The 57,671-nt window shown below is 32.4% G+C and carries 42 protein-coding genes (1 of these 42 running past the window's edge); 13 read left to right on the top strand and 29 right to left on the bottom strand.

From position 1 onward, the window contains the following. From MW871_RS14420 to trmD, 8 genes are all read right to left on the bottom strand, one after another. A protein-coding gene (locus MW871_RS14420) for a TonB-dependent receptor (protein WP_248429136.1) crosses the window boundary here: on the bottom strand, positions 1-2,327 show its 5' portion. It extends 766 nt beyond the left edge of the window; 2,327 of the gene's 3,093 nt are visible here — the first part of the coding sequence; its start codon is at positions 2,325-2,327; its stop codon lies off the left edge, out of view. A gap of 218 nt (positions 2,328-2,545) precedes the next feature. Further along, complete coding sequence (rlmF, locus tag MW871_RS14415; protein WP_248429135.1) at positions 2,546-3,529, bottom strand: 23S rRNA (adenine(1618)-N(6))-methyltransferase RlmF; 984 nt, start codon at positions 3,527-3,529, stop codon at positions 2,546-2,548. Between the two features lie 74 nt (positions 3,530-3,603). Further along, a complete protein-coding gene (locus MW871_RS14410; protein ID WP_188051679.1) occupies positions 3,604-4,266 on the bottom strand; it encodes a thiamine diphosphokinase in 663 nt (220 codons plus the stop codon). A 278-nt stretch (positions 4,267-4,544) separates the two neighbouring features. Then, entirely contained in the window at positions 4,545-5,366 is an 822-nt protein-coding gene (locus MW871_RS14405) for a DUF4249 domain-containing protein (protein ID WP_248429134.1), read from the bottom strand. A 5-nt stretch (positions 5,367-5,371) separates the two neighbouring features. After that, entirely contained in the window at positions 5,372-7,753 is a 2,382-nt protein-coding gene (locus tag MW871_RS14400) for a TonB-dependent receptor (RefSeq protein ID WP_248429133.1), read from the bottom strand. Between the two features lie 126 nt (positions 7,754-7,879). Beyond that, positions 7,880-9,103, bottom strand: a complete 1,224-nt coding sequence (locus MW871_RS14395) for an isocitrate dehydrogenase (NADP(+)) (protein WP_188051676.1) — start codon at positions 9,101-9,103, stop codon at positions 7,880-7,882. Positions 9,104-9,446: 343 nt separating this feature from the next. Next, positions 9,447-9,797, bottom strand: coding sequence for a 50S ribosomal protein L19 (gene rplS / locus MW871_RS14390; protein WP_126454599.1), 351 nt, complete (start codon positions 9,795-9,797; stop codon positions 9,447-9,449). Positions 9,798-10,035: 238 nt separating this feature from the next. Then, positions 10,036-10,710: a tRNA (guanosine(37)-N1)-methyltransferase TrmD gene (gene trmD / locus MW871_RS14385; RefSeq protein WP_188051675.1), complete on the bottom strand. Its 675-nt coding sequence runs from the start codon at positions 10,708-10,710 to the stop codon at positions 10,036-10,038. Between the two features lie 144 nt (positions 10,711-10,854). Here trmD and MW871_RS14380 point away from each other — a divergent pair, with 144 nt between their 5' ends. Together MW871_RS14380 and MW871_RS14375 are read left to right on the top strand one after the other, a co-directional pair. Beyond that, positions 10,855-12,981 carry a M3 family metallopeptidase gene (locus MW871_RS14380; RefSeq protein ID WP_427854657.1) on the top strand — a complete coding sequence of 709 codons (2,127 nt, stop codon included), beginning with the start codon at positions 10,855-10,857 and terminating at the stop codon, positions 12,979-12,981. Between the two features lie 199 nt (positions 12,982-13,180). Further along, the gene (locus tag MW871_RS14375; protein WP_248429132.1) at positions 13,181-14,113 is read left to right on the top strand and encodes a peptidylprolyl isomerase; all 933 of its coding nucleotides are present in this window, start codon (positions 13,181-13,183) and stop codon (positions 14,111-14,113) included. Between the two features lie 328 nt (positions 14,114-14,441). Here the strand turns inward: MW871_RS14375 and MW871_RS14370 are convergent, their stop codons facing one another. Both MW871_RS14370 and MW871_RS14365 read right to left on the bottom strand, forming a co-directional pair. Further along, entirely contained in the window at positions 14,442-14,822 is a 381-nt protein-coding gene (locus MW871_RS14370) for a GreA/GreB family elongation factor (protein WP_188051672.1), read from the bottom strand. Between the two features lie 6 nt (positions 14,823-14,828). Next, complete coding sequence (locus tag MW871_RS14365; RefSeq protein WP_248429131.1) at positions 14,829-16,382, bottom strand: FMN-binding glutamate synthase family protein; 1,554 nt, start codon at positions 16,380-16,382, stop codon at positions 14,829-14,831. A 408-nt stretch (positions 16,383-16,790) separates the two neighbouring features. Here MW871_RS14365 and MW871_RS14360 point away from each other — a divergent pair, with 408 nt between their 5' ends. Both MW871_RS14360 and MW871_RS14355 read left to right on the top strand, forming a co-directional pair. Next, positions 16,791-17,126, top strand: a complete 336-nt coding sequence (locus MW871_RS14360) for a tRNA-binding protein (RefSeq protein ID WP_188051670.1) — start codon at positions 16,791-16,793, stop codon at positions 17,124-17,126. A gap of 43 nt (positions 17,127-17,169) precedes the next feature. Beyond that, positions 17,170-17,673 (top strand): DUF2004 domain-containing protein, encoded by a 504-nt coding sequence (locus tag MW871_RS14355; RefSeq protein WP_248429130.1) that lies wholly within the window; start codon positions 17,170-17,172, stop codon positions 17,671-17,673. A 196-nt stretch (positions 17,674-17,869) separates the two neighbouring features. Here the strand turns inward: MW871_RS14355 and MW871_RS14350 are convergent, their stop codons facing one another. Together MW871_RS14350 and MW871_RS14345 are read right to left on the bottom strand one after the other, a co-directional pair. Beyond that, complete coding sequence (locus MW871_RS14350) at positions 17,870-18,250, bottom strand: PUR family DNA/RNA-binding protein (RefSeq protein ID WP_188051668.1); 381 nt, start codon at positions 18,248-18,250, stop codon at positions 17,870-17,872. Between the two features lie 71 nt (positions 18,251-18,321). Next, positions 18,322-20,082, bottom strand: a complete 1,761-nt coding sequence (locus tag MW871_RS14345) for an ABC transporter ATP-binding protein (protein ID WP_188051667.1) — start codon at positions 20,080-20,082, stop codon at positions 18,322-18,324. A 205-nt stretch (positions 20,083-20,287) separates the two neighbouring features. Between MW871_RS14345 and MW871_RS14340 the strand changes: the two genes are divergently transcribed. The 3 genes from MW871_RS14340 (at position 20,288) to yajC (ending at position 22,788) form a co-directional block, all read left to right on the top strand. Continuing rightward, positions 20,288-21,394, top strand: a complete 1,107-nt coding sequence (locus tag MW871_RS14340) for a Glu/Leu/Phe/Val family dehydrogenase (protein WP_188051666.1) — start codon at positions 20,288-20,290, stop codon at positions 21,392-21,394. A 179-nt stretch (positions 21,395-21,573) separates the two neighbouring features. Next, complete coding sequence (gene nusB / locus MW871_RS14335) at positions 21,574-22,485, top strand: transcription antitermination factor NusB (RefSeq protein ID WP_188051693.1); 912 nt, start codon at positions 21,574-21,576, stop codon at positions 22,483-22,485. Between the two features lie 30 nt (positions 22,486-22,515). Then, entirely contained in the window at positions 22,516-22,788 is a 273-nt protein-coding gene (gene yajC / locus MW871_RS14330) for a preprotein translocase subunit YajC (RefSeq protein WP_188051665.1), read from the top strand. A 59-nt stretch (positions 22,789-22,847) separates the two neighbouring features. Here yajC and pepT read toward each other — a convergent pair whose 3' ends face one another. Beyond that, on the bottom strand, positions 22,848-24,095 hold the full coding sequence (gene pepT, locus MW871_RS14325; RefSeq protein ID WP_248429129.1) for a peptidase T: 1,248 nt from the start codon (positions 24,093-24,095) through the stop codon (positions 22,848-22,850). A gap of 138 nt (positions 24,096-24,233) precedes the next feature. Here pepT and MW871_RS14320 point away from each other — a divergent pair, with 138 nt between their 5' ends. Further along, positions 24,234-25,256 (top strand): quinone-dependent dihydroorotate dehydrogenase, encoded by a 1,023-nt coding sequence (locus MW871_RS14320; RefSeq protein WP_248429128.1) that lies wholly within the window; start codon positions 24,234-24,236, stop codon positions 25,254-25,256. Here the strand turns inward: MW871_RS14320 and MW871_RS14315 are convergent. Further along, positions 25,239-25,949, bottom strand: coding sequence for a DUF3307 domain-containing protein (locus MW871_RS14315; protein ID WP_248429127.1), 711 nt, complete (start codon positions 25,947-25,949; stop codon positions 25,239-25,241). The genes MW871_RS14320 and MW871_RS14315 overlap by 18 nt on opposite strands. Further along, a complete protein-coding gene (locus tag MW871_RS14310; RefSeq protein WP_248429126.1) occupies positions 25,946-26,557 on the bottom strand; it encodes a hypothetical protein in 612 nt (203 codons plus the stop codon). Before MW871_RS14310 ends, MW871_RS14315 begins: the two co-directional genes overlap by 4 nt. 172 nt (positions 26,558-26,729) lie before the next feature. Here MW871_RS14310 and MW871_RS14305 point away from each other — a divergent pair, with 172 nt between their 5' ends. Beyond that, positions 26,730-27,593 carry a hydroxymethylglutaryl-CoA lyase gene (locus MW871_RS14305; protein ID WP_188051660.1) on the top strand — a complete coding sequence of 288 codons (864 nt, stop codon included), beginning with the start codon at positions 26,730-26,732 and terminating at the stop codon, positions 27,591-27,593. 222 nt (positions 27,594-27,815) lie between these two features. Here MW871_RS14305 and MW871_RS14300 read toward each other — a convergent pair whose 3' ends face one another. Further along, complete coding sequence (locus MW871_RS14300) at positions 27,816-30,320, bottom strand: cation-translocating P-type ATPase (protein ID WP_248429125.1); 2,505 nt, start codon at positions 30,318-30,320, stop codon at positions 27,816-27,818. A 161-nt stretch (positions 30,321-30,481) separates the two neighbouring features. Between MW871_RS14300 and guaB the strand changes: the two genes are divergently transcribed. Next, positions 30,482-31,954 carry an IMP dehydrogenase gene (gene guaB / locus MW871_RS14295; RefSeq protein ID WP_188051658.1) on the top strand — a complete coding sequence of 491 codons (1,473 nt, stop codon included), beginning with the start codon at positions 30,482-30,484 and terminating at the stop codon, positions 31,952-31,954. A 543-nt stretch (positions 31,955-32,497) separates the two neighbouring features. On the opposite strand, the gene MW871_RS14290 is transcribed toward guaB, so the two are convergent. From MW871_RS14290 to MW871_RS14260, 7 genes are all read right to left on the bottom strand, one after another. Continuing rightward, the gene (locus MW871_RS14290) at positions 32,498-33,265 is read right to left on the bottom strand and encodes a carboxypeptidase-like regulatory domain-containing protein (protein WP_188051657.1); all 768 of its coding nucleotides are present in this window, start codon (positions 33,263-33,265) and stop codon (positions 32,498-32,500) included. A gap of 88 nt (positions 33,266-33,353) precedes the next feature. Next, on the bottom strand, positions 33,354-35,282 hold the full coding sequence (locus MW871_RS14285) for a DEAD/DEAH box helicase (RefSeq protein WP_188051656.1): 1,929 nt from the start codon (positions 35,280-35,282) through the stop codon (positions 33,354-33,356). Between the two features lie 204 nt (positions 35,283-35,486). Beyond that, complete coding sequence (locus tag MW871_RS14280) at positions 35,487-36,065, bottom strand: non-canonical purine NTP diphosphatase (protein WP_248429124.1); 579 nt, start codon at positions 36,063-36,065, stop codon at positions 35,487-35,489. Positions 36,066-36,216: 151 nt separating this feature from the next. Then, the gene (locus MW871_RS14275) at positions 36,217-36,906 is read right to left on the bottom strand and encodes an RluA family pseudouridine synthase (protein ID WP_210646911.1); all 690 of its coding nucleotides are present in this window, start codon (positions 36,904-36,906) and stop codon (positions 36,217-36,219) included. A gap of 242 nt (positions 36,907-37,148) precedes the next feature. Continuing rightward, positions 37,149-37,967: a 3-methyl-2-oxobutanoate hydroxymethyltransferase gene (panB, locus tag MW871_RS14270; protein WP_188051653.1), complete on the bottom strand. Its 819-nt coding sequence runs from the start codon at positions 37,965-37,967 to the stop codon at positions 37,149-37,151. Positions 37,968-38,289: 322 nt separating this feature from the next. Further along, complete coding sequence (locus MW871_RS14265; RefSeq protein WP_210646912.1) at positions 38,290-38,790, bottom strand: hypothetical protein; 501 nt, start codon at positions 38,788-38,790, stop codon at positions 38,290-38,292. Between the two features lie 518 nt (positions 38,791-39,308). Then, positions 39,309-40,769, bottom strand: a complete 1,461-nt coding sequence (locus MW871_RS14260) for a TonB-dependent receptor (protein WP_188051650.1) — start codon at positions 40,767-40,769, stop codon at positions 39,309-39,311. A gap of 94 nt (positions 40,770-40,863) precedes the next feature. Between MW871_RS14260 and MW871_RS14255 the strand changes: the two genes are divergently transcribed. Continuing rightward, positions 40,864-41,628 carry an MBL fold metallo-hydrolase gene (locus MW871_RS14255; RefSeq protein ID WP_248429123.1) on the top strand — a complete coding sequence of 255 codons (765 nt, stop codon included), beginning with the start codon at positions 40,864-40,866 and terminating at the stop codon, positions 41,626-41,628. Positions 41,629-41,641: 13 nt separating this feature from the next. Beyond that, on the top strand, positions 41,642-42,148 hold the full coding sequence (locus MW871_RS14250; RefSeq protein ID WP_248429122.1) for a hypothetical protein: 507 nt from the start codon (positions 41,642-41,644) through the stop codon (positions 42,146-42,148). 57 nt (positions 42,149-42,205) lie between these two features. Here MW871_RS14250 and MW871_RS14245 read toward each other — a convergent pair whose 3' ends face one another. The 6 genes from MW871_RS14245 to MW871_RS14220 all read right to left on the bottom strand — a co-directional run bounded on the left by MW871_RS14245 (position 42,206) and on the right by MW871_RS14220 (position 50,411). Next, positions 42,206-42,856: an alpha/beta hydrolase gene (locus tag MW871_RS14245; RefSeq protein WP_248429121.1), complete on the bottom strand. Its 651-nt coding sequence runs from the start codon at positions 42,854-42,856 to the stop codon at positions 42,206-42,208. A 46-nt stretch (positions 42,857-42,902) separates the two neighbouring features. After that, complete coding sequence (locus tag MW871_RS14240) at positions 42,903-43,229, bottom strand: hypothetical protein (RefSeq protein ID WP_210646915.1); 327 nt, start codon at positions 43,227-43,229, stop codon at positions 42,903-42,905. A gap of 4 nt (positions 43,230-43,233) precedes the next feature. Then, positions 43,234-44,487, bottom strand: a complete 1,254-nt coding sequence (locus tag MW871_RS14235) for a dihydroorotase (protein ID WP_248429120.1) — start codon at positions 44,485-44,487, stop codon at positions 43,234-43,236. A gap of 31 nt (positions 44,488-44,518) precedes the next feature. After that, positions 44,519-46,447, bottom strand: a complete 1,929-nt coding sequence (locus MW871_RS14230) for a BatA domain-containing protein (protein WP_248429119.1) — start codon at positions 46,445-46,447, stop codon at positions 44,519-44,521. Positions 46,448-46,692: 245 nt separating this feature from the next. Then, on the bottom strand, positions 46,693-48,045 hold the full coding sequence (locus MW871_RS14225) for a DEAD/DEAH box helicase (RefSeq protein WP_210646918.1): 1,353 nt from the start codon (positions 48,043-48,045) through the stop codon (positions 46,693-46,695). 203 nt (positions 48,046-48,248) lie between these two features. Further along, complete coding sequence (locus MW871_RS14220; RefSeq protein WP_248429118.1) at positions 48,249-50,411, bottom strand: DUF4838 domain-containing protein; 2,163 nt, start codon at positions 50,409-50,411, stop codon at positions 48,249-48,251. Between the two features lie 1,006 nt (positions 50,412-51,417). Here MW871_RS14220 and MW871_RS14215 point away from each other — a divergent pair. Further along, positions 51,418-57,671, top strand: a 6,254-nt coding sequence (locus tag MW871_RS14215) for an Ig-like domain-containing protein (protein ID WP_282454611.1), incomplete at its 3' end; no start/stop codon positions are given.

The raw sequence follows: 57,671 nt of genomic DNA, 5'->3' as shown, positions 1-57,671 counted from the left end.
AACTGATCTGTAAGAACAACTCTGTCATCAATTTGTACAATGTAAGCGTCGGCAGTTAAAGTAAGATTTGCCGACGGAATTTTAGCAGTAAAACCGATACTTGCACTTTTAGATTCCTCTTGTTTTAATTTTGGAATTCCTAATAATTGTGCAGGTTGTGAGTCGTTACTAAATGTTTCAACTTCAAATGGTACACCGCCTACAAATTGGGTAGCGGTTGAGTTAAAATAGATTTGGTGTAATGAAGGTGCTCTAAATCCTGTAGAAACCGCTCCACGTAAATTAATATTATCAGTTAATTTGTAGCGAGTCGCTATTTTAAAATTGGTTGTATTTCCAAAATCAGAATAATTTTCAAAACGAAGAGCTCCGTTTACTAACCATTTTTCGGTAACATCTAATTCTAAATCTGTATATAAAGCATAACTGTTGCGACCTTTGTCAATCGCATTTGCTGGTCTGAATCCAGGGAAAACTTGTGCTCCACCTGGTCTTGCTCCGTTATAAGCAGAAGATGCAGATCCGTAAATTGCTCCGGGATATCCTCCCAAAACGCCGTTATAAAAGTCAGTAACTTTAATATTGTTTGGCGTTGTCCCGGTTACAATTCCTCCATTAATATCATATAAGTTGTAAGAGTCTGGTACACCTTCGCTAATAGAGAAATTTTCATGTCGATACTCTGCACCAAAAGCAACGTTTAAATTTCCAAATTTACGGTTCATGTCAAAATTGGTAGTATTTTGTGCGAAAGCTAAACCTCCAGCATCAAATTTTATAGGAGAACCTTCTCTCATCGAAGAATTGACTGTGTTTTCTATAGAATAATCCATTGCATTTCTTCCATAAGTATTGCTCAAATCGAAATTCCAATTTTCAAGTAAAATACCTCTAAAGCCTGCAGCAATGGATACATCATTGATTGTAGAATGAATTTCAGGTAAAAAACCATTAGGATACAATCCAGAATACCCTCTAGATTGATTTGGTCTTCTGTAAAAACCTGCTGCTTCACCATCTCTGTAACTTGTTCCTCCAAAGGCATAGGCTTCTAACTTATCATTAATAGGATAAGCAGCATTCAAAAAGAATTGAGCACTTTTTAAGGAAGATTGTCCTACTCTCATATTAAAATCTTTTCTTTCTAAACCACGGTAAGCTAATTCACCTGCTGTAGCATCAAAATTTAAAGCTGTTTGCATTTGGGCAATTGTAGTTGCTCCACTGATGGCTGATTGTTGAGCTGTTGTAAAATAACTTACTGATGGAGAGTAAGTTTTGATTGCATTTACAATTTGCGTTTCGTTAGCAGTATTATTAATATTTCCAAATAGAGCGTTTATATTTGTTCCTGCAGCTGCAGCTCTATCTTCTACGGCATTGTACGCATTAAATAAAGTCCCGGTTACATCTTTTGCTCTGCTAGTAGCATCTCTAACTTGAAAGCTTGCTGTTGCATTGATAAAGCTTTTTTCTTTACCAAGACTTGTTCCGTAGTTTAAGTCCAATTGATAATTTCCCCCATCTACGCCACCAGAATGATCGTTAGATCCTTTAGAGAAATTTGCTCCTGAAAAGAGATTTACATCTAATTTATTGGTGTTTTTCTTTACATTGATATTGATAACTCCAGCAATAGCATCAGATCCATATTGTGCCGAAGCGCCATCTCTTAGTACTTCAATTTTTTCTATAGCAAAAGCAGGAATTGCATTCAAATCCGTTCCTACAGATCCTCTTCCTGGGGAACCATTTATATTAACTAATGACGAAGTATGTCTTCTTTTTCCGTTCACCAAAACTAAAACTTGGTCAGGACCTAAACCTCTTAATTGTGCAGGATCTATGTGGTCCGTTCCGTCGGCAACAGTGGTAGAATTTGACGTAAATGATGGTGCCACCATGTTTAAAATTTGACTTAAATTTACTTGTGGACCTTGTGAAGCAATGTCTTTCATTGCAATTACATCAATTGGAACGGCAGATTCAGTTACTGTTCTAGTGGGATTACGAGATCCTATTACAACTACGTCTTGTAATGATTCACCAGATCCCTTTAAGGAAACATTTAGTATTGCTCCGGTTATAGTTACCGTTTTGGTTTCTAATCCTACATAAGAAAATTGCAATACGTCTCCTATTTTTGCAGTAATAGAGTACTTACCATCAAAATCTGATGTGGTTCCTTTTGTCGTTCCCTTTACTATAATAGTTGTTCCTGGCAACGAAGCTTTAGATTCATCAGTTACAATACCTGAAATTTTAATTTCCTGCGCTGTCATTCCGACGGAGAAAACCAAGGTTAGAATAAAAATAAATTTTTTCATTTTTCGGTTATTTAAGATTATATTTGCTAAAATACTACTTAAATAACGTTAAAACCTGATAATTTAACTTAATTTATGTTAAATATCATATTGTTCTTTTTCGATACTCTTTTTGAAGTAATCTTAAAATGGATTTGTTTTTTTTCAAATATGATAATTTTATATTTTTTCTGAGTTTGAAAAAAGATCATTAACGGATAAGTGAAATATATACTTTTTTAAAATTTCCAGTTTTTTTGTTGGCTTTCAGACATAAATGTCCAAGCCAAAATACGACTTGTTTTTTGACCTTGAGCCATGTTTATTTCTTTGATTTTGACTGCACCTACTTTGTTCAATATTCTAATTAAAGAAATGCTATTTTCTTTTTTAGATACTAAAGTAGTAAACCATAAACATTGCATTGGGTATTTTGCACTTTCATATATCATTTGAGTAATAAAACCTAACTCACCGCCTTCACACCAAAGTTCTGCATTGTGTCCGCCAAAATTTAAAACAGGTTTTAATATTTTAGTTTTTGTGTTTCTTGATTCTAAATTATTTACTTTTCGAATAGAACTTTTTGTCGCTTCCTCTTGAGAAGCATGAAAAGGAGGATTACAAATCGTGAATGCAAATCGATCTTCGGGAGTAATTATGTTTTTGAATAGGAAACGAGATTCTGTTTGTAACTGCAAGCTAATTCCATCCATGAGTTTAGGATTCATGGCAATTATTTTTTTGCAATTCTGAATCGCTTTTTCATCAATATCAGTTGCTACAAAACTCCATCCATAAGCAGAATTTCCTATTATTGGATATATGCAATTAGCTCCTACGCCAATATCTAATCCCTGAATCCTATCACCTTCTGGAATAACGCCATTATTAGTTTCAGCTAATAAATCAGCTAGGTAATGAATGTAATCGGCTCTGCCAGGAATGGGTGGGCATAGGTAATTAGCGGGAATTTCCCAATCCTGAATATCGTAATGTTGAATTAATAGCGCTTTATTTAATGCTTTTACAGCATCTGGATTACTGAAATCGATAGTTTGCTTTGCCTGTTCGCTATCGTTCGAGTCGATTTGATGTTTGTTTATCGAAACAAACTGTTGTAATTCTGGAGAGAGTTTGATTAATTGTTCAAAATTATATCCAAATCTATCTAGATTTCTTGGGTGTAGATTTGTTTTTTCGGTAGTTGTTTTCGCTTTCATTTTCTATATTTCGGTGTAAAGATAGGTAATCTGCTTTTATCAAAATATATGAAAATTAAATTTGCTTTTCAGTATTAGTCTAGGCATTCCATCATTAGTAAATCACCTTCTTTGTAATTTATTTTTACAATACCATCTTTAATTACTCGATTGCTGCTTCCTGTTCTGTAACCAATAGTTAGTGCATCATCGTTTAATGGATAATATAAATTTTCAGAATGAATTCCGGTGACATGACCTATGGGAATCAAAGATATTGGAGTATTTGCAGTGTACCACTTTTCGAATTTTTTAGGTAATAAAAACACTTTTGAATGGTCGTCTAGAATAACAATTTTTAAGGTTTCGCGGTATCTTGTGATGTTGGTAATATTGGTAATGGTATGATCGGCTCTTTTTCCTGTTGCCCAAACTACGTTTACGGCTGGAATTTTTCTTTCTATCAAATAATCAAATGCTTTTTCTAAATCTGTTTTGTTTTGATCGGGCGTATGAATAATTTCAATTGGATATTGTGAGGTTTGGTATTGTTCTGGGTCAAAACCACGATCAAAATCACCTAAAAGTACATCTACTTTTATGTTTAATTCCATGACTCTTTCCATTGCAGAATCTAATACGATTACTAAAGGCGACCATTCTAACAATTGCCCCAATAATTCTGGATCACATGCGGCTCCATTGGCAATTATTAAAGCAGGTTCTTGATCATCGCGAACAATATGGTGTGAGGACATTGGAATTTTAGATTTAAGAATTTTGATTTCAGATTTTCTAGACTAGAAATAAAAATTTTTGATTTGTAGTTTGTAAAGTTAGTTAAAAAAATAGGCAACTTAAAACCAGAGTCCCTAGCCCAGATTGCAATGGAAAGCTTCTTGCAGCCAAAAAGTATTTTTTCTTATTCTTGCAAAGCGACCATCGGAAGCTCTTGCAAGAATTTAGAAAAAACTTTTTGGCTAGAGAACTTGTAATGTAAAGCTGGAATAGCTCCTAAAAAAGCGGTAAATAGTCTTTATTCTATCACGTAGTTTTTGGTATCAATCTCGCTCAAGGAGAAATAACCTAGAGGATAATTGGAACTATTTGTAGTATTGATGACGTTTCCTCTGATGGTTCCTGGTGGAGACTGAAATGGGCTACCGCCACTATTGCTAGAAATACTAACCAAAACACTCATGTAATTATAATATTGTTTTGAAATTCCGTAATGGGTTATTTCGATCTTATCTCCTTTTTTTAATTCATCGTTTTGTGAAATACTGAAGAATTTGTTGCCATTAAAAAATTCATCTTGATCTACATAGAAATTAGATTTTACTTGATTAGAGTAAGAATATTTATATAAGTAAAAGTTTGTTTCATTTGATGGATCATTATAAAACGTTTTAATTTCTATTTGATCTGCGGTAAAACCACCCATGTCATTTTGTACAATTTCGGTTATAGGTGCAACTGATTTCATGGTTTCTGTGGCGGTATATGTTGTTCCTTGGCTAATTATTGTCAAAGTATAGTTTTCGTTTAAAGCAGGAACAAAATTGGTACAAAGGTATTCTCCTTTTACGCTGGTTTCTACAAAGTCGAATTTAACATTACTGCTGTTTTTTATGTACACAATTGCATTGGAGACTTTTGGAATGTTTTGACTGTAGAAATCGGAAGTTGTTGTTAAGTATATTTTTTGTTGGTTTCCAGTCGTTCCTTTTTTCCAATTGATAGAAGCTGTAACAACCAGTTTTGGCGCAGCAGTTTTTAAATCTAATTGAACTACGTCTTCGCAACTGCTAACTAAAGCAGCTGTTATAATTAGGAAATATAAAGCTATTTTTTTCATTAGAATTAAAATTTGAAGTTATAACTAACAGCTGGCACAATACCAAAAATGGATGTTTTTACTGCTTCATTGTTTCCAGTATCGGCATTTTGTCTAAAATTAATTGACGCAGCATTTTTGCGATTGTACACGTTGTAAACGCTAAAAACCCATTCTCCTTTCCAATTTCTACCTAAATTCTTTTTAGGGGTTAGTGTAGCTGAGAGATCTAAGTGATGGTAGGTGGGAAGTCTATTTTCATTTCTCAAACCATAACTAGGAACGGTAATGCCAAGATACTCGTAACGGCCATCGGGATAGGTAACAGGCTGACCACTTTGCATTGCGAAATTGCCACCAAAAGACCATTTTTCGTTAAGATTATAAGCAGCAGTTATAGCAATATTGTGTAATTTGTCATAGGCAGAACTGTACCAAGCTCCATTGTTTATTCCGGATTCTAAATTTGTTCTTCCTGGTGTTTGTTGCTCGGATTTAGATAAGGTATAGGAAATCCATCCATTTAATTTCCCTTCATTTTTTTTAAACATTAATTCTAAACCATAAGAACGCAACTGCCCATTTAGAATTACTTGTTCAATGGCTCTGTTAGCAATTAGGTTGGCACCATCAATATAATCTAATCTGTTTTTTACTTTTTTATAATAAGTTTCTACTTCTAAAGAGTAATCGCCGTCTTTAAAATTTCTAAAATAACCCAATGCCACTTGATCCGCTATTTGAGGTTTTATAAAGTTATCACTGGGTGTCCAAATATCTAATGGAGTAGGAGATGAGGTGTTTGAAATTAACTGTAAATATTGAACCATTCTATTGTAACTCGTTTTTATAGATTGGTTTTCGCTAAGTTGATAGGATAAAGAAAAACGGGGTTCAAAGTTATCGTAGGATTGTATGGTTTTATTTTTTTTGTAGAATTCTGTTCCAATTGGTGTTGCTTTTTCATAAATCTTAAGATCAGAATTAAAAGTAACAGGACTATTGTTTTCGTAGATATTTACAGTAGATTGTCCTAATCGGTAAAAAAGGCTATATCGAATTCCGTATGAAATGGCTATTTTATCTGAGAGGTCATGATCTGCATTTATATATAAAGCAGGTTCAAAGGCATATTTTTTATCGAGTTGATCAAAATTTATTCCGGAGTTGTCATCGGTAGGTTTTATGGTTCCTGGATTAAATTTATAATAAATACCATTTACACCATAATTTAATTTGAATTTATCAGAAATATAATTCTTAAAATCGTACTTGATATTGTAGTTTTTTATACCTGAATCCCATTTAAATCCTACAAAGTCTAAATCTAAACCGTAATAATAATCACTATAAATCAATGATAAATTTGAAAATAATTTATCAGAAAATAAATGATTCCATCTTAAATTTAGCGTAGAGTTTCCGTAAATATTAACGAAGCTTTTATTTAGTGCGAATACATCTCTTCCAAAATAACCAGATAAATAAAGGTTGTTGTTTGGATTTAATTTATAACTCAATTTTGTATTTAAGTCATAAAAATAAGCTGCATTGTCTTTTTGTTTTTCAGATAGTTTTAGAAATAAATGCGCATAGGAACTTCTACCTCCAATTAGGAAGGAACCTTTGTCTTTCACTAATGGACCTTCTGCCAAAATTCTACTGGATATTAATCCGATACCACCATTTACATGAAATCCCTTACTACTCCCATCTTTTTGATAAATATCAAGTACAGAAGAAGCTCTACCGCCATAACGGGCTGGAATTCCTCCTTTATATAATTTTAAATCTTTGATTGCATCGGGATTAAATACGGAGAAAAAACCAAATACATGAGAGGAGTTAAATATTGTAGCTTCGTCTAATAAGATTAAGTTTTGATCCGCACCACCACCACGAACATTAAAACCAGATGCGCCCTCGCCAGCATTTGTTACTCCTGGAAGCAGTAATAATGATTTTATTACATCTACTTCACCTAGTACTACAGGCATTTTTTTAATAGTAGAAATAGAGAGTTTGTTTACACTCATTTCAGGTCTTTTAATGTCGGTTTTGCTTGATGATCCTGTAATTACAACTTCTTTTAAAGCCGTTTCATTATTGGATAGACTAAAGTTTTTTTTGTTGTTTTTTATCAAATTGATTGATTCTTGGATCGTTTGGTATCCTAGAGAACTTATTTGTAAGACATGGGTTCCTTGTGGGAGTGTAATAGAATAAAAACCATATTCATTTGTTGTAACTCCTATCTTTAGCTCTGGTATAACTATGTTTACTCCAATCAAAGTTTCGTTGGTGTTGGCATCCATAATGGTTCCGCTAAGTGTAAACTTATCTTGGGAGAAAGCTGTAGATGAAAATAAGATAATAATAAAAAGGCTAATGATTTTCTTTGGATTCATTTCTAGGATTTTGAATTGCAAATTTCAACTAAAACGCGTTAATTCTTGTTTAAAAAATGTTAATGTATTTTAAAAAAAAAAGACAACTGTTACCAGTTGTCTTTCATAATTCAGTAAGAAATATGTTTAGGCTAATTTAGCATCTAAATTTTCTTTTATTGCTGCTAAGAAATCTTCAGTTGTTAAATAATCAGCTGCAGTCAAACCTTCTGGTTTCACTAGCATGGCTAAATCTTTAGTCATTTTTCCGCTTTCTACAGTATCAATACATACTTGTTCTAGAGCATGACAAAAATCAATTAAAGCTTGATTTTCATCTAACTTACCTCTGTGCTCTAATCCTCTTGTCCATGCAAAGATAGAAGCAATTGGATTTGTAGAAGTAGCTTTTCCTTGTTGGTGTTGTCTGTAGTGTCTTGTAACTGTTCCGTGCGCTGCCTCAGCTTCAACTGTTTTTCCATCAGGAGTTACTAAAACAGAAGTCATTAATCCTAAAGAACCAAAACCTTGTGCTACAGTATCTGATTGTACATCACCATCGTAATTTTTACAAGCCCAAACAAAACCACCATTCCACTTCATTACAGAAGCTACCATGTCATCGATCAAGCGGTGCTCATAGGTAATTCCAGTTTCTTCAAATTGAGTTTTATAATCTTTTTGGTAAACTTCTTCAAAAATATCTTTGAAACGACCATCGTAAGCTTTTAAAATGGTGTTTTTTGTAGAAAGGTATAATGGCCATTTTTTTGTTAATGCCATTTGAAAAGAAGAATGAGCAAAACCATAAATGCTTTCGTCAGTATTGTACATAGACATAGCAACACCGTCACCTTTATAGTCATATACTTCCCAAGTTTGTGTTTCACCTTCTTCTGGTACGAAAGTCATTGTAAGCTTTCCTTTTCCTTTTATAACTGTATCAGTTGCTTTGTATTGATCTCCAAAAGCATGACGACCAATTACAATAGGTTTTGTCCATCCTTGTACATAACGAGGAACATTTTTCATGATGATTGGCTCACGGAAAACAGTTCCACCAACAATATTACGAATAGTTCCGTTTGGAGATTTCCACATTTTCTTTAAGCCAAATTCTTTTACACGATCTTCATCAGGAGTAATAGTCGCACATTTAATACCAACATTGTATTTTTTTATTGCTTCGGCAGAATCTATGGTGATTTGATCATTAGTAGCATCTCTGCTCTCCATTCCTAAATCATAGTATTTTATATCTAAATCTAAATATGGAAGAATTAATTTTTCTTTAATAAAAGACCAAATAATTCGTGTCATTTCATCTCCATCCAATTCAACTACTGGATTGGCTACTTTAATTTTTGTCATAATGTATTGTTATATATAATTCTTATTTTTAATCGCAACAGCAAAGGTAATAAAACGATATCGTAAAAGAAAATGCCTTTTCACTAAGTTTTTGATAGTTCAAATTGAATTATGAAATAACGAATATTGTTCGAACAAATAACGAATATGAAAATGTTATATCGTAATAACTATCAAATATGAATTTAATAAAATGACTTCTTTTTTTAAAACCGCTAGCAAAAACAAGTAAAGTTTTGTTATTGGAGTGCAGTTGTGTTTTTACAAATTTAATTTCTAAATTTCAACTCAAAAAAAAATCCTCAACAGTGTTGAGGATTTTTTATAATAAAGAGACAGTAAACTATCTTCTTTTGTCTTTAATCTTAGCTTTTTTACCAGTAAGTTCTCTGAAGTAGAAAATTCTAGCTCTACGAACTGCACCTTTTTTGTTGATTTCAACTTTTTGTAAAGCAGGCAAGTTAACTGGAAAGATACGCTCTACTCCAATTGCACCAGACATTTTACGAATTGTAAAAGTTTCTGTATTAGCAGAACCTCTTCTTTGAATAACAACTCCTTTAAAAAACTGTGTTCTAGTTTTTTCACCCTCTCTAATTTCGTAGTAAACGGTGATTGTATCTCCAGCTGCAAAAACAGGGAAATCTTTTCTTGTTACAAATTCGTCTTGAACGAATTTCATTAAATCTGCCATGATATCTTTAATTATGGTTTTTATCAAATCAACATTCGCGGATCTCGCCAGAGGTTGGTCTGAATTCGGGTGCAAATATAGAACTATTGTTTTAATTTACAAGTTTTATTTATAGTATTCAGCGTTCATTATTACTCTATACACTTGTTTACTTTCCTTAAATAGAAACTAATAGGATTTGTAGTTTTATATTCAAGTGAAAAAGATTTTAAAATAATCAAATAGCTATTATTTTGATTTATTCTAATAAATCGGGTCTTCTGTTTTTAGTATGTTCGTAGGCTGTGTCCTCACGCCATTTGTCTATTTTGGCAAAATTTCCGCTGGTTAAAACCTCGGGAACTTTCCATCCTTTATAATCTGCGGGTCTAGTATATATAGGGCCAGACAATAATCCGTCTTGAAAACTATCCGTTAGTGCTGAGGTTTCGTCACTTAGTACACCTGGGATTAGTCGGATTAAAGCGTCCGATAAAACTAAAGCGCCTAGTTCACCTCCTGATAAAACGTAATCTCCAATTGAGATTTCCTTAGTAATAAAATGATCTCGTACGCGTTGATCTACTCCTTTATAATGGCCACAAAGAATAATAATATTTTCATACATTGACATTGTGTTGGCCATTTTCTGATTTAGAGTTTCCCCATCAGGCGACATATAGATGATTTCGTCGTAAGTTCTTTCGCTTTTCAAATGCGAAATACAAGCGTCAATAGGTTGTACGGTCATCACCATTCCAGCGCCACCACCATAAGGATAGTCATCTACACTTTTCTGTTTATTGGTTGTATAGTCTCGTAAATTATGAAAGTGAACTTCAACTAAGCCTTTATCTATAGCACGTTTCATAATCGAAGCCTCAAAAGGACTTCTTAATAATTCAGGTAAAAGAGTAACAATGTCTATGCGCATTTTTTTTATTTTCTAAGTTGCAAAGTTAATACTAATAATTGGGTAGTGCTTAAAATTGAACTTCAAACTGTTTTAAAATGGATTAGTAAAATTTTAAAACGTTCTTTTTTACTATATTTATACCCAAATTTTAAAATATTAATTATGCGATTTATTTCAAAAATATTTTTGACAGCGTCGGTGATTTTTGTAGCTCCAATGGCAACAGAAACCATATATGCACAAACAAAATCTGTAAAAACAACAAATCCTCTTTTGCAAAGAAGTACGTTACAATATCAGGCGCCTCCTTTTAATTTGATAAAAGATGAAAACTTTAAACCTGCTTTTGTTTATGCATTAAAAATGCACGATCAAGAAATTGCTAAAATAGCAACTAATAAAGCAAAGCCTACTTTTATGAATACCGTTGTGGCTTTAGAGACCAGCGGTGTCGATTTAAATAGAGCAGCTACTGTCTTTTATAATCTTACAGGTTCTAATACCAATCCGACATTGCAAAGTATAGAAGCAGAATATGCTCCTGTTTTTTCTGCTCACAATGATAAAATTTATCTAAACAGTCAATTGTACAATCGTTTTAAGGCTATTGATTTAAAGAGTCTAAAAGGAGAAGATAAAAAATTAACGGAATATTATTTGCAGAAATTTGAACTTGCAGGGGCTAATCTTACGCCGCAGAGCAAAGAAAAAATGAAGCAAATTAACGAGGAATTGGCAAGTCTAAGTACTCTTTATGGAAATAAACTTTTAATAGCTCGTAAAAATGGAGCTGTATTATTTGATAATGCTACAGCACTTGAAGGATTGAGTGCTGGTGAAATAGCTGCTGCAAAACTAAAAGCTACAGAAGCGGGGCATGATGGTAAATATTTAATTGGATTATTAAATACAACACAACAACCAGTTTTAGGAAGTCTTACCAATCGATCTAGTAGAGAAAAAATATTTAAAGCATCATGGACTCGTGCTGAGAAAAATGATGATGGCGATACTCGTGAAGTATTAGAGAAAATAGCCAAATTGCGTTTGCAAAAGGCAAAACTAATAGGGAAAAAGAGTTTTGCTGAATGGAAATTACAAGACCAAATGGCTCAAACTCCAGCTCCAGCTATTGAATTATTAGCCAAAATTGCTACTCCAGCGGTAGCTAAAGCTAAAATAGAAGCAAAGGAAATTCAAGATTTGATAGATTCTCAAAAAGGGAATTTTAAATTGGAACCATGGGATTGGGATTTTTATTCAGAACAAGTTCGTAAAGCAAAATACGATTTAGATGAAAGTGAAATAAAGCCATATTTTGAAATTACAACGGTTTTAGAAAAAGGAGTATTTTTTGCTGCAAAGCAAATGTATGGCATCACATTTAAAGAGAGAAATGATTTGCCTGTCTATCATCCTGATGTAAAAGTGTATGAGGTTTTTGATAACGATGGTTCTTCAATCGCTATTTATTATTTGGATTTTTATACTAGAGATAATAAAAATGGAGGCGCTTGGATGAGTAATTTTGTAAATCAATCTCATTATTTAAAACAAAAACCCGTAATAGTAAACGTCTATAATTTTGCGAAACCTATAAATGGAAATCCATCTTTAATTAGTTTTGATGATGTAACAACAATGTTTCATGAGTTTGGTCATACCTTACACGGCCTATTTGCGAATCAGCAATATGAATCACTTTCTGGTACCGCTGTTCCAAGAGATTATGTCGAATTTCCTTCTCAAATTAATGAGCATGCAGCATTAGATCCAATGGTTTTAAAAAATTATGCAATTCATTATAAAACTAAAGAGGTGATTCCGCAAGCACTAATTGATAAAATTAAAAAGGCGGATACTTTTAATAAAGGTTATGTAGTTACAGAACTTTTAGCAGCAGCTACATTAGATATGGCTTGGCATACAGTAGAAAATGAAGCAGATTTTAAACCTACATTAGAATTTGAAAAAGAAGCACTTACAAAATATGGTTTATTAGTTAATGAAGTGCCAACTAGATATCACACACCGTACTTTGCTCATATTTGGGGTGGAGGTTATGCTGCTGGATATTACGCCTATACTTGGTCAAAAACCTTAGATTATACCGTTTATGATTGGATGAAAGCTAATGGTGGTATGACTAGAGAAAATTGCGAGCGTTTTAGAAAATACATTTTATCGGTTGGTAATAGTGTTGATTTGAATAAAGCCTTCAAAGATTTTATTGGTCATGATATGCAAGTAGAGTCGTATTTAAATAATGCGGGTCTTAATGAAAAATAAATAATTTAAATATATTTTTAAAAAAAAAGGTATTCCTGTAGGAATGCCTTTTTTTATGGTCGATAATTCTTTATTTAAAATATTTTATCAATGCATAGATGCTAATAAAGTGTTCTGAGCATTAAATGTCTAAACGCGTAATATTGGTAATTATCTAATTTAATTCGTAAATTTGCTTTTCAATAAAAATTATACAAAAATGGAAAATGGAATATATGCTAAATTTAACACTACAAAAGGTGCTATTTTAGTAAAACTAACGCACGATTTGACTCCAGGAACAGTGGGGAATTTCGTAGGATTGGCTGAAGGAAATTTAGAAAATAAAGTTAAACCGCAAGGAGTTAAATTTTATGATGGATTAAAATTCCATAGAGTTATTCCAGACTTTATGATTCAAGGTGGATGTCCACAAGGAACAGGAACTGGAGATCCAGGATATAAATTTGATGATGAATTTCACCCAATTTTAAAACACAACCGTCCGGGAGTTTTAGCAATGGCTAATTCAGGACCAGGTACTAATGGTTCTCAGTTTTATATTACACATATTCCAACAGATTGGTTAGATAACAAGCATACTGTTTTTGGACATGTTGTAGAAGGTCAAGATATTGTAGATGCTGTAGAGCAAGGAGATACTCTAGAGTCAATAGAAATCATTAGAGAAGGAGAAGAAGCTAAAAATTGGAATCCAATTGAAGCTTTCATTACTTTTAAGGGAGCGCGTAACAAACGTGATATCGCTTTGAAAGCTGAAGCTGAGGCAGCAATGGAAAAATTAGCCGCAGGTTTTGAAAAAACAGAAAGTGGTTTACGTTACCAATTCATCCAAAGAGGTGAAGGGAAAAAAGCAGAAAGTGGTAAAACAGTTGCTGTTCACTACGAAGGTTCATTAGAGAATGGTAAAGTTTTTGATTCTTCTTACCCTAGAAAAAAGCCAATCGAATTTAGATTAGGTCAAGGTCAAGTTATTGAAGGATGGGACGAAGGAATTGCTTTGTTACAAGTAGGTGATAAAGCTCGTTTTGTAATTCCATCTCATTTGGGTTATGGATCACGTGGTGCAGGAGGTGCAATTCCACCTAACGCTACTTTAATTTTTGACGTTGAATTAATGGAAGTTAAATAAATTAATAGGAGAATTAAGTTCAATTGTCTTTTTTAATTGTACTTAATTATCATTTTATTATCTTAAAAAGCCCCAAATAGTATTTTACTATTTGGGGCTTTTTTTTGTCAAGTAAAAATAAAATCTCCTTTAATATTTATAATTTTCTAAATAATTAAAAATTTTAAAATTATTTACTTTGGAAGTCATCATCTATTTTGACCGTATTTAAAAGTAGTAAGTTAGATTGAAAAAAAGGATAAGTCTTTGATTTATAATCAAAAGTTTAAAAATAAGCAAAAAAAAACACCTCCTTAAAAGAGGTGTTTAGTAGAAATATAAAAAATCCTTATGAATTGATTACATTAATTATTTTTAAGTTTTTAATGCCAGAAGGCAATTGCCATTCTACTTCAGCATCTTCTTTAAATCCAATAATTGCTACGCATAAAGGCGCTAATATTGAAACTTTTCCTTCCTTTAAGTTCGCTTGTGATGGCATCACGATTTGAACTTTCATTTGCTGTTTGGTTTTTAAATCTTCAATGGTTACTTGCGAATTCATTCTAACAATGCTTTCGTCTACAACACCGTCTTTATTGATAACGGCACGATCTAACTCTTGTGTTAGCAAAGCGATTTCTCTAATATTAGTGCTGTCTTTTGCGTTTTTAGTTAATTCTCTAAGAATGTTATAATCGGTACTTGTTAAAACAGGTATTGGTTTCATGATGATTTAATTTAAGGTTATTTTTTCGTTTTTAGCAGCTTTTTCAACATCGTTAAAAAATAATGAAGCAAAACTTTCATTGGTTTTATGGTCAATTCTTCTGTAAAATACATTTGGTGTAATTGCTTTTGGACTGTCAAAACCACAAGCGCCAATAAACTCTGCAAATGCTTTTAATGTATTGTTATGAAAATGTGCAACACGTACACTTTTGTCAGTAATATCTAATCCTTTGTACAATTTTTGATCTTGAGTAGCAATACCTACCGGACATTTTCCGCTGTCACATTGAAGCGCTTGGATGCATCCTAAGGCAAACATCATTCCTCTGGCGCTGTAACAAGCATCTGCTCCAAGAGACATCGCTTTAGCAATATCAAAACCTGTAATGATTTTTCCAGAAGCCATAATTTTGATTTGATCTCTAAGACCATATTCTTTTAGGACTTTGCTAGCAAATATTACTCCATCTGCCATTGCCATTCCCATGTAATCAATAAATTCTAAAGGCGCTGCTCCAGTTCCTCCTTCAGCACCGTCAATAGTGATAAAATCGGGAACAATTCCTGTTTGTTTCATTGCTTCAATAATAGCAATAAACTCATCTTGACGACCAATACAAATTTTAAAACCAATTGGTTTACCATTTGAAAGTTCTCTCATTTTTTGTAAAAACTGCAACAATTCTACACTGTTTGAAAAGGCAGTGTGTCCAGCTGGGGAGTGAACGGCTATATGAGGTTTGATATTTCTAATTTTAGCGATCTCAGGTGTATTTTTCTCACCAGGTAATAGTCCACCATGTCCAGGTTTAGCACCTTGAGATAGTTTTAATTCGATCATTTTAACTTGTGGATAAGCCGCTTTTTCTTTAAATAATTCTGGTGAAAATGAACCATCATCGTTTCTGCAACCAAAATATCCTGTTCCTATTTGCCATATTAAATCTCCACCTTCTAAGTGAAAATCACTAATTCCACCTTCACCAGTATTGTGGGCAAAACCACCCAATTGAGCTCCTTTATTTAGAGATGAAATAGCAGTTTTACTCAAAGCTCCGTAACTCATAGCACTGATATTGTAAATGCTGGCGCTATAAGGTTGAAGACATTGCTCATTTCCAACTGTAGTTCTAAAAAATTGCTTGTCTGCTCTTTTTGGGTAAATTGAATGTGCCGCCCATTCGTAACCAATACGGTTAGGATCATCTTGCATTCCAAATGAAATAGTTTGCTTTACATTTTTAGCTCTTTGATATACAATAGAACGTTGTCTGCGATTAAAAGGTTTTCCGTCTAATTCTCCTTCAAAGAAATACTGACGAATCTCAGGTCTAAATGATTCTAACAAATATCTAAATCGACCTACGATTGGATAATTTTTCCTAATAGTATGGCTCGGTTGAAACGTATCCTGAACTAATAAAACGAGTAATAGTAATGGAACAATCAAAAAGAAGTAATTAATATCACCTAAGTAAGCCAATACACAAGTGATTACTAAAAATGAAATGGTAGCTAACCAAATAATTTGGTGTACTGCTAATTTTTTTAAAAACATGTTTTTATATTTTTTAAATTAGATTTAGGCATTAAAAAGATAGCTTTTTAAAACCGCAGAATAAATAAATGATGTTAAGTAAAACCTTCGTCTGGAAGTAGTTTGTTTTTATATAGACGAAGGTCTAATTGACAAAGGCTTTTGAATGTGAAAATTTAGCGACAAGCACAAAATCCTCTTTGAAAAAAGAGGTACATGTTGGCGGTACGTTTGAAAAGGTTTTCATAAACATTAAATTACACAGTGCAAAAGTACATTCATTTTTCGTTATAAATAACTTTTTTTTCTTTTTATGTTAATTTTAGCGTTCTTTATCAGTTCATTCTTGCTTCCTTCTTAAAAATAATGCCTTAAATATGTAGATTTAATTTTTTTTAAATAAGTAATAATGTAAAAAATCAAATTAAAATGGAACTAACTTGGAATGATTTTGAAAAAGTAGCTATGCATGTTGGTACTATTATGATGGTGAATGATTTTCCAGAAGCTCGAAAACCAGCGTACCAAATCACTATTGATTTTGGAGAAACGATTGGTATTAGGAAATCCTCTGCTCAAATAACGAAACGATACGCTAAAGCAGATTTAATAGGAAGACAAATTATCGCTGTAATTAACTTTCCTAAAAAGCAAATAGGAAAATTTGGGAGTGAATGTTTAGTTCTTGGTGCAGTAGGCGAGGATGGAGACGTAGTTTTGATCGCTCCTGATTTTAAGATCGAGAACGGATTGCGTATAGGGTAACTGATTATTAATAATATAATATAAATTAAATTAAATACAAAAGATGAATACTATTCAAAACTATAATTTACCAATTTTTGGAGAAATTGACATTAATAACTTAGAGGATTACTATCAAAAAGAGATTGTAATTAATGGTAATAAAATTGTTGCCAATTTAAGTTTTGACGAGAAAAACGTCACGGCAAAAAACTTTAAAACCATCGAAAAAGCATTATATGAAATTAATAAATTTGAAAATCTAGCTAAAACAGCAATTGAGAATGATTTTAATAACGGAACGGAAGTCAAAGAATATATAGAACAAAATTTAGATGAAATTGATTTTGAGCAATTAAACTTAAAAATAGATCATTCTGATTTTGTAAATTCAGTTGAAAATGAAATGTATAAAAAACTTCATTTAGTTACTGTTACTTTTTATCCAGAATATGATGAGGAACATATCGTTTTTGATTATACAATAGGAAAAAAACTAACAGATCTTTTGATAGCAGTTAAGTTTAATGATAATGGAGAATTGCAAGATCTAGTTATAGAAAACTAAAAAAAAAATAAGTGGGTTAAATTTTTAATCTATTTAAAGTCGTGTTTATATTATTTCTTTACAAAGAAATAATATAAACTCTACAAATTTGCTAATTGAAAAGTATTGGTAAATAATTTTCAATTATTATTTTATAAAAAAAAGTCCAAAAAAAACATTGTTTTTCTGGACTTTTTTAATTGTAAGTAAATAAAAATTAAATATCATCAAATTCTATATTGGTAAAAGTTGATGTTTGCGGTATAAAATCGTCATCTGTTTTTTCAGTAACGTATTCTTTCTTGAAATCTTTTTGGTGTCTTTCTGAAATTACTTCTTCTCCTTTGTGATTTAAGACATAAGAAGTCATTTCTTCTAGAATTTCTGCAAAAGCAGTAAAGTCTTCTTTATATAAATAGATTTTATGTTTTTTGAAGTGAAATGATCCATCTTCTTCAGTAAACTTTTTGCTTTCGGTAATGGTAATGTAATAATCATCTGCTTTTGTAGCTCTCACATCAAAGAAATATGTTCTTCTTCCAGCTCGTAAAACTTTAGAAAATATCTCTTCTTTTTCTAACATGTCATGTTCTCTCATAATCCTTTCTATCAATTTATGGTTGTTAACTAGTATCCAAAAATCTATAAAAAATATGTATTACACAACAATTAAAGCATTTCTTTTTCTGAAAGTTGCTTCAAATACAAAGCAGAATAATAACCTTCTTGATTTATCAATTGATTATGAGAACCTTGTTGAATAATTTGCCCATTATCCATAATGATGATTTTATCAGCATTTTTAGCTGACGAAACACGGTGACTAACTATTATGGTAGTTTTGTCTTTACAGATGTCATTTAGGTTATTTAATATCGTTTCTTCTGTCTGCGTATCAACGGCAGATAAACAATCATCAAATAGTAAAATTGGAGGGTTTTTTATAATGGCTCTAGCAATAGAAACTCTTTGTTTTTGTCCTCCAGAAAGTGTAATTCCTCTTTCGCCAAGAACGGTTTCATATTGCTTATTAAATCCCATAATGTTATCATGCACAACCGCACTTTTGGCAGCGGCTTTTACTTCCTCGTCTGTAGCATCAGCTTTGCCAAACATAATATTGTTCTTAATGCTATCAGAGAATAGGAAAGCATCTTGAGGAACGATTCCAATGCTATTACGTAAATCGAATAAGTTGATCCTGCTGATCTCGTTTTTATCAATGTTAATAGCCCCTTCGGTAACATCGTACATTCGTGAAATCAAAGATAAAATTGTTGATTTTCCCGATCCGGTTTTTCCTAAAATGGCTAAAGTTTCTCCTTTTTTTACAGTAAAAGAGATGTTTTTAAGCGCTGTTATATTAGTATCTTGATAAGTGTAACTTACATTTTCAAATGAAATTGAACCTTCAATTATAGATTTATTTTGATTCTTGTTTTTTATTTCGGGTTCTATTTTTAAAAACTCATTCAGTCTTTTTTGAGAAGCTTCTGCTTCCTGAACCATTGAGGAAACCCAACCTAATGAGGCTACAGGCCAAGTAAGCATATTGACATATAAAATAAATTCAGCAATTGTTCCAATGTTCTTTATAGTGCCGTCGATATACATTAAACCTCCAAAATAAATAACCACAAGGTTACTAATTCCTATTAAAGCTAACATCAAAGGACCAAATAAAGATTGCACTTTAGCTAAATTCAAACTTTTGCTTTTGCTTTCATTTGCCAAATTCACCATATTTGCTTGATGCTGATTTTCCATAGAGTAAGCTTTGATTACTCGGATACCAGAAAATATCTCTTGCGAAAAACTAGAAACTTTTGAGAGATACTGTTGAAAAATAGTACTTCTAACATTAATTTCAGAGCTTAATTTAAAAATAGCATAGGATAAAATAGGTAGAGGTAAGATTGTATACAGCGTTAGTCGTGGCGATACATTATACATATATACAATAACTATAGTAAATCGAATGACTGTATTAATGGTGTACATTACTGCAGGCCCCACGTACATTCTTACTTTAGAAACATCTTCACTAATACGATTCATTAAATCTCCAGTACGATTTTGCTTATAAAAGTTTTGAGATAAGTTTTCGTATTGACGGAAAACTTCGTTTTTCAAATCAAATTCGATGTGTCTTGACATTACAATTAAGGTTTGTCTCATTAAAAAAGTAAGAAAACCTGCAATTATCGTTGTGGCAATAATCAATAAGATATTCGAAATTAATTCGTCATAAATAACTGCTTTTGCCACTGTTTTATCTTTAGCAAAGGCTTCAATAACCTTAAATGATTTACTAATCAATTTAGGGGTAAAGAGCATGAATATTTGTGCGATTATGGTAAAAATAATTCCTAGTAAGAAACTGTATTTATATTTGACAAAGTATTTGTTGAGATAGCGTAATTCTTTCATTATTTTATGATATTCTGTGTTGAAATTGATTTATTTTTAGAATTAAGTTTCGAATTTGATAAATTCATTAAATAAACTAAAAGATTAATTTAATTATCGAATTAACGATTTTTTGACAAAACAGCAATAGATCTTTATTTTTTTGTGTAAATTTGAATTGTCTTTTTGACAAATTCATAATTTTATCACTATAAAAAATTACACTATGAACGCAGCTTTCACAACCGGGAAGGAACTTCAAAAAATGGATCCCGTTTTTGGCCAAATGTCATTTGATGATCACGAGCAAATTGTATTTTGTAACGACAAAGATACGGGTTTAAAAGCAATTATTGGTATTCATAATTCAGTTATGGGTCCAGCTTTAGGAGGAACAAGGATGTATAATTACGCAAATGAATGGGAAGCATTAAATGATGTTTTGCGTCTTTCCAGAGGAATGACTTTCAAAGCGGCAATTACAGGACTAGATATAGGAGGTGGTAAAGCGGTAATTATCGGAGACGCTAAAACTCAAAAAACACCCGAATTAATGCGTAAGTTTGGTGAGTTTGTTCACTCTCTAAGTGGTAGATATATTACTGCTGAAGATGTCGGAATGGAAACTAAAGACATGGATATTGTAAGAGATGTTACGCCATACGTTACGGGTATTTCTGAAGAAAGAGGAGGTTCTGGAAATCCTTCTCCAGTTACTGCTTATGGTGTTTTCATGGGAATGAAGGCGGCTGCTAAGCAAAAATTTGGCTCCGATAATTTGAGTGGTAAAAAGGTTTTAGTACAAGGAATTGGTCACGTTGGAGAAACTTTAGTAGAGTATTTGACAAAAGAAGGTGCTATTGTTACTATTGCAGATATCAATGAAGAAAAACTAAATGAAGTAAGTACAAAGTATCATTCAGAAATTTATAGAGGTGAAGATTTATATACAGCTGATGTAGATATTTATGCGCCTTGTGCAATGGGAGCAACGCTAAATGATGATACGGTGCGTAAAATTAAAGCAAAAGTTATTGCAGGTGCTGCCAATAATCAATTAGCAGATGAGAATATTCACGGTGCAATTCTTCAAGAAAGAGGCATCTTGTATGCTCCAGATTTCTTGATTAATGCAGGCGGAATAATTAATGTTTATGCGGAGTTAGCACATTATGATAAAGCTGAAATTATGCGTAAAACCGAAAATATCTATAACACTACTTTAGAGATATTCGATTTTGCAATTGCTAATAATATAACTACTCACAAGGCTGCTTTAACCATTGCTCAAAATCGTATTGATCAGAGAAAATTAGAGAATAGTAAGAAATAATTTTTTTCAGCAAACACCTATAACGATTCCATTCGTGACTTCGTAGTAGGTGTTTGCTGAATACTTTTAAAATAAGCCACTATATATTTTATTTTAAAAAAGGAAATTCTTATTTTTGCACCCTAATTAATAAAAGTTCTTACAAGGTGGTAAATAGAAGACACATTCGCGTCAAAGTTATGCAGTCCATTTATGCGATGCATCAAAGTGGTTCAGATAATCTAGAGAAAGAAGAAAAATTCCTTTTTTATAGCATCGATAATATTCAAGATTTATACCTTATAATGCTCTCTTCGCTTATTGAAATTTGTAAAACAGAAACTGTCTTTTTACATAAATCAAGCCTTAAGCATCTTGCAACTCCAGAAGAGCGTAAGCCGAACGAAAAATTCATCAAAAATCAAATTTTTCAAATTCTTTCCGAAAACAACTCATTAAGTATTGCGCTAGAAAACCGTAAAATTAATAATTGGTCTTTAAATGACGATTATATTTTATTGCTTTTGAGTGATATTAAAGCTAGTCAATTGTATGCTGATTACATGAGTAATGCTGTGAATACATTTGAAGAAGATCGACAATTTATCGTTGATTTGTTTATGGATGTAATTGTGCCTAATGAAAAGCTGTATGAATATCTAGAAGATGATAAGTTAACTTGGGTTGATGATATTCCTTTAGTGAATACCCATATTATTAAGCAATTAAAAGCAATTAAGTCTGGCGAAAATGATAATTTTAGAGTTCCAAAATTATTTAAAGACAATGAGGATAAGGATTTTGTAAAAGACTTGTTTAGAAAAACAGTTTTAAACGAAAAAGAATTGGCTAAGGAATATCTAGACAAAACACCTAATTGGGACAGCGAGAGAATTGCCGAGATTGACACTATTATCCTTAAAATGGCGATATGTGAATTTCTAAAATTCCCTTCAATCCCTGTAAAAGTAACACTTAATGAATATTTAGAAGTTGCAAAGGAATATTCTACTCCAAAAAGTAGTATTTTTATCAACGGAATTTTAGATAATTTAGTAAAAGAACTTGAGAAAAGTAAAAGAATCATTAAAGCTGGTCGTGGTTTAATGTAATAATTAATTAATAAAAAGAGAATTAAAATTATGGAACAGTTAACTCAATTTGCACCGTTTATATTAATGTTTGTGGTAATCTATTTTTTCATGATTAGACCACAGCAGAAAAAAGCGAAAAGCGAAAAAGAATTTGAAAGCACATTAAAAGTAGGTGATAAAATAATCACTAAAAGTGGTCTTCACGGAAAAATTTCTGAATTAGCAGATACAACAGTAGTTGTTGAAACGATGTCTGGAAAATTGAAAATGGAGCGTTCTGCTATTTCTATGGAAATGAGTGCTGCTTTGAGTAAAAAATAAGAATAAAGCAAAAATTAAAAATCCCAAATTTCAATTGAAGTTTGGGATTTTTTTTTGGTTTATTTAGATTTTTGCAATGCTGTTAGTTCAGCGATTTTTACAATTACCTCTATTGCTTTTTGCATACTTTCTGCAGGAACATATTCATATTTTCCATGAAAATTGTGTCCTCCTGCAAATATATTAGGACACGGTAAACCCATGTATGACAATTGAGAGCCATCTGTTCCGCCTCTAATCGGTTTAATTAATGGTTTAATTCCAATTTCTTTCATTGCTTTTTCAGCAATATCTACGATGTGTTTTACAGGAACAACCTTTTCTTTCATATTGTAATATTGATCTTTGATCTCTGTAATTACAATATCTTCGCCAAATTGCTTTGCAAATTTTTTATTAATCTTACGAGTAATTTTTTCAATTAATTCTTTACGTTTTTCAAATTTCTTCTTGCTGTGATCGCGAATAATTAATTCTAAAACGGTTTCTTCAATGCTTCCTGTTAAATGGTGAACGTGAAAAAAACCTTCGTAACCTTTAGTTTCTTGTGGTGTTTCTTCTGGCGGTAATTTGTTTATAAAGTCATTAGCAATCAGCATTGAATTAATCATTTTGCCTTTTGCATATCCAGGATGCACGCTTTTTCCTTTAAAAGTAATTTTAGCCCCAGCTGCATTAAAATTTTCATATTCAAGTTCTCCTACTTGACTTCCATCCATGGTGTAAGCCCATTCTGCGCCAAATTTAGCCACATCAAAATGGTGTGCGCCGCGACCAATTTCTTCGTCAGGAGTAAAACCAACTCTAATTTTCCCGTGCTTAATTTCAGGATTTTTGATTAGGAATTCCATGGCAGTAACAATTTCTGTAATTCCTGCTTTGTCATCTGCTCCTAATAATGTAGTTCCATCAGTAGTAATCAAAGTTTGTCCTTTGTATAACAATAAATCTTTGAAATAGTTAGGTGACAAAACTATATTTTTCTCAGCATTTAAGACGATGTCTTTGCCATCATAGTTAGGTACAATTTGTGGTTTAATATTAGCACCGCAAAAATCTGGAGAGGTGTCAAAATGAGAAATAAATCCAATCGTTGGTACTTCATGATCTACATTGCTAGGTAAAGTAGCCATTATATATGATTTATCATCTATTGTAACGTCTTGCATTCCAATAGTTTTTAATTCTTCTACCAATTTGTTGGCAAGATCCCATTGCTTTTTAGTGCTAGGTGTAGTTTCTGAATTTGCATCAGACTCAGTGTCAATAATAACGTAACTGATGAAACGATCTATAATATGTTGCATTTTACTTTGTTTTATGCAAATATAATCATTTTTTCAGGATCATTTTTTAGCGTTTAAAAAATGATTATATAAATTGTTTTGCAAATATTTATTTATCAAAGAGATAATTCTATTTTTGCACAACACAACAACACTATCATGTATAAATTAATTATTCGTCCTTTTCTTTTTTGTTTTGATCCAGAAAAAGTTCACTATTTCACTTTTTCGATGATTCGATTTCTGTCTAAAATACCAGGCTTAACTTCTGTTTTTAAGTCAATTTATTTAGTTGATGATAAGAGATTAGAGACAGAGGTCTTTGGATTAAAATTTAAAAATCCTGTAGGATTAGCAGCGGGTTTTGACAAAGATGCTAGTTTGTACAGTGAATTATCTAATTTTGGTTTTGGCTTTATTGAAATTGGAACGCTTACACCAGTTGGACAAGAAGGAAATCCTAAAAAACGTTTGTTTAGATTGAAAGAGGATTCGGCAATCATCAATAGAATGGGGTTTAATAACGGTGGCGTGAAAGAAGCCGTAGAACGATTGAAAAAAAATAAAGATGTTTTGATTGGAGGAAACATTGGTAAAAATAAGTTGACTCCTAATGAAAATGCAACACAAGATTATGAAATTTGTTTTGAAACACTTTTTGATTATGTTGATTATTTTGTAGTTAATGTAAGTTCTCCAAACACACCAAACCTAAGGGCTTTACAAGACAAAGAACCGTTGACTGAATTGTTGCAAACGTTGCAAAATAAGAATTTAGCAAAGCCAAAACAAAAACCAATTTTATTGAAAATTGCTCCCGATTTAACGAACGAACAATTGTTAGATATTATTGATATAATCAATCAAACTAAAATAGCAGGTATTATTGCAACAAATACGACTCTTTCTCGCGAAGGATTAACGTCGGTAAATAAAATAGAAATGGGTGGGTTATCTGGAAAACCTTTGACAAAGCGTTCAACAGAAATTATTCGTTTTTTATCTGAAAAAAGTAACAAATCATTTCCTATAATTGGAGTAGGAGGGATTCATTCAGCTCAAGATGCTATAGAAAAACTAGAAGCTGGTGCAAGTTTAATACAATTGTACACTGGCTTTATTTATGAAGGTCCTGCTTTAGTAAAAGCGATTAATAAGGAAATTTTAAAAAGAAAATCCTAAACTCAATTGTACTAGGATTCCAATTAGTAAAGCAATGCCAAAACTCAACAACGTTCCAATTAGTACGTATTCAGTTAGTTTTCGGTCTTTGGCTTCTTTTAAATCACCAAATCTAAAAATTGATTTTGCAGCCAATAAAAAACCAATTGCTTCAAAATGACCTGTTAATATAAAAATTAAAATAAAAAGACGCTCGAGAACGCCTATGTAGTTTCCAGCATTTTGTAGTGATTTATCTTTACTTTTATTCTCTGGTGTCCAGATAGAAATAATATTTTTTATAATTATCGATGTAGGTTTGGTGAGAAAAAATACAGCAGTAATTACGATCCAAAATTGATTTCCTAGCGCTTCGAAATTTATACTAGTTTTAGTATAACTAAAGGCAATAACCAGAATTAGTATTGTGTTTAGGCTCTGCTCTACAGTAAACCAGTTTCTTTTTGTTTTTGATGTTTGATACTGTAGTTTTATAATAGCTACAAACCCGTGAATAATTGCTAAGATTAGGGCAAACCAACCAAAAGAAAGTTCTCCAACAAAGATCCAGGATAGTAAAAAATGCAGCGCAATATCTATATAGAAATAAAGGCTTTTGTGCTTTTTATGCTCTTTGACTTTTATCCACGAATTGGGTTGTAGTAAGAAATCAGTTATGAGGTGTGCTAAAATTAATTTTACAAATACAATCATGCTGTAAGGGTTTTAATTTTTTTTCTAAAATAGCGATCTACTTGAAGAACTAGTTCGTAATTAGAACGCTTTTGTCTTCTGCTCACAGCAGCTTGATTTATACCTAATTTAAAACCTATTTCCTCTTGAGTGGCAGTTGGATTTTGAATAGCAACTAGTATAAAAGTAGCAGATTGCTGAAGCCAATTGTCCATGAAAGATAAACTTAATTTTAATATTAAATTTAATTCTTCGTCAAAAAGGGAATCGTTTGAATTTACGATTAAATTTATTTTTTGTTTTTTTAAATTTTCAAATTTTTCGCCAGAACGAATAAAAGCAGTTCCGTTGCTTTCTGTTATTTTTTTTGATTTATAGGTTTTACTTCCAAATCCGATGCTCATTCTCACATCTAAACGAATCGACTTAAAAAAAGCTTTAATTTGAAATGCTATTAATAAAGCCTCTTCGGGATTTTTTATTTCCAACTGAAACTCATCTCCACGATAAATTTCCCAATCATTTGGGGTTTTTCCAAATTGGGATAAAAAAACTTTTAGATCGTCCATCCATTTCTGAGATGGGAGTTTTCGTGAATTGATAATATCGGCAGTAAGTATTGCAATCATATTTCAAATATAAATTAAAAATTTAAATTATATTACATAAATAAGTAATATTTTAAATTATTACCTAAAATTGTAATACTTATATTTATTACTTAAAATTGTAATATTTTTTTTTTGTTAATACGATAAAACGATTTCGTAAAAACAATTTCTTTAGTATCTTTGGCTGCCTATGAAACCAATAAAAATTATAGAATGTCCACGTGATGCAATGCAAGGCATCAAACCGTTTATTCCTACTGAGAAGAAAGTAGCTTATATTCAATCTTTACTACGTGTAGGTTTTGATAGTATAGATTTTGGTAGCTTTGTTTCGCCTAAAGCGATTCCTCAAATGCAGGATACTGCGGAAGTTCTAGCACAACTAGACTTATCTCAAACTCAAAGTAAATTATTGGCTATTATTGCTAATACTCAGGGAGCAAAATTAGCTTCTGAACATGCTGAAATACGTTATTTAGGTTTTCCGTTTTCAATTTCTGAAAATTTTCAGATGAGAAATACACATAAAACAATAGCAGAGTCATTGATTACGCTTCAAGAAATTTTAGAAATTGCTGCTAGTAAAGATAAAGAAGTGGTGGCTTATTTGTCAATGGGTTTTGGAAATCCTTACGGAGATCCCTGGAATGTGGAAATCGTGGGCGAATGGACTCAAAGATTAGCAAATATGGGAGTTAAAATTTTATCACTTTCTGATACAGTAGGAAGCTCTACTCCAGATGTGATTTCCTATTTATTTTCAAATTTAATTCCTGCTTATCCGGAAATAGAGTTTGGAGCTCATTTGCATACCACTCCTGATAAATGGTTTGAAAAAATTGATGCTGCCTACAAAGCAGGTTGTCGTCGTTTTGATGGTGCGATTCAAGGTTTTGGAGGTTGTCCTATGGCTACTGATGATCTAACAGGTAATATGCCTACGGAGAAATTATTATCCTATTTTACCGCTCAAAAAGAAATTACTAATTTGAGTCCGATGAGTTTTGAAAGTTCCTATAATGATGCTTCAAAGTTGTTTGGTGAATTTCATTAGAAATATAATTTTCATATAAAGTCTTTTTCTCTATAACTCCGATTGAAAACGCTGTTTATTTGCGTGCTTTTTTCTTTTCTTTTATATATTTTTAAAATAAAATGGAACTATCGTTTTAACTTAAAGTTTAGCAGAATACTTATCAAAATTATTTTATAATCTCAATCCATATGCGGTTTTAGACTCTATTTTTGATTTTCGTAATTATTCAATAAGCAATAGCTATTTATTATATTTCATTTTTTTTCTTTTGAATACTTTGTAAATTTCTATCCATAATACTGATATCGAACCTACCAAAATACTTAATCCTATTTGTAGACCAGAAAGGCTTTCGAATTCGAAAAAGTTGGCGAATAAAGGAATGAAAAGTAAGCAAGCTGTTGTTACAATAGTGGTAGAAATAATCAGTAAAACCAAATTATTTTTATAACGCAATGTTGTAAAAATGGAGTAATAAAAAGAACGGTTGGTAAGGGTTAAAAAGATGTTTGCTGAGATTAAAGTTATAAAAACCACAGTTCTTGTACCATCTTCAGAAAACATATTGGTTACACAATACTGATAAACAAACAATAAACCAATTGTTATAACGATTCCTTGAATAATGCTAATTGTGATTTCTTTGAGTTTAAAGAAAGTATTTGTAATTGGCCTTGGTTTAAGCTGCATCAAATTGCTTTCCATTGGTTCGTTTTCATAAATTATTGAGCAAGTTGGCCCCATAATTATTTCTAAAAAGATAACATGTACAGGAGAAAAAATATTAGGATAAATCCATCCCAATGCTAGTGGAATGAAAACTATTAATATAATAGGAATATGTATTGAAATGATATACTGAATTGCTTTTTTTAGATTGCTATAAATTTTCCGACCCATTGCAATGGCTTCAATCATTTTAGAAAAATCATCATCAATAAGAATTAGATTTGCGGCTTGTTTGGCAATTTCAGTACCTTTTTTTCCCATAGCAATTCCGATATGAGCTGATTTTAGTGCGGGCCCATCATTTACGCCATCTCCAGTCATTGCCACAATTTGATTATTATCCTTTAATGCTTTAATGATTTTTAGTTTTGCTTCGGGAAACATTCTGGTAAAAATTGATGTTTCCATTACTCTTTTTCTTAGAGTTGTTTCGTCCATTGCCATTAATTCATCTCCGTTTAATGTTTGGTCGGCATTTCTAAAACCAATTTGCTTGGCAATTGTAGCGGTTGTTTCTGCATTGTCGCCAGTCACTATTTTTATTTGAATACCAGCTTTATATAAGGTTTCGAATGTTGCTTTTATATTTGCTTTAGGAGGATCGTAAAAAGCTACTAATCCTTTAAAATCAAAAGTGAATTCTTGCTGTTTTTTTGGATAATCAGTGCCAATAAATGAAGCAATTCCAACTCCTAAAACACGATAACCTTCTAGAGCCATTTTTTTCATCGCTGCTAATATGTCTTTCGTTTCTTTTTCAGATAAGTTTGACGTTGCTATTAAAGCTTCTGTAGCGCCTTTAGCTGTAATAATTCGGGTTCCTTTAAAATCCTCGAAAACATGTGTCATCATTGGAGGTTTACCATCTAATGGATATTCGTGTACTAATTTAAAATTAGGCCGTTCGTCTGTTACTTCTAATTTTGAATAGGCATCATGAAGCGCTATTTCCATGGCATCATAAGGAATGGGTTCGCTTGCCCACATAGCAATAGTTAGTAATTCAATACTATTTGGATCTGTATAATTTTCTTTTATAAGGTTGTCGGATATAGTGTAGCACTGCGCTAGAGTCATCCTGTTTTCTGTAATCGTTCCAGTTTTGTCTGTGCAAATTACATCGGCACTTCCTAATGTCTCGACCGTTTTTGTCTGTTTTACAATAACTCCTATTTTCATTAATCGCCAAGAACCTAACGCCATAAAGGTGGTAAAAGCCACAGGAATTTCTTCTGGAATAATACTCATCGCTAACGTCAATGCTTTTAATAAGCTATCAAGAAGCATTTTTGAATTGTAATAGTTAATGATCCAGACCAAAATGAAAATTCCTAAACCTACCAGCGACATTTTTTTTACGAAGCTTCCTATTTGAACTTGAAGCGGTGTTTTCTCTTCGACTATAGCTTCTAAACTTTGACCAATTTTACCTAACTGAGTTTGGTTTCCAATAGCAATTACTTTGCAAATTGCTAAACCACTTGTAACAATAGTTCCAAGAAAAACAGAGTCATTATTCGTATTTTCATTTTTGAACACTGCCATTGATTCCCCAGTCAGAATAGATTCGTTAACTGCAAAATCATTAGATTGAATAATAGTAGCGTCGGCAGGAATAAATGTGCCTTCTTCAGTTTGGATCAGATCACCAATGACAATCTCCTCGCTCGGAATTTCTGATGTTATTCCGTTGCGAATGACTTTGCTTTTAGGTTGCGAAAGTTTCTTTAAATCGTTAATGGCAGATCTACTTTTAGATTCCTGATATAGCGAAATGGCAGAAACTAATACGATAGCCATTCCCATAAAAATACCGTTGCCGTAATCACCAGTTATAAAATAAATACTTGTTGCAGTAAGTAATAATAAGAACATTGGCTCTTTTATCATTTCAAGTACGGAGTTCAAAAAAACATTCTTTTTTTGTTGAATAATAGTATTTGATCCAAATTTTGTTCTAGATTGTACTATTTCTTCATTTGAAAGACCTTTGAATTGCTTTTTTATTTCAGTCATTATAAATAAATATATTGGAGAATGGTTTAGAATTACGGATGCGAATTTTTGTCAAATAATTGACTTTGAATTGCAAATTAATTAATTATTCTAAGATTTAACTGTTTTTTCGCTTAAGATTGTCTATATTTGCACGCAATTAAACTCCAACTACAATTGCAATGATCGCACACAACTCTAAAATTATCGGTGAAGGATTAACTTACGATGATGTTTTATTAGTTCCTAATTACTCAAATGTGCTTCCTCGCGAAGTGAGTATCCAATCAAAATTTTCTAGAAATATAACGCTTAATGTTCCTATTGTATCTGCTGCTATGGATACAGTTACTCAGAGCGCAATGGCAATAGCTATGGCTCAAGAAGGAGGAATTGGTGTACTGCACAAAAATATGACTATAGAGCAACAAGCGGCTAAAGTTAGAAAAGTAAAACGTGCGGAATCTGGAATGATTATCGATCCTGTTACTTTACCATTAACTTCGACTGTTGCAGACGCTAAGAATGCGATGAAAGAATTTGGAATTGGTGGTATTCCAATTGTGGATGATAACAAAATTTTAAAAGGAATTGTTACGAATAGAGATTTGCGTTTTGAAAAAAATAGTTCAAGACCTATTGTTGAGGTAATGACTACTGAAAATTTAGTTACTGTTCCGGAAGGTACTTCACTAGAACAAGCAGAAATTGTTTTACAAGGACACAAAATAGAAAAATTACCAGTTGTAAATGATAAATATGAATTAGTTGGTTTAATTACCTTTAGAGATATTACCAAACTAACTCAAAAACCAAACGCCAATAAAGATAAATTTGGACGATTAAGAGTTGCTGCTGCGTTAGGAGTTACTGCTGATGCTGTCGAAAGAGCAACAGCTTTAGTTAATGCTGGAGTTGATGCTGTAATTATTGATACTGCTCACGGACATACAAAAGGAGTAGTAGACGTTTTGAAAGCGGTAAAAGCTAAATTTCCAGAATTGGATGTTATTGTGGGTAATATCGCTACTCCAGAAGCGGCCAAATATTTAGTCGAAAATGGTGCTGATGGTGTGAAAGTTGGTATTGGTCCAGGTTCAATTTGTACTACTCGTATTGTTGCAGGTGTAGGCTTTCCTCAGTTCTCTGCCGTTCTTGAAGTAGCTGCGGCTATCAAAGGTACTGGAGTTCCTGTAATTGCAGATGGTGGAATACGTTACACAGGTGATATTCCTAAAGCTATTGCTGCAGGTGCAGATTGTGTAATGTTAGGTTCGTTGCTTGCTGGTACTAAGGAATCTCCTGGAGAAACTATTATTTTTGAAGGAAGGAAATTTAAATCATACCGCGGAATGGGATCTGTTGAAGCAATGCAAGAAGGTTCTAAAGATCGTTATTTTCAAGATGTTGAAGATGATGTGAAGAAATTAGTTCCAGAAGGAATTGTAGGTCGTGTTCCTTATAAAGGTGAATTAAACGAAAGTATGCAGCAATTTATTGGTGGTCTTCGCGCAGGAATGGGATATTGTGGTTCCAAAGATATTCCTACTTTACAAGAAACAGGTCGTTTTGTTCGTATTACTGCTAGTGGAATCAACGAAAGTCACCCTCATAATGTGACAATTACTAAAGAAGCTCCTAATTATTCAAGGTAAATTTAAGCTCAAAATATTAAAAAGGCTGTTAAGAGTATTCGAACTCTAAACAGCCTTTTTTATTTGTAATTAGTCTCTTTTCGGAGCATTTTTCTTATCTCTTTTTTCTTCTTTCTTTTCCTTTGCTGTTTTTAAAGGCTCTTTTTTCGCAGTTTTCTTTGCGTCTTGACTTTTTGCCATGATAATAGATATTTAAAATTAGTTCTTGTTATGTAAGTAAATGTATGTAATCTTTTTTGATTTTGAAACTGAATTTACTTTAAAAAGACCTTTTCTTTATCTAATTAGTATAAGTCTTTTTCTGTTTCGAAATTTAATGATTTATTTTAAAATTGTACAAGATGAAATTTAATTTTTACTTTTATAAAGTACATTATCCTTACAAAGAGATTTTTTTTTGAAAGTAGTTTTTTAATCACCATAGCTCTAAACGGCCATGGGATTTTTTTATTGGAGAATTGTAATAACTTGAATTTCTTTCAAAAAATAATTCCTCAACTACTTAGTATAATTCAGGAATTATTTTAAATATTTAAAATCACTTTATTTTTTCTTTAATACTTTATATTCTTCATAACATCCGCTAATAGCATCCATAATTTGCAAGTCATTAGCTGTTTGTATGAATGATTCGGAGTAATTACAGCGTTGTAAAATTTCGGCTATTTCATTTTTATCTACTCCTAATAGTACGGCAATCATTTCTCTATCAAATTTAGATTCTAAAAGATTACGAACTGTATCGTCTTTCTTCATTTCTTTAAGTTTCTTAAGTTCTTTGGGATTTTTGCCAAAAAAGTTATAAAGAACATCTGCAGGGTTAAAGATAGATCCTAATACCCTTCCAAAGGCATTTGGAGAGTATTCTCCCGCCTCATATCCTTGACTAAGTCCAGAAATACTGTATCTGAAATTTTCTTTAACAGGAATGATTTTAGTGTCAACTTCTAGATAACCTGTTAGGTTAAATGGGCGAATGACTACTTCCTCTAGCGCTATGGCTTTTTCTGTAAGTTGTATTTTTGTGCTTTTATTTTTTAACCAGTCATTGGTAACTCGAACACGAAGGGATTGAAATCCTAAACTCGTAATGTGTAAGGTGTCATTTACTTGCACATCTAGCTCAAAGTAACCGCCTAAATCGGTAGTTGCTCCTCTTACTTTATTTACATTAATGATGTTAACGCCAACTAAAGGTTCTTTAGTCGTATTACTGATTATGATACCATTAACTTTCTGGGAGGGTTCTTTAACTTGCGCAATCGCAGTTGAGGAAAGTACTAAAAAAAAGAAAACTACAAAATATTTCATATGCTAATTTAAAACTTTAAAAGTAATAAATCAAGATTGAATATTTTGTAGTTTCCTTATATAATTATAAGAAGATTAACAATGCATGTTAGTCTCTTCTTGGTCTTCTTGGTCTTGGTGAATCACCAGATCCTTCAGAACGTCTTGGAGCTCTATCAGAAGAACCTTCCGTTCTAGGTCTGTCCGATGTAAAGCCACCTTCTCTTCTAGGAGCAGATGAACTTCTTGGTCCAAAACCACCTTCTCTTGGAGCTGAATTTCTATCACTTCTAAATCCACCACCTGAAGAACCTTCTCTTCTTGGTGCAAAACTACCTTCTCTTCTTGGAGCAGCACTTCTTGAACCACCAAAACTTCCACCTGAACTTCTTCCATTGTGATCACGTCTTCCACCACCATCATTTTTAGAAATTTCAACATTGATTCTACGTCCTTCTAATTGTACGTTGTTCAATATTTCCATTACTTTATCCGTGTGTTCTGGATCTGTGTTAAAGAAAGAGAAACCTTCTTTTACGTCTACTTTGAAAACGTCATCACGACCTAAGTCTAATGTTTCTTTCAAGTAGTCTTTTAATGACATCCAATCAAAGTTATCTCTAGAACCAATGTTCACGAAATATCTTGTTGCGCCACTATTATTGTTCTCTCTTGGAGCTCCATCTCTATCATCACGCTCGCGTCTTTCGCCAGATTGAGAAGAAATGTCTCTGTTTTTCTTGTAATAATTGATAAAACGGTTAAATTCTACCGATACCATTTTCTTGATTAATTCCTCTTTCGATAAATCTTCAAGAACGCTATTAATTGCAGGTAAGTAGTTGTCAATTTCGTGATCAACTTCAGTATCTTTAATTTTTGTAGCTAGGTGTAACAATTGAATTTCGCAGATTTCAATTCCAGAAGGGATTGTTTTTTCTTCGAATTTTTGTTTGATGATTCTCTCGATAGAAGAAATCTTACGCAATTCACTTTTAGTAACAATTACAATAGAAGTTCCTAATTTACCAGCACGACCAGTTCGACCTGAACGGTGATTGTACGTTTCTATTTCGTCAGGTAATTGGTAATTTACTACGTGCGTAATATTGTCAACGTCAATTCCACGTGCAGCAACGTCAGTAGCTACAAGCATTTGGATTTGTCTTCCACGGAAAGATTTCATTACACCATCACGTTGCGCTTGAGATAAATCTCCGTGCAAAGCAGCAGCGCTGTATCCATCTTCAACCAATTTTTCGGCAACAGCTTGAGTATCACGTTTTGTTCTACAAAAAACTACTGAGAAAATGTCTGGATTAGCATCAGCTAAACGTTTCAAAGCTTCGTAACGATCACGTGCATTTACTAAGTAAAATTCGTGAGAAACTGTAGCTGAACCTGAATTTTTAGCTCCAACTGTAATTTCAATTGGGTCTTTCATGAATTGTTTTCCAATACGTGCTACTTCAGCAGGCATTGTTGCAGAGAACAACCATGTGTTTTTGTCGTCTGGCGTAGTCGAAAGGATGTTTACGATATCTTCGTAGAAACCCATGTTCAACATTTCGTCAGCTTCGTCAAGAATACAATAGTTAATTTGAGAAATGTTAACCAATCCTCTATTAATCATGTCTTGCATTCTTCCTGGAGTTGCCACAATAATTTGTGCACCTCTCTTTATGTCTCTCGCTTGTTCTGTAATGCTAGCTCCACCGTAAACTGCTACCACATTAATACCTTTTTCGTATTTAGAGTAGTTTTTAATTTCGTTGGTAATCTGCAAACACAATTCACGTGTTGGAGATAAAATTAATGCTTGTGTGTTTCTGTTGTTAGCATCAATTTTTTGGATAACTGGAAAACCAAAAGCTGCCGTTTTCCCTGTCCCTGTCTGAGCCAACGCAACCATATCTGTATCTTTTTCCAATAATAGGGGAATCGCTTTCTCCTGTACTTCGGTCGGACTTTCAAATCCTAGATCTAAAATCGCCTTCAGTAACGATTCACTCAATCCTAATTGTTCAAATTTATTCATATGTATTTTTAAAATAGGGTGCAAAATTACTGTTTATAATTCATATAAACTAATGCTATTTTAAGAATTAATGATTTATTGTGATTTGATTATCAGAATGTTAGGATTTTATTTAAGAATTGGTATTTTTTATTTACTCAAATTTAAGTGAAATTCATGCTTTGAATAGGATATTATGTTGTAAAAAACCTATTTTTTGCCTACTTATTTGATTCCTATTAAAAATTTAATCAAATCTTGGGTTGCTTTTCCTCTGTGACTGATTTCATTTTTTATCTCTAAAGATAATTCTGCAAAAGTTTCTGTATATCCCAATGGGCGAAAGATAGGGTCGTATCCAAAACCTTTGTTTCCAGTTTTTTCTAAAGTGATTTCTCCTTCTGCTATACCTGTAAATAATTGTTGTTTACCGTTTATGTTTAGTGCAATTACGGTTTTAAATTGTGCTTTTCTATTATTTTTATCCGATAAATTGTCTAATAATTTATTCATATTATCTTCAGAACTCCGCTGCTCTCCGGAATATCTTGCAGAGTAAACACCTGGTTCCCCATTTAAAGCGGAAACTTCAAGTCCTGTATCATCAGCAAAACAATCATACCCATATTTTTTTGTTACATAATCCGCCTTCAGGATAGCATTCCCCATAATGGTATCTGCGGTTTCTGGTATTTCTTCTAGGCAACCAATGTCTTCTAGACTAAGAATTTGAATGCTTTCGGGAAGCATACTTTGAATTTCTATAATTTTATTTTTGTTGCTGGAGGCGAAGACAATTTGCATATTTTTACTATTGAAATTTTTAACTTTCAAATATACATTTTTGGATGTTAGATTTTGGGTAAATCATCCCAGAATCCATTTTTAAATTTAAACTTTTAAACATCAATTTTATAATAGTAGTAAGTTGAAGTTTAAGTTCATTTTTTTAAAATTATAATGCTTTCCAAAGTACTTCATCTGGAGTGGGAGCAATGATAATTGTATTTTCTTTAGTTACTGGATGAATAAATACTAATTTTCGAGCGTGTAGATGAATACCACCATCAGGATTACTTCTATCAAAACCATATTTTAAATCCCCTTTTATTGGAGAACCTATTGCAGAAAGTTGTGCCCGTATTTGATGATGTCTTCCCGTATGTAGATTAATTTCTAAGGCAAAATAATTAGTGAGTTCCTTTATGATTTTATAATCTAAAATAGCTAATTTACTATCAGGAACTTCTTTTAAATGTGCTTTTGAACTATTATTTTTTTCATTTCTTTTTAAATAATGAGTCAATTTATCTTCAGCGATCAAAGGTTTGTTTTTGACAATGCACCAATAGGTTTTTTGAGTTTCTCGATTACTAAATAATTCGTTCATCCTTGTTAGTGCTTTACTCGTGCGGGCAAAGACAATTATACCTGATGTAGGACGATCTAAACGATGTACAACACCTAAAAAAACTTCTCCCGGTTTATTATATTTATCTTTAATATATTCCTTAACCACATCAGATAATGGCTTGTCTCCTGTTTTATCGCCTTGTACGATATCACCAACACGTTTATTTATAACTATAAGGTGATTGTCTTCGTGAAGGATCTGGAGATTTGATTTATTTGATATGATTTTCATGTATTTTTAGATTTTGGGCTTTTTTAGATCGGTTTGTTAAATTTAAATCTTTATTAATGCTTCTAGTTTTTTGTAAATTTCAGCGGTTCTTTCTGCATGAAAAACTATTACAGAAGCGAAAATTATTTGATTTTTATTTATTGTAGATAGTTGCCTAAATATAAAAACTGAATTAGACGATGTTTAATTCAGTTTTTATAAAATTACATTATTAAAAAGATTTTAACTCTTATAGAGGTATTTTAATATTGCTCGTTAGCGTTAGGGAAATCACTCGATTTTACATCGGCAACATATTGCCCGATAGCGGTTGTCATTCCGTCATATAAATTCATATATCTTCTTAAAAAACGAGGGCTAAATTCATTATTCATTCCTAACATGTCGTGAATAACTAATACTTGACCATCTACACCGCCACCAGCGCCAATTCCTATTACCGGTATCGATATACTTTTGGCCACTTTTTCAGCTAAATGTGCTGGAATTTTTTCTAATACTAATGCAAAACAACCTAATTTTTCTAATAATTGAGCATCTTCCAAAAGTTTATCTGCTTCTTCCTCTTCTTTTGCACGAACAGTATAAGTACCAAATTTATAGATAGATTGTGGTGTTAAACCCAAATGTCCCATTACTGGAATTCCTGCATTCAATATTTTTTTAATCGATTCTTTAATTTCTTTTCCACCTTCCAACTTTACAGCATGTCCACCGCTTTCTTTCATAATCCTAATTGAGGAGCGCAATGCTTCTTTAGGATCTGATTGGTAACTTCCAAAAGGTAAATCTACAACAACCAATGCTCTCTCTGTAGCTCTAACTACCGAAGAAGCATGATAAATCATTTGGTCTAAAGTGATAGGCAATGTCGTTTCATGTCCAGCCATAACATTTGAAGCCGAATCGCCTACAAGAATCACATCAATCCCTGCAGAATCGACGATTTTTGCCATGGTAAAATCGTATGCAGTTAGCATAGATATTTTTTCTCCATTAGCCTTCATTTCAATGAGTGACTTCGTGGTAATTCTTTTATAATCTTTTTTTGCGACAGACATAGTTCCTATTTTAAGTGTGTAAAGGTAATCAAATGTATATTTTTTGTTGAAAAATGTAAAATTATATTTTATATAAATACAAGCTTTTCTTAAATTAAGAAATTAGAACAGCAAATGGCTATGATAATGGAGATTTGATTTAAATGAGTTTCAAAATTCTAATTTCTAATAGGTTGTTTTTAAGCTAAAAGTATGATTTTTTATTGTTTTAAATGTTTTAAAAATTTGTAGAATTTTACGCTTAAGTTTTAAAAAATAAAATTCTAGTTTGTTTCTAAAAGTCAATTACTTTATCTTCTATAATCTGTTATAGGTAGTGTTACTAATTTATTTGTAGCAAATTTACATTTGCATCATCTGTTTTATCTACTATAATTGCAAAATTAGGAATGGTTGTAAAAGTTTGTTTTTTGCCTTCAATTTTTTTAAATTTTAATGTTATTCCTGCTGTTGAATCACGTTCTAAGCTAACTATTTTTAATGAAGTTTCTAAATTAGTCTCTGGCAAAACAAGAGCGATTACATCTTGTTTAGAGAAATCAATTGTGGTTGGCTTACCATTTTTGCCCATAGTTGTTGCCATACCAAAAATAGAGTTGAATTTTTCTAAAGTTTCAATTTTTGGATGCTCTAGTTTACCTGCATTATTTTTCACAAAATAATTTTCGGCGATTTGATAATCAATAGAATTTGAATTTAAATCGGAACTCATTTCTTCTTTTAAAGGTTCTTGAATTAGTGAAGAATCTGTTTTTTGTTTGCTTTGACAAGCTGCTAAAATTATTGTACTAAAAGCGATGGTTAAAATTATATTTTTTTTCATTTGATTAGTTGATTTTTATGATTGTCTTCTGTATTGAAGAGTTGTAAAATTTAGATTGAAGTTATTTTATTCGAAATTAAAAGAATATTAAAAGGGCGATCATTATTAACACACTAATTGTGCTACATATACTTTAAAGCATAATTCACGGTATATATTTTTGGTAATAATAACTTTAGTTTCGAGTGAAATTATTTTCTCTAAACTTTGTTTGAAATTAAATTAAGCTTTTAGCAAAAATTTCCCGTTAGGATATAATTTTTCACAAAATTTTTACGCAACATCAGACCCATAAAAAACGTAAAAAAGATAGAATTTATTAAGAATTTCACCCAATTAAATTCATTTAAATCATAAAGATCAAATGCAGCTTGTAGAATCGCATATAATAGACCACTTAAGAATATTGTTTTTAGTATTTTTAAATTTTTTTCTTTCATTTGCTATTTAATAATGTGATGATACCATAAAAAAAATCCTTAATTGTTAAACAAATCAAGGATTTCAAATTTTATTAATTAACTAATTTCTTTAAGAACTTTATTTGGATCATATCCAAAAAGTTGATGTTCTTTTATTATCTCAGCAATACCGCTAGGAAGCATAGTTTCCCAACCTGGTTTGCCATTATTTATCATATTCAAAACTTCACGGGAGAAAACATCAAGGATGCTTGCATCGTAATCATTTATGTCAACCACTTTGCCATTGAATTTAAAGAATTTGTATAATTCTTTCATTCTAGGATGTACTTTTAAGTTTTCAGAATTAATAATTTCACCATTTTCATCAATCATTGGATACAAAAAGACTTTCATATCACGGTAAAATAATTTTCCAAAAGCTTCTAAAATTCCACCGCTCAAATGACGGTAATATTTCTCATCAAAGATGTCAATTAAGTTGTTTACACCCATCGCCAATCCCATTCTTGCTTTTGTGTAATTAGAGAAATATTCTACAACCTTGTAGTATTCTTGAAAATTAGAAATCATTACGGTTTGTCCTAGAGAACAAAGTAATTCTGCACGATCCATAAAATCTCTTTCGTCAATTTCACCATCAGAACGAAGATTAGAAAGTGTAATTTCAAAAACTACCAAGGTATTTTCTTTTTCTACTTTATTCTCGTTCAAAAACATTTTTAGTGATTTCTCATACATGTCCATGTTTACTTTTGTAACCGGACGGAAACTACCTCTAAAAGCGAGTATGTTTTTTTTGTATAAAATAGCAGCAGGCAAAACATTAATGCCATCAGGATTAAACATAACGGCATCAGTCATTCCGTTTTTTACCAACTGTAAACTCATCAAACGATTGTCTACATCTGCAAAACGAGGACCAGAGAAATTGATAGTGTCTATTTCTAATTGGTCTTTGTCTAAATGATCGTATAAGTAACGCAACAAACGTTTTGGATCGTTGTATTTGTAATAAGCACCATATATCAAGTTTACACCAAGAATACCAAGTGTTTCTTGTTGCAAACGTACATCTGTTTCCTTAAATCGAATGTGCAATATAATTTCGTTGTAATCTTCGTCTGGCTCAATTTGATAGCTAATACCAACCCAACCATGTCCTTTGAATTGTTTTGCAAAATCAATAGTAGCAACTGTATTAGCATAACTGAAAAACATTTTGTTGGGGTGCTTTTCTCTACTTAAACGTTTTTCAATTAGATTTACTTCATGAGAAAGCATTTTTTTAAGGCGGCTTTCAGTTACATAACGACCATCTTCCTCTATTCCGTAAACGGCATCACTAAAATCTTTATCGTAGGCAGACATTGCCTTTGCAATAGTTCTAGACGAACCTCCAGATCTAAAAAAGTGTCTTACGGTTTCTTGACCAGCTCCGATTTCTGCAAAAGTTCCGTAAATATTTTCATTCAGGTTGATACGTAGGGCTTTATCGTTTACTGAAGGTATTTGTTCGATGATTCGATCACCTTTTAATTTTATTTCTGTGTCCATTTTATTTTAATATGGCTAATATGTTGCAAAGTTAATGAAATAGCATTCTAATGAAAGAGAATTAATCCTATTTTTGTAAATAAAATCAAGAAGTTTGAAGGTATATTTTTTAGGAACCGGCACCTCACAAGGTATTCCTGTTATTGGCAGCGACCATCCCGTATGTAAAAGCAAAGATTTTAAAGATAAAAGGCTAAGAGTATCCATTTGGATTTCTTGGGATAATTTCTCTTATATCATAGATTGCGGACCAGATTTTAGGCAACAAATGCTTTCTTCTAATTGTAGTAAAGTAGACGGAATTTTATTTACTCACGAGCACTCTGATCATACCGCAGGAATTGATGATATTCGTCCTTTTAATTTTAAACAAGGCGAAATACCTATTTATGCAAACCAAAGAGTTATTACTAACCTAAAAAGTCGATTTTCGTATGTGTTTGAAACGGTTAATAAATATCCCGGAGCGCCATCGATAGCGACAAATGAAGTTATTAATAATCAAACTTTTTCTATAGGAAATAAAACTGCAATTCCCGTTAATGTAATGCACGGAAATCTTCAGGTTTTTGGTTATAGAATTGATGATTTCGCTTATTTGACAGACGTGAAAACGATTAAAGAGAGCGAAATTTTAAAATTAAAAAATCTAAAAGTACTCGTTATAAATGCTTTACGTGAAGAGCCTCATGATACGCATTTCAATTTGAAAGAAGCCTTAGATTTTATAACTTTGGTCCAGCCAGAGAAGGCTTATCTTACGCATATTAGTCATGTTATGGGATTTCATGAAGCCGTGCAAAAAAGTCTTCCAGAAAATGTTTTCCTTGCTTATGATAATTTAGAAATCAAATTATAATCCAATTCAAAAAATGAAAAAATCATTATTTCTCTATCTAACGATTCTTGGTGTTCTAACAGCTCTTTTTACTTATATGTTTTTAAGTAAAGAAGTGAAATATGAACAAGATAGATATAAAAAAACTACTGCAAAGCTGAGAGACAGTATTAATCTTTTGACTACTAAGTTGGCGGATGCAAATTACTTCTCATTAGAAAATAATGAAAATGCACAAAATTATTTTGACTCTGGTAGTTCTAATAAAACTATTGCATATGAAAAATTAATTCCTGTTGTTACCGAGCAATTATTAGATTTTAATGCCAATCCAAAAGGGAATCCTTATACAGGTCAAGATCAAATTGGAGCGAATAAATTTATTATCAATAAAGTCAAAATATTAAACCACAGATGGATAATTGCTGATTTTAGTGATGGTGATATTTGGGGTGAAGTTTTATTGAAATATTTCGTGAATAATGATGAAAGTATTTCTTTTGAAGTAAATCAGTCTTTGTTGTATCAAAAACAAAAGTAATTATCACTTAAGGCAGTTTTCAGAAATAGCTTCTGAAAACTGCAAATTTAAGATTATTTATTGCTGCTCTAAAAGCCAGTTTTTGAAATCATAGAAATTTTGTGGTGCCACTCCGTGACCAATCGGATATTCTTTGTAGGTAACTTCAATTCCTAAATTCTCTAGTATTGCTGGCGTTTTTCTTGCCCAATCAATTGGAATTACTTGATCTACAGTTCCATGAGAGGCAAATATTTTTAAATTACTAAAATTATTTTTAAGGTAATCTTCTGCTACAATATCTAAATTTAAATATCCACTCATAGCCACAACTTTCTGCACTTTTTCTGGATAAGAAAGCGCTACAGCATAGCTTAAAATAGATCCTTGGCTAAAACCAATTAACGACACATTTTGCGCATCGATTGGGTAAATCTGAATTAATTCATCTATGAATTTTGCAATCAAATCTCTTGATTCCTTAGCCTGATCATTGTCTGAAAACTTATTTTGATCTGCATCAAAATTGATGGCATACCAAGCATAGCTTCCATATTGCATGTCATAAGGGGCACGTGCTGAAATGATATAATAATTTTCAGGAAGCTCTTCTGCAAAACAGAATAAATCGGCTTCATTACTACCATATCCATGAAGTAAAAGTAAAAGTGGATTTTTATCTAGTTTTACTTTGGGTTCACGTATTTTAAATTCTAAAGATAAACTCATTTTTATATATTGATTTGACAAAGATTGTGTGCTTTGAAATTTAAATTTATGATATGTTTGATAGCCATTTTTGGAAATAGGTTCCTAGCAAAGGAACGGGTTTTGTTTCGCCTTTTATAGCACTCGTGATGCCATAAGACCAAAGTACTAAAACAAATATCCACATAGGAGCAGAAATCATTAAGCTATCAAAATTACTGATGATTAGTCCCAATGAAATAAAAGTTAATGTTAATCCCAAACCTTGACGAATATGAAAAGAAGCAAATGCATTCTTATCTTCAGAATTCATTGACATCGCTATAAAAACACCAATTCCTAAAATATAGCTTGTTATTGCTGCTGTTTTTCCTGTTTCTGTAGTATTGTTCATTATTTTATGCTAAAATTAATTTTTGTTGGTTTAGAATTCCGTAAACTTTTCCTTTTATTGGGATACCTAAAAAAGCAGAATTCTTAGATTTAGAAAGAATGGATGATTTTGTGAAAATACTTTCTATTTCTGGGTTAAATAAAGTGAGATTTGCTGATGATCCTTCATTGATAGTTTGTATTTCGATTCCAAAAGTTTCTTTTCCAGCAGTTAATTTTTCAATTACAATTTCTAAAGGTAAAACAGTCATCAATGCGCCGAAAGCACTTTCTAAACCAATTGTTCCACTTTTTGCCCCATCAAATTCCATTTTTTTATGCTCAATGTCGATCGGATTATGATCTGATGTAATCATATCAATTGTACCCTCAGTTAGTCCTTTCAACAAAGCTATTCTATCCGTTTCTGTTCGCAATGGTGGTGAAACTTTGTATCTCGTATCGAATTCTTCAAGTTTTTCGTCAGTCAAAACTAAATGGTGTACTGCAACACTACAGCTTACTTTTAGCCCATTTTTCTTTGCTTCTTTAATTAATTCAACCGATTTTTTTGTAGAAACTGTTGGGATGTGTAATTTTCCTCCAGTATATTCCAGTAAAAATAAATTTCTTGCTATTTGTAATTCTTCGGCTAGATTTGGAATTCCTTTTAGGCCTAAACGAGTAGAAACAATTCCTTCATTAGCTACTCCATTACCTTTGATATTTTCATCTTGAGAAAAAGCGATAGTCAAGCCATCAAAATCTTGCACATATTGCAATGCAATTTTTAACAAGTTAGCATTACTTAAACTTTTATTGTAATCACCAAAAGCGATTGCTCCCGCTTTTTGCATATCATACAACTCTGCCATATCTTTTCCTGCACTTTCTTTTGTTAAAGCACCAATAGGATAAAGTTGGGTAGCAAATCCAGTTGCTTTATTTTTTACAAAATTAACTTGGGATTGATTGTCAATAATAGGGAAGGAGTTGGGTTGCAAAGCAATTGCGGTAAAACCACTTTTAGCCGCAACTTGAAGTCCATTAGAAATCGTTTCTCGATCTTCGTAACCTGGTTCTCCTAGTGAAACACTACTGTCAAACCAACCTTGTGAAACGTGCAGATTATCTAATTTCAACTCTTCTAGTTGTTCTAAATTCGGAATAGAGGTTCCTATTATCTGTATAAAACCATCAACAATTAAAATATCTACAGTCTTATTGTGAAAAGGACTTTTTGAATCGATAATTTTGGCGTCTCTGATGATTAATTTCATAGTTGTATTTTAATTATTTGAGCTTGGTTTTCTATTTTACGAATCTTATAATAGCCATTTCTGTAAATAGAAATAACAATGCAAAGATAACAAACCATTTCCAGATTTGATTGTCTGTGCGATCAGTTTGTAAAGTGTTAAAAAGTGATTTTATAGATTCGAAATTTTTGTATTCTGATAAAATATTTTCAGTAGCTGGAGTCAAATCACTTTCTGTTCTACCATAGTTAAAACTGATATTTTCTACCCATTCTTTTTTATTAAATACAGCAAAATTCCCTGCTTGTTCTGGATAGTCTCCAAAACTCATTTTGACTTTATTATTAAGTATTTGTTGCGTTGGAATAAACTGTTCTTCAACCCCTTTTACGGTTAAAATAGCATCTTTATTTAAGATAGTCTCTGTTATATGTGGATTGTTATTTCCTATTGTTAATGCAGTAATGCCATTATTATGGTTGTACATTGCCATCTTGTAAAAAGTAGGTACAATAAGTGGTGATTGCTGAAAATTAGAGTTTTCAATAGAAATAGGTGCGGCAAAAACAGCTACTTTTCCAATGGGATTATTAGTTGAAGTTAGAAAAATGCTTTGGTCTTCATACGACAACGCAGCAGGGTACGAACTTGATAAATTAAAAGTCTTTTTTGTTTTTGGATATTGAAAATTAGCTACTTTTTTTTCAAATACACTATTGTATATTGGATGATTAAAATTGATTTTAGTAATCTGTTTTTCTGTGTTTTCTAAAGCATTAAATTTTAGATTGCCAAAATTGGTTGCCAATAAATTTAAATTAGAAATAGAACAGGAAGCAGAAGGAATAACGATTAAGTTTCCTCCTTTTTCTACAAAAGATTTCAGTGTAGTGATTAATGCTTGTGGGATTTCATCGAGTTCATTTAGAACGATAGCATCTTGTTCCTCTAGTTTATTGTAATCTAATGCGCTTAAAGTAGTGCTGATGAAATTGAATTCTTCAGCAGTATAAATTCGAGATAGGAAATTGTTTTTCACAGCTTCTCCGATGCTGATTACATTCGTTTTTTTAGCTTTCATAATGCTGAAATATAAAATATTATCATATGATAAACCCTTGTCACTAATAGAAACATAGCCATGAAAAGCCTGTTTTGGAATGGTAAAATTTATAGTTTTTTTCGGGCTGTCTAATGTTACAGTAGTTTTAGCAATTAGGGTTTTATTGTTGTATAAGGAAATAGGGGTAGGATCAAATTTATCACCATAGGTAGATAATTGAATACCAATTTCATAGAATTGATCTACTGTTTTATGGATGTAAACGCTGTCAATAGCAATATTGTTTTTTAGAACCGCTTTAGGGATTATGAAATGTATATTGTTGTCTAAATCTATATTTTTAAGGTTCTTTTTATCAATTCCAATACCGTCTGTGATGATTACAATATCCTTTTTAAAAGCTGATTTATGTGCTTTTAATTTTGCCATTATATTATCCAATTCAAATGGAGTTGCACTATATTTCAAATTTTGTAAAGAATTGCGAATCGATTTAATATCGGTATTCCAAAAATTTTCTGAAGCAGTAAGTAAAGAGAAATTGACGTTTTCAGGTGTTTCTTCTAATAATTCTTGTACCGCTCTTTTTAGTAATTCGCCTTTCTTCCCTTTGGCTTGCATGCTAAAAGAATTGTCTAAAATGATATATAATTCATTATTTGCATTTTTGCTGTCTTTTGATTCGTAAAATGGTTGTGCAAAAGCAATTATAACGAAAGTAAGTACTAATAAGCGACAGGCTAGAAGTAACCATTTTTTAATTTTAGAACTTTTTCTAGTTTGTATAGAAAGTGCTTTTAAGAAGCGAACATTTGTGAAATATTCTTTTTTAAATCGACGCAGTTGAAATAAATGCACCAAAATAGGAACAATTAACGCGAACAGAAAGTATAAAATTTCGGGATGTTTAAAATGCATTCTTACGTTGTGTTTGCCTCATTTGTTTTTCAATTCAATTCAGTGAACTGAATTTCATTAGCCAAAAATACAAATTACTTTATAGTTTTAGATGAAGTTGTTTGAATATTTATAGTCTTACTAAATTGCTTTTTTTTATAAATAAAACAGGATAGTATATGTCATTATTTAGTACTAATATTATAAAAAAATAGGCAAAAATGATTTCCATTTTTGCCTGTAATAATTTAAAACTAAGAATGATTTTATTTATTTTTATCTTTTCTTTTCTTATCTCTCGTTTTTAGCATGTTTCTATTAACAGAGCCATGTGTTTTTTTCTTAGTTACACCTGGTCCGCCAAGATTCACTTTCTTATTCTTTTTACTTTTTTCTTGAAATGCACCATCACCTTCCAGTTTTTTCTTTTTCATCAAAAACTTAATCGGTTGTCGGTCTTTTTCAGGTTCGATTAACTTTGTTGAAATCTCCACTGTTTCAGGAAACTCTTCAATAGTTAATTCCATATTCATTAAAACTTCAATCTCTACTTTATATTCTTCTTCACGCGGCGCTATAAAACTTATTGCAGTTCCTTTAGCATCGGCACGACCAGTTCTACCTATTCTGTGCATATACAATTCAGGTAGTTCGGGCATTTCAAAATTGATAACATGAGTAATATTAGAAATATCCAAACCTCTTGCCATAATATCAGTAGTAATCAAACCACGTAAATTACCTTCTTGGAAGGAAGCCATCGTACTCAAACGATAATTTTGTGATTTATTAGAGTGTATCACTCCAAATTGATCTTCAAATTCCTCTTCTATTCGTTCTTGAACTAAATCGGCAATTTTTTTATTATTTACAAACACTAAAACACGACTCATGTCTTCGTTGTTGTGTAAAATATGTTTTAAAAGATTTATTTTAGTATTAAAATTGGGAGCTTGGTAGGTGATTTGTTTGATGTTTTCTAGCGGTGTTCCCGATGCGGAAAGTGTCACTTCTTCTGGGTAATCAAAATAATCATTCAAAATGGCATCTACTTCATCTGTCATGGTTGCCGAAAAAAGTATGTTTTGACGTTTTTTTGGCATCATAGCCAAAATCGAAGTCAGTTGCGTTCGGAAACCTAAATTAAGCATTTCGTCAAATTCGTCGATTACTAATTTTTGCATTTCTTCAAAACGGATTACATTATCCAAAGTTAAATCCATGATTCTTCCTGGTGTACCTACAAGGATATCGCAACCAGTATAAACTGTCGTTTTTTGAGTGTTAATATTTACACCACCAAAAATTCCAATAGTTCGAACAGACATGTATTTTGTCAATTTCTCTACTTCTTCAACTACTTGAACTACAAGTTCACGTGTAGGGACTAGAATTACTATTTTTGGAGTGTGTCCAGGCGTAAATTTATATAGTTTTAATAGTGGTAATAGGTAAGCGAATGTTTTACCAGTACCCGTTTGAGCGATTCCCATCATATCTCTTCCGGACATAATCACAGAAAAAGTTTTTTCCTGAATAGGAGTAGGAGTTGTAAATCCTAAATCATCGATTGATTTTTGTACAGATTTAGGAAGATTGAATTGCTCAAAAGTAGTCATTTGCTTAAATTTTTTGCAAAGATAGTGTTTTTGAAAGTAATGCTCAAAATCAATAAAATTATCTGAATTTAGAGGTTATATCCATTTTTAAAGTCTGCTAATTATTTGATTAACTGCTTTTTTTGACTGTATGCAATTAAAGTCTTTTTTTTGAGATTTTATCTGAATGTAGATTGCGAAATTTCATTAAATCCAACATTTTTTTATTGATTATAAAGTTCAATTTCATCTATCATTACCATAGGTTTTTTGTTTTTTCTTGTTCTCCAAAAAGGTAATTCGGTTTGGTTTTCTACTTCAATTTTTATCCGCTCTAAACCACTTAATTTTGAATCAATTATTTCAATGGATTTAGATTTTATTTCAAAATTTTCTTTTAACGCTATATTTTTAACTTCATTTATAAAAAGCCATTCGTTATTAATATAGCCATATACTGTTATTTTTCTTGGAATAAAAATCCAATTTCTCTGATTGTCTAAAAAGTTAATTTTAATTCGATTAATGGCTATTTTATTGGTAATAATTTCTATTTCAGGATTATTACCATACCATCCTACCCAATTCATATTATAATCCGTGTGCCCTTTTATTCCATCAACAAGAGAAGCAGATCCTTTTCCTAAAAAGTCTGGAAATGGTGGAGTTAGAAAATTCACCTTTAAATTTTCTCCCAAATGAACTGTTGTGTTTTTGCTAATTTCTAACCAGTTTTCATAATATTTATTGGGAGATATTCCGTCTTCACTTAGTTCGTATATCCCTAATTCATTACAGACTGTGGTAAATTGTTGTACTCTTTCGGTGAGACCTGGTTTTAATTGTTTCTTGCCCTCAGAATTGGTAAGGAACATTCCGTGGGTATCAGTGCCATAAAATTTAGATTGTTCGAAATAAACAAATTCTAATGCAAGCCTCAATTTTTTTATTCTATTAAATAAAATAGAATCCTGTTGTACAGATATTGTTGCTTCATTTAATAATAAATCATATTCATCCATGGCTTTAGGGGATAAAAATGTATTTCTATTTTGAATTGGACCAGAGTAAATGTCTAAAGCTTTTTTTGATTGTTCTTGATTTATGGCCAAGAGGTTCAGGTATTCTTGAACGTATGGAGCTGCATTGCCATAAAATCCTTTTAAAAAATCGGCTGTGATTGCTTTTATATCTATTTCTGCATTCCACAATAATTTGGCTAGCAAATACTGTCTTAATTCTGAAAAGTCTCCTGGGACATCTGCGTAACCTTGCACAAATAACCCTTTGATATGCTGTTTTTTGAAATACTTATAATTTTCTGAAAAAGTATTAATGTTTGGAAAAGGAGACAAATAGTTTGAAAACTGAACTGTATAATCCCATAAGTATAAATTTGGCGTCAATTTTCTCCAATTATTTAATGTTTTTTCAATTGACAAATTATTATTGTCACTAGAAATTGATTTAGCGCGGTTTAATTCAATTGGGCATACCAAAGTGTAAATATTTGGACTTATTTTTAGATTAATTGGCGGTTGAAATGTGTGTTGATATGCTAAAGTGACTATTTTTATTTTTGGAAAATGCTTTGCAATTTTATTTAAAAAGAAATAAAGAGACCCTTGAGGACCACCATGTTTTTTATTTAAAATGCTACACTTTTCGCATTGACAAAAAACGGTATCATCATTTTGACTAACAGACAGGAAAGTTGCATTGGGATTGTCGCTAATAATTTGAGTTATTTTTGCAATTATTTTTTGCAAAGCCATATCATTTGTCATGCAAATTGACTCAGCTCTTCGTTTTCCTTCATAAAAAGCAAAATATTCAGGATTATTTTTAAAAAATAGTTTTGATGGTAAAAGCTCATTAAATGTATGTCCCCAAATACTAAAATCATCTTTATGCCAATCTAATTTATGCCATTCTCTAAAATCTTTATCAAAGGCATCGGGATAATAAAGTACACGATATTCAAAAGAAGGTCGATATGTTTTTTTAAAATTTTTGGGATAAATAAATTGATTTGTTTTTGGTATATAATAATGAGTAGCGGTAAATTTTCTGAAACCCCATTCTTCTAGTAAAGTGTAAACCCCATAAATAAGTTGTTGTTCGTTGGTGGCGATTAAATAAATGTCTTTCTCGTCACTTTTAATATAAAAAGAAGGCTCCTCTTTTTTACTTTTTAATGGTTCTATTATAAGATGAATGGATGCTTTTTTGGTTTTAAAATTATCTTTAATTAGAAAAGGGTTATTGAAACTTTTATCTAAATATTTCTTTAAAATTTTTGCTGCAGGAAGAGCATTTGTATTGCTAATACAGATTGAATTATGATCCTCTAATACATCTTTAATTGTAATAGTAGATTGAGCCATTGTTTTGGTATTTAAAAGAGCTAAAATAAATAGAAAATAGATTGAGATTGTCCTATTAATAAACATATAATGAAGTTATTTGACGAAATTGTTTTGAATTTATGTTTAATGAAATAGGTTGTTGATTACTATAGGTATTAATTAATCAAGTTACTCATCTATTGGTGTTTTTTAAATTTTAAAAACGGTTATACTTTTAAAGTATATTTAAAATAGTTTGCTGTTGTGAAAATTAACGATAGTGTTTCAATTATATATAAAATAATAGTTTAATGTTTTTTCAAAAGTATCATTAACAAAATTGAATTTGCGATTTATCTTTATAGAATAGTCGTTATTTCTTTTATTACAATAGAATACTTTAAATCGTTTTTTAGATAAGAATTTACTCTATTATTTCTTTTTTAATAGTAATAATGCTCTAATTTTTACTTTTTTTTTGAAAATTAATTAAATATTTTTTTTCTTACCTATTATTTGTTTTAAAATTATGATTTTAAAGAGCTAAAAATCTTAGTTATCTGTATTAAAATCTTAAAAAAATTAAAAGATTAATATTTTAACGAAAAATATTTTTTTTAAATTACTAAATAACTTCGATTAAATACCAATAAAAACGTTCAAAGACAGCTTTTTTTTAATTTATAAAAATAATCATTTGTTGATACAAATATCCAAAAATTGTTAATAGTTTTTTATATACATTTGCAACGTTTTAATAATTATGACATTACAGTTTTTAATAATAACTTGTTATTTGTGATAAAAATTTCACTTTTATTATTTTTTAATTAAAAAATAAGTTTGATTGTGTTTTTCTAAATTGTTTTATTCATAAATTTCAATAATATATAATAAAAATTAAAACCTAAATAAGTAAATTAACGTATATAAGTGTATTGGTTTTTGTATCTTTAAAATACATCAACCTTTTTTGCAGTTATATTACTTTTTCAACATATATCGATTCATCCTTTAATGGTGAACATTTAAATTATAATAGTTAATGAATATCAAGTATATGAATCAAAACTACGCTCCGAAATTATCTTTTTTGAATATATATAAATCAGTAAAATATTTATTTTTAATATTTACTGTAGGGCTTCTTACTTTCTCTTCTGCAAATGCTCAAGTTTGTGGAACGCCAGGAGTAGATGGGCCCATAACTATTTCTAGTGCTGTAAACACCTATTATCCTGTTTTAAGTAATACACTTACTTTGAATGCAGGGGCACAATCCATACAAGTAGGGGCAGTGCCAGCAACAGATAAGTATCAAAATAACTTTGGTACTTTAGCAATTGCAACTGGTGATTTGATTTTGATCATTCAGATGCAAGACGCAGAAATTAACTATACTAATAATGCTCAATATGGTTCAGGTTCCTCTACTTCATATACAGATGGTCTTGGAGGTACTGGATTTACCAATATTGGCAATACAGGTATTTTTGAATATGTAATAGCGACAAATAACGTACCGCTTACTGGAGGGAATCTAACTTTTAAAGGTACTGGTACTGGTGGTGGTGTTAAAAATAGTTTTTACAACGCACCTCCAACTGCAACAAGAGGAAAAAGGACATTTCAAATTGTTAGAGTTCCACAATATTCTAATTTAACATTAAACGCAAATATTACCACACCGCCATTTAATGGTAGTTCAGGTGGCGTTATTGCATTTAATGTTTCGGGTACTTTTAATTTTGCTGGTTTTACTATTGATGGTAATGCAAGAGGATTTAGAGGAGGCTTTAGCCCTATTTTAGTTTCTGGCAATAATAATTCAACAACCTATGTTGGTGCAACAACCAATACTACAATTTCAGGTAAAGGAGAAGGAATAGCGGGAACACCCAGATACATGTGGGATGGATTTAATGAAGTAGGAGATACTTCTCAAGAGATGCCAGGAGGATCTGCTGGTAGAGGAGCGCCAGGAAATGCAGGAGGTGGAGGTAACGATCACAATGCCGGTGGTGGTGGTGGTGGTAACGGTGGCTACGGAGGTTTAGGTGGTTTAGGATGGCAAGGTGGTAATGGTGATGTTTCTCCAAAAACAGGAGGAGGAAGACCTGGTTTTACATCTTATCTTACAACCCCTCCTTTGGATAGACTCATCATGGGTGGTGGTGGTGGTGGTGGTGACGCCAATAATGCTACTACTGGTGTAAAAGGTGGAGTTGGTGGTGCTATCATATTAATAAATGCAGGAAACCTTATAGGAACAGGTAAAATTCAAGCGAATGGTGGCAATGGTGCTGCAGGTGCTTATGGAAGCGCTCCCGATGGTGCAGGTGGAGGTGGAGCTGGAGGAAGTGTATTTTTAAATATTTCTAATCCTAGCACAGCGACAATTACAATCGATGCAAAAGGAGGTAACGGTGGTAACACTGAGAATGATGGTGGTAATGAGCATGGTCCCGGAGGCGGAGGCGGAGGCGGAATTATTAGATATAATGCAGCAGGAGCTACAATTACACGCAATGTAAGTGCGGGTTCGGCTGGAAAAACTAATAAAGGAGCTGCTCCAACAAGTACTCATGGAGCGATGGATGGAGGTGTTGGTTATTCAGCAACTTTTCCTGCTGGTGATTTAGCTGAAAATCTTCAGATTAATTCAGATTGTTTTCCAATTTTGGAGACCAAAGTAAAATCGTTAACTCCATCAGTTTGTAATTCGGTTAATAATGAAGTCTCCTATGAAATTCAAATAAAAAATATAGGAAGCGGAAATGCTGCAAAAGTTTTCTTAGACTTCGCTTTTCCAACAGGTATAGATTTTTTATCCGCTACAGCAGTTTATTCTATAGAAGCTACTGGTCCAGCGGGTCTTTTGTCGTATACTAACACTGCAAACAAACCTTTAATAGGTGATTTTAATATTGCTAAAGATGGAATAGTAACAATAACCTTGAAAGGTAAAATTACTAGTTCTGCTACTACAGGTGTAAACAATGCTAATGCTCAAGCAATATATTTAGATCCTACAAGAACAACAGCTAATCCAAACAGACAAATTACTGCATTTACTGATAGTTTTGGGTCCTATCCAAATAAATACCAAGGAGGAAGTCAAGCGAATGTTTCAGGTATAAATTTTAAAGGATCTACTACTAGTATTGATGATGTTAATATTTTGGCATTACCTGGAGCGCCTACGGTAACTGCTACACAACCGGATTGTACTACTTCGACAGGAACAATAAAAGTGACTGCGCCTCTTAATGGTTCGGGTATAACGTATACATTAACTGGTTTAGCTCCAGTTGCTACAGCAGTGTCTAATTCTACTGGACAATTCTCTGGTTTAGTAGCGGGTACTTATCAGGTAACCACTACTAATGCTAATTCATGTACTTCACTACCTACTTCTACAATTACTATAAATTCTGTTTTTGGTGCTCCTGTTACTAAAAGTGTGTCTATTTGTGTAGGAGGTTCAGGAAGTTTAATTGCGAGTGGATGTTCTGATAATAGTAAAATTGAATGGTTTACCACAGCTACAGGAGGATCTTCAATATTTACGGGTGCTACTTTTAATCCTATTGGTGTATTGGGTTCAGGATTACCCAATGCAAATGTTGCTGGAACAGCCACTTTTTATGCTAGTTGTAATAATTCCCCATGTAGAGCAGCAACAAATTTTGTTATAAATCCAATACCAACAATAAATGGTGTTACGCCTGGAACAATTTGCGGTGCTGGAAGTGTTACATTGAGTGCTACTGCTTCTTCGGGTACAATAAGTTGGTATGATGTTGCAACTGGTGGTACACCAATAGCTACAGGAGCTACTTATACCACCCCAAGTTTGTCTGTAACCAAAATATATTATGTAGAAGTATCTGATAATAATTGTACTTCAACTAGAACTTCTGTTACTGCTACAGTTACTGCTATACCAACAATAGCATCAACTACAGGAGCGGAAAGATGTGGGCCAGGAATTTTGACTTTAAAAGCTACAGCCTCAGCAGGAAAAGTTAATTGGTATGCAAATGCACTAGGAGGAACTTCGCTTTATGAAGGAACTGATTACATAACTCCAAATTTATCTGCAACCACTACTTATTATGTTGATGCAACAAATAATAGTTGTACTTCAAACTCTAGATTAGCTGTAGCCGCTACGGTTAATACAGTTTCTACTCTAACATTAACTACTGGTTCGCAAAATCAGACAATTTGTACAGGAGCAGCAATCACAAATACGGTATATACTTTTGCAGGTAGCGCTACTAATGCTGTTGTGACAAATTTACCTTCAGGGCTAACCTCCAATGTTGATACAACAAATAAAACAGTAACCATTAGTGGTACTCCAACAGTTGCTGGCACTTATATAATAACAACGAATGGACATGTAGGATCATGTACTGCAGCTACTTTAAGCGGAAAAATTGATTTTACTACTATAAATACTGTAGGAGTTGCTTCATCTACACCAACATTATGTATTAATTCAGCATTAACAGCAATTACACATACTACTACGGGTGCATCAGGAATCGGTACAGTAACTGGATTGCCTGCTGGTGTTACTGCAAATTGGTCAAGTAATAAAATCACAATTAGTGGTACACCAACCGCATCTGGAACATTTAATTATAGTATTCCATTATCTGGAGGATGTGGATCAGTAAATGCTACTGGAAAAATTATAGTTAATACTGCTCCTGTAACTCCAGTAGTGAGCACAACAGCAGCGACTTGTTCTGCTGCAGGAAGCATGACTCTTACTAATTACGATGCAGCCAATACTTATGTTTTTTCACCTGCAGGACCAACTGTTAGTACAGCAGGAGTCATAACAGGCGGCGCGATAGGAACGGCTTACACGGTTAAAGCAACTAACGCTTCCGGATGTATTTCAGCAGCTTCTAATAGTTTTACTGTTATAAGCCTAACACAGTTGGCTACACCAGTAAATCCAGTAGTTAGCACAACAGCAGCGACTTGTTCTGCTGCGGGAAGCATGACTCTTACGAATTACAATGCAGCCAATACTTATGATTTTTCACCTGCAGGACCAACTGTTAGTGCAGCAGGAGTCATAACAGGCGGTATGATAGGAACGGCTTACACGGTTAAAGCAACTAACGCTTCCGGATGTATTTCAGCAGCTTCTAATAGTTTTACTGTTATAAGCCTAATACAGTTGGCTACACCAGTAACTCCAGTAGTGAGCACAACAGCAGCGACTTGTTCTGCTGCAGGAAGCATGACTCTTACTAATTACGATGCAGCCAATACTTATGTTTTTTCACCTGCAGGACCAACTGTTAGTACAGCAGGAGTCATAACAGGCGGCGCGATAGGAACGGCTTACACGGTTAAAGCAACTAACGCTTCCGGATGTATTTCAGCAGCTTCTAATAGTTTTACTGTTATAAGCCTAACACAGTTGGCTACACCAGTAAATCCAGTAGTTAGCACAACAGCAGCGACTTGTTCTGCTGCGGGAAGCATGACTCTTACGAATTACAATGCAGCCAATACTTATGATTTTTCACCTGCAGGACCAACTGTTAGTGCAGCAGGAGTCATAACAGGCGGTATGATAGGAACGGCTTACACGGTTAAAGCAACTAACGCTTCCGGATGTATTTCAGCAGCTTCTAATAGTTTTACTGTTATAAGCCTAATACAGTTGGCTACACCAGTAACTCCAGTAGTGAGCACAACAGCAGCGACTTGTTCTGCTGCAGGAAGCATGACTCTTACTAATTACGATGCAGCCAATACTTATGTTTTTTCACCTGCAGGACCAACTGTTAGTACAGCAGGAGTCATAACAGGCGGTATGATAGGAACGGCTTACACGGTTAAAGCAACTAACGCTTCCGGATGTATTTCAGCAGCTTCTAATAGTTTTACTGTTATAAGCCTAACACGGTTGGCTACACCAGTAACTCCAGTAGCTAATAATCAAACAGTATGTGATGATGGTACAACAAATCAAACCTTAACAGCTATAGCAAGTGGTGGAACTATTACTTGGTATACAGCTTCAACTGGTGGTACAATTGTTACATCACCAACATTAACTGGTGTAGGTACAAAAACGTATTACGCTGAATCATCTAATGGGACTTGTTCTAGTACCACAAGGCAAGCGGTAATGTTAACGATCAATGCCACTCCTTTAACACCTACAACAAAAAATATTGAATATTGTCAAGATGATATTGCTCAAGCCTTAACTGCAACAGCTAATGACCCTTCCAATACACTATATTTTTATGAATCACAAACTTCCTCTCCTCAAATTAGTTTAATACCTAGTACTAACGTTTCTGGAGTATTTACTTATTATGTTTCTGAAAAAAGTAATTCTTGTTTCAGTCCACTAAAGGCATTAGTAGTTACTATTAATCCTAAAATAACAATAACTTCACAGCCCATAAACAAAACTATTATTTATGGAGAAGATACTAGTTTTGCAGTAGTAGCTAATAATGTTACATCATATCAATGGCAAGTAAATACTGGATCAGGATATACTAATATTTCAAATAATAGTACCTATTCTAATGCAACAACATCCACTTTAACTATTACAAAGCCTACGGTTTTGATGAGTAGTTATAACTACCGCGTTGTTTTAACAAATAATTGTAACACCGTAAGCACAACAGACGCGCTATTAACGGTAACGCCAAAAGCGATCAACGTGAGTGTGGTAGCCGATAATAAAACCAAAGTATACGGAGACGCAAATCCAGCGTTAACCGCTGTGGTAACTGGAACGGTAAATGGCGATGTGATTGACTATACGTTAAGCACTACCGCTACGACCACTTCAGCAGTAGGAAGCTATCCAATTGCAGTGACTTTAGGCAGTAATCCAAACTATACGGTAAGCACAACAGACGCTCTATTAACGGTAACGCCAAAAGCGATCAACGTGAGTGTGGTAACCGATAATAAAACCAAAGTATACGGAGACGCGAACCCAGTGTTAACCGCTGTGGTAACCGGAACGGTAAATGGCGATGTGATTGACTATACGTTAAGCACTACCGCTACGACCACTTCAGCAGTAGGAAGCTATCCAATTGCAGTGGCTTTAGGCAGTAATCCAAACTATACGGTAAGCACAACAGACGCGCTATTAACGGTAACACCAAAAGCGATCAACGTGAGTGTGGTAGCCGATAATAAAACCAAAGTATACGGAGATGCGAATCCAGTGTTAACCGCTGTAGTAACCGGAACGGTAAATGGCGATGTGATTGACTATACGTTAAGCAC

Origin of the sequence: Flavobacterium pygoscelis (genome assembly GCF_023162025.1) — a bacterium.
Lineage (GTDB): Bacteria > Bacteroidota > Bacteroidia > Flavobacteriales > Flavobacteriaceae > Flavobacterium > Flavobacterium pygoscelis.
The sequence above is the reverse complement of the archived record's forward strand: the minus strand, read 5'-3'. Positions and strand labels throughout refer to the sequence as shown.

What these genes read in the sequence shown, in the direction of transcription:
- MW871_RS14230 (WP_248429119.1), bottom strand. Translation starts at nt 46,447, where the DNA reads ATGCATTTTAAACATCCCGAAATTTTATACTTTCTGTTCGCGTTAATT.
- panB (WP_188051653.1), bottom strand. Translation starts at nt 37,967, where the DNA reads ATGTCTGTCGCAAAAAAAGATTATAAAAGAATTACCACGAAGTCACTC.
- MW871_RS14300 (WP_248429125.1), bottom strand. Translation starts at nt 30,320, where the DNA reads ATGACTGAAATAAAAAAGCAATTCAAAGGTCTTTCAAATGAAGAAATA.
- MW871_RS14350 (WP_188051668.1), bottom strand. Translation starts at nt 18,250, where the DNA reads ATGAGAGAACATGACATGTTAGAAAAAGAAGAGATATTTTCTAAAGTT.
- trmD (WP_188051675.1), bottom strand. Translation starts at nt 10,710, where the DNA reads ATGCGCATAGACATTGTTACTCTTTTACCTGAATTATTAAGAAGTCCT.
- MW871_RS14355 (WP_248429130.1), top strand. Translation starts at nt 17,170, where the DNA reads ATGAATACTATTCAAAACTATAATTTACCAATTTTTGGAGAAATTGAC.
- MW871_RS14280 (WP_248429124.1), bottom strand. Translation starts at nt 36,065, where the DNA reads ATGCAAATTGTCTTCGCCTCCAGCAACAAAAATAAAATTATAGAAATT.
- MW871_RS14395 (WP_188051676.1), bottom strand. Translation starts at nt 9,103, where the DNA reads ATGACAAAAATTAAAGTAGCCAATCCAGTAGTTGAATTGGATGGAGAT.
- rplS (WP_126454599.1), bottom strand. Translation starts at nt 9,797, where the DNA reads ATGGCAGATTTAATGAAATTCGTTCAAGACGAATTTGTAACAAGAAAA.
- rlmF (WP_248429135.1), bottom strand. Translation starts at nt 3,529, where the DNA reads ATGAAAGCGAAAACAACTACCGAAAAAACAAATCTACACCCAAGAAAT.
- MW871_RS14380 (WP_427854657.1), top strand. Translation starts at nt 10,855, where the DNA reads ATGCGATTTATTTCAAAAATATTTTTGACAGCGTCGGTGATTTTTGTA.
- MW871_RS14375 (WP_248429132.1), top strand. Translation starts at nt 13,181, where the DNA reads ATGGAAAATGGAATATATGCTAAATTTAACACTACAAAAGGTGCTATT.
- nusB (WP_188051693.1), top strand. Translation starts at nt 21,574, where the DNA reads ATGCAGTCCATTTATGCGATGCATCAAAGTGGTTCAGATAATCTAGAG.
- guaB (WP_188051658.1), top strand. Translation starts at nt 30,482, where the DNA reads ATGATCGCACACAACTCTAAAATTATCGGTGAAGGATTAACTTACGAT.
- MW871_RS14315 (WP_248429127.1), bottom strand. Translation starts at nt 25,949, where the DNA reads ATGATTGTATTTGTAAAATTAATTTTAGCACACCTCATAACTGATTTC.
- MW871_RS14310 (WP_248429126.1), bottom strand. Translation starts at nt 26,557, where the DNA reads ATGATTGCAATACTTACTGCCGATATTATCAATTCACGAAAACTCCCA.
- MW871_RS14360 (WP_188051670.1), top strand. Translation starts at nt 16,791, where the DNA reads ATGGAACTAACTTGGAATGATTTTGAAAAAGTAGCTATGCATGTTGGT.
- MW871_RS14345 (WP_188051667.1), bottom strand. Translation starts at nt 20,082, where the DNA reads ATGAAAGAATTACGCTATCTCAACAAATACTTTGTCAAATATAAATAC.
- MW871_RS14220 (WP_248429118.1), bottom strand. Translation starts at nt 50,411, where the DNA reads ATGGCTCAATCTACTATTACAATTAAAGATGTATTAGAGGATCATAAT.
- MW871_RS14405 (WP_248429134.1), bottom strand. Translation starts at nt 5,366, where the DNA reads ATGAAAAAAATAGCTTTATATTTCCTAATTATAACAGCTGCTTTAGTT.
- yajC (WP_188051665.1), top strand. Translation starts at nt 22,516, where the DNA reads ATGGAACAGTTAACTCAATTTGCACCGTTTATATTAATGTTTGTGGTA.
- MW871_RS14370 (WP_188051672.1), bottom strand. Translation starts at nt 14,822, where the DNA reads ATGAAACCAATACCTGTTTTAACAAGTACCGATTATAACATTCTTAGA.
- MW871_RS14225 (WP_210646918.1), bottom strand. Translation starts at nt 48,045, where the DNA reads ATGACTACTTTTGAGCAATTCAATCTTCCTAAATCTGTACAAAAATCA.
- MW871_RS14410 (WP_188051679.1), bottom strand. Translation starts at nt 4,266, where the DNA reads ATGTCCTCACACCATATTGTTCGCGATGATCAAGAACCTGCTTTAATA.
- MW871_RS14260 (WP_188051650.1), bottom strand. Translation starts at nt 40,769, where the DNA reads ATGGACACAGAAATAAAATTAAAAGGTGATCGAATCATCGAACAAATA.
- MW871_RS14265 (WP_210646912.1), bottom strand. Translation starts at nt 38,790, where the DNA reads ATGAAAAAAAATATAATTTTAACCATCGCTTTTAGTACAATAATTTTA.
- MW871_RS14320 (WP_248429128.1), top strand. Translation starts at nt 24,234, where the DNA reads ATGTATAAATTAATTATTCGTCCTTTTCTTTTTTGTTTTGATCCAGAA.
- MW871_RS14285 (WP_188051656.1), bottom strand. Translation starts at nt 35,282, where the DNA reads ATGAATAAATTTGAACAATTAGGATTGAGTGAATCGTTACTGAAGGCG.
- MW871_RS14250 (WP_248429122.1), top strand. Translation starts at nt 41,642, where the DNA reads ATGAAAAAATCATTATTTCTCTATCTAACGATTCTTGGTGTTCTAACA.
- MW871_RS14290 (WP_188051657.1), bottom strand. Translation starts at nt 33,265, where the DNA reads ATGAAATATTTTGTAGTTTTCTTTTTTTTAGTACTTTCCTCAACTGCG.
- MW871_RS14400 (WP_248429133.1), bottom strand. Translation starts at nt 7,753, where the DNA reads ATGAATCCAAAGAAAATCATTAGCCTTTTTATTATTATCTTATTTTCA.
- MW871_RS14365 (WP_248429131.1), bottom strand. Translation starts at nt 16,382, where the DNA reads ATGTTTTTAAAAAAATTAGCAGTACACCAAATTATTTGGTTAGCTACC.
- MW871_RS14275 (WP_210646911.1), bottom strand. Translation starts at nt 36,906, where the DNA reads ATGAAAATCATATCAAATAAATCAAATCTCCAGATCCTTCACGAAGAC.
- MW871_RS14240 (WP_210646915.1), bottom strand. Translation starts at nt 43,229, where the DNA reads ATGAACAATACTACAGAAACAGGAAAAACAGCAGCAATAACAAGCTAT.
- MW871_RS14305 (WP_188051660.1), top strand. Translation starts at nt 26,730, where the DNA reads ATGAAACCAATAAAAATTATAGAATGTCCACGTGATGCAATGCAAGGC.
- MW871_RS14340 (WP_188051666.1), top strand. Translation starts at nt 20,288, where the DNA reads ATGAACGCAGCTTTCACAACCGGGAAGGAACTTCAAAAAATGGATCCC.
- pepT (WP_248429129.1), bottom strand. Translation starts at nt 24,095, where the DNA reads ATGCAACATATTATAGATCGTTTCATCAGTTACGTTATTATTGACACT.
- MW871_RS14245 (WP_248429121.1), bottom strand. Translation starts at nt 42,856, where the DNA reads ATGAGTTTATCTTTAGAATTTAAAATACGTGAACCCAAAGTAAAACTA.
- MW871_RS14235 (WP_248429120.1), bottom strand. Translation starts at nt 44,487, where the DNA reads ATGAAATTAATCATCAGAGACGCCAAAATTATCGATTCAAAAAGTCCT.